This is a genomic window from Hymenobacter sp. YIM 151500-1 (assembly GCF_025979885.1).
GTDB lineage: Bacteria > Bacteroidota > Bacteroidia > Cytophagales > Hymenobacteraceae > Hymenobacter.
In genome coordinates, this window is the sequence record NZ_CP110139.1 from 994,640 (window position 1) to 1,051,980 (window position 57,341).

Here is a 57,341-nt window from a genome sequence, read left to right on the forward strand (position 1 = left end):
GCGTTTGAAGTCGCCCGCCTCCAGCTCATCGAAGATGCTCAAAAGGCCACCGCCGAGCTGGCCGCCCTGCCGGCTTTTCGCGGCAAGGACGCCCGTTACCGCGACGCGGCCCGCAACCTGGTGAAGTTCTACGCCTCCTTTGCCGCCGACCAGGCCGCCCAGATGAAGCCGCTGATGGAACGCAAAAACGGGCTCACCAAGGCCGAAGCCGACCGGATGAACGGCTTCATCAACGTGTACAATACCCAGAACCAGAAGCTGAGCCAGGCCTTCAACCAGGCCGCCAACGCCTTGCAGGCCACCTACATTCCGGTGTTCAACGACTGAGTGGGCTAGGGCGCGTTTACAATTAGAGCCACGTCAGTGCCCGGCTGTGGAGACGCACTATGATGGGTTTCTACAGCCGGGCACTGACGTGAAACCTGCTCTTGAGTCAGGGAAAACCGGCGGTTACGCCTGGTCGTGTTCTCGCAAATACGCCAGCACGTGGCCTACGGTGAGTTCATGGCGGGCCAGCATGCTGAGCAGGCTGTGCTCGTAGGGCACCAGCGGGCGGGACGCATCGTGGGTGAGGGCCAGGGCCGTTTGTATCAGCTTCTGAAGGCCCTGCTCAGTGTCGAGCAGCGAAGGCTGCTGGCTCAGCCACAGCAGAAGAAAGAATTGCATTCTCAAAAGTCGCGGCAGGGCGGGTGGAGTTCAAGCTCCGCTATGGGCCGTTTCGAGGATCGGGAGTGAAAACCCGCCCAAACCGGTCCAGGCCTCGACCAACGAGTGGCGTGGTGGGGGCCACAGCTGGCCCGGCCGGTAGCGGTAGGGGAGCAGGCGGGGCGGCGGGAAACTTGCCCATCCTCGTTACCTTGCGTCAGAAATCAGCGCTACCAGTAAAATCAGCGCGAATCTGCGATTCGATTCTATGGACGAGAGCATCAAACAGAAATACCAGCCCGTCATCGGCCTCGAAGTGCACGCCCAGCTGCTCACGCGCAGCAAGATGTACTCCTCGGACGAAAACGAGTACGGCGCCCTGCCCAACAACAACCTGAGCGTCATTACCCTGGGCCACCCCGGCACCTTGCCGCGGGTAAACTACACGGCCGTGGAGTACGCCATGAAAATGGGCCTGGCCACGAGCTGCCACATCCGCCGCGACAACCTGTTTGCGCGCAAAAATTACTTCTACCCCGACCTGCCCAAGGGTTACCAGATTACCCAGGACAAAACCCCCATCTGCACCGGCGGCCACGTGGAAATCCGCCTCCCCGATGGTGCCACCAAGCACATCGGCATTACCCGCATCCACATGGAAGAGGACGCGGGCAAGAGCATGCACCTGGCCGGCGAGACGGAAACCCTCGTGGATTTGAACCGGGCCGGCGTGCCGCTTATCGAAATTGTGTCGGAGCCCGACATCCGGACCTCGGAGGAAGCCTACGCCTACCTCTCGGAAATCAAGAAGTTGGTGCAGTACCTGGGCATCTGCGACGGCAATATGGAGGAAGGCTCCCTGCGCTGCGACGCCAACATCTCGGTGATGCTGCGCGGGGCCGCGAAATTCGGCACCAAGGTAGAAGTCAAGAACATGAATTCCTTCCGCAACGTGCAGCGAGCCATCGAGTACGAAGTGGAGCGGCAGATTGCCATCCTGGAAGCTGGCGGCGAGGTGGACAGCGAAACCCGCGGCTTCGACGCGGCCACCGGCACCACCAGCGGGCAGCGTAGCAAGGAGACGATGAACGACTACCGCTACTTCCCCGAGCCCGACCTGCCCCCGGTGGTTATCGACGACGAGTGGCTGCACCGGGTGCAGGCCGAGCTGCCGGCCCTGCCCCAGCAGCTCTACGCCCGCTTCACCGGCGAGCTGGGCCTATCGGACTACGACGCCACAGTGCTCACCGCCGACAAGGACGTGGCCCTGTTCTTCGACGAGCTGACCCGCCTGACGCCCAACGCCAAAGCCGCCGCCAACTGGACCACCGGTCCGGTGAAAGCCTACCTCAACGAGCGGGCCCTGACCCTGGACCAGTTCCCGCTGACGCCCCAGCACCTGGCCGGCATTATCCAGCTTATCGACGAAGGCAAAGTCGGCCACTCGGTAGCCAGCAAGCAGCTGTTTCCCTACCTGCTCGACCACCCCGAGCAAACTGCCGCCGCTGCCGCCGAAGCCCTGGGCCTGCTACAGCAGCCCCAGGATGCCGGAGCCCTGGAAGCCATGGTGCAGCAGGTGCTCGACGCCAACCCGGCCAAGGTGGCCGAGTACCGGGCCGGCAAAAAGTCGCTGACCGGCATGTTTATGGGCGAGCTGATGAAGCTGACCGGTGGCAAAGCCGACCCCAAGCTGGCCAACCAGCTCCTGCGCCAGAAGTTGGAGGCGTAGGCAGTTGTACTTATTTTCGGTAAAAACCACCAGTCCGCCACTGGTGGTTTTTGCGTTTTGAATACCTTCCCTGGCTTCCCTGGCGCGAGGTTAGCGCAGCGTACCTCGTGCCTGAGCATGAAGTGGAGGCTGGGCCTCCACTGCCGCACCAGCGGCAAGGCGGCACCGGGCCGTGCTGGCGTCAGTCGTTCTGGCGTGGGGAGGCTCAGCCTCCCGTCATTCTCGGCACGAGGTACGCTGCGCTAACCTCGCGCCAGGGAAGCCAGGGAAGGCAAGCACCATTTGTGTTATAAAGAAAATTGTATATAGAGGCTAGAACCTGCTTACTCAGCACAGTGTGCTTTGTTTCGACTCCTGCTATATGATAACCTCTTTACTATCATTCTGGCTCGGCCTGATGCCCGCGCCACCCGCTTACGTGGTGCACGTCCAGCTTGGCAACGTGGCACCCGGCACCACGCTCTACCTCACCCACTACCGCGACGCGTGGCGCACACTCGACTCGGCCGTGGTGGATGCGGCGGGGCGCTGTGAGCTGCGCGGGGAGCTGCCTGCTCCCATCATGGCCTCGCTCAAAATAGGCGGCCAGAAGGCCCTGTACCAAGTGCCCCTGCACCCCGGCGACGAGCTGACCTGCACGCTGGCTTACGACAAAAAAGGCCGGGCCCGGTTCACGGCCCAGGGCTCGGTGGGCGTGGAGCATTGGCAGGAGTTCCGGGAAAAGATTAATCCCTACATCATCGGTGTGGCCCAGCTGCCGGCCGAGCACCGGGGCTTACGCCAGCTGCGGGCCCTGGTGCGCCGCACCCCCGACGATTTTCTGGCCGCCTACCTGACCAAAAACTACCTGAGCCGCCAGGCCAGCCAGCAGCCCTTCGTTGACTCGATGACCACGGTACTGGCCGCGCGCCAGCCCGCTCTGGCCGAAACCCAGGCCCTGACCCAGCGCGTGCGCACGGCCGCCCTCACCGAGAAGGGTGGGGAAGAAGCCCCCGATTTCACCCTGCCCACCGTGGCGGGCCAGTCCTTCACGCTCAGCAGCTTGCGCGGCAAGTACGTGCTGGTGGATTTCTGGGCCTCGTGGTGCGGCCCCTGCCGCCAGGAAAACCCGCGCCTGCGCAAGCTCTACGGGCAGTACCAGAGCCGGGGCCTGGAAATTGTGAGCGTGTCGGTGGACAGCGACGCGGGCAAGTGGCAGAAGGCCGTAACCCAGGACCAGCTGCCCTGGCCGCAGGTGTCGGATCTGAAAGGCTGGGACTCGCGGCCGGCCCAGCTCTACGGGGTGCTGGCCGTGCCCACCACTGTGCTCATCGACCCCAACGGGCGCATCCTGTCCCGTAACCTGCGGGCCGAGGCGCTGGAAAAGCGGCTGGCTCAGCTGCTGCCAGCCAGGTAGGCGCGGCAAAACTCGACGGGCCGGAACCGGGGGCAAGGCGGGTCGGTTATCAGGCGGCCGGGCTGTTCCGGGTAAATTTGGCAACTTGCGGCGCGGTTTCGCACGTTCCGACTATTCGACTGCCGGCCTGCGGGCTGGCTTGCCTTCCGACTGATGCATAAAATGAAGAGCTTTCTGTACCTGGGGGCCTTGCTGGGCATGGCCAACGCCTGTAACAAAAACACCCCGCCCACCACGGGTGCCGCCACCGACGCCAGCAGCTATCAGGTCAGCGGGCAGCTGCAAAACGCCCCGACCGGCACCAAGGTGTACCTGGCCGAGCTGGGCGAAACCCAGCTGGTGTCGCGCGACACGGCCACGGTCGATGACAAAGGCAATTTCCGCTTCACGGGCACCCTGCCTGAGGCGGGTATTTATCAGGTCAAAATCAACGACCAGAACCAGGTGATGCTGGCCCTGGAAAACGGTGCGCGCGTGGAGCTGACCGGCAACGCCCAGCAGCTGGGCCAGACCTACACCGTGCGCGGCTCCCGCGACTCGGAGATGCTCCAGCAGCTAAGCCGCACCATCGAACAGTCGCGCCAGCAGATGCAGCGCCTGGAGCAGCGCTTCACCAGCAACAGCCAGCAGAACCGTCGCGACTCGCTGGTAGTGTTGCAGCAGCGGGCCCTGGACCTGCAAAACCAGAGCACGGCCAGCCTGCGCCGCCTCGTGCGCCAGAACCCCGGCTCGGTGGTGTCGGCGTTTGTGGTGGGCAGCATGATGAACCCCGACGACAACTTCACGCTGGCCGACTCGGTGGCTACCGAGCTGAAGAAAACCCGCCCCGACTCCCGCTACACCAAAACGCTGGTAGCCAAGCTGGAGCCGCTGCGAACCACCGTAGTGGGCGTGCAGGCCCCCGATATCAGCCTGCCCACGCCCGAGGGCAAAGCCGTGAACCTGAGCAGCCTGCGCGGCAAATATGTGCTGCTCGATTTCTGGGCTTCCTGGTGCGGCCCTTGCCGCCAGGAAAACCCCAACGTGGTGGCCGCCTACCAGAAATTCAAAAACAAAGGCTTTGAAATCTACAGCGTGAGCTTCGACCAGGACCGGGACAAGTGGCTGAAAGCCATTCAGAAGGACAATCTTACCTGGACCCACGTCTCGGACCTGAAAGGCTGGGAAAGCGCCGCCGGCCAGACCTACGGCGTGCGCGCCATTCCCCAGTCCTACCTGCTCGACCCCCAAGGCCGCATCATCGCCAAAAACGAGCAGCTCCGCGGCCCCAACCTGGAAGCCACGCTGGCGTCGGTGTTGAAATAGGGGCTTGGGGTCTTAGGGACTTAGATTTTCGAGCCGACAACAAAAAAAGGCGACTCTTCCTATAGGAAGAGTCGCCTTTTTTGTAACCCAAGAATCCGGAAAACATACGCCCTAAGCCCCTAAGCCCCTAAGCCCCTAAGCCCCTAAGCCCCTAAGCCCCTAAGCCCCTAAGCCCCTAAGCCCCTAAGCCCCTAGCTCATAAACATTCGCTGGATGGCTTGCCAGAGCTGCTTTTTGCGGCCGGCGTCGTATTCGAGCATGCTGATTTCGCCGGCGCCGAGGAAGGCGGTGTCGCCGAACAAGAGAACGGGCTCGTAGGGCTGGGTGGTGTACACGGCCACGTCGAGCAGGTTTTTGCCGAAGGCCAGGAACTGCCGGGCCGCCATGGTCTGGCGCAGGGTGCACAAGGCCACGGGGTAGCTGGGGTGCTCCACGTTCACCAGCACCACATCTTCCATAATCAGCCGGATGGCTTTCAGCAGGTTGTTGAGGAACACGTTGCGCGGCAGCTTGCGGAACTCCTCTGGCGTGAGACGCACCAGGACAATGAGGCCGTTGGGGTTGCTGCCCAGCGTCGAGAACGGGATATGCGCCACCGGCGACTGGGTGGGCGTGGGCTGCACCCGCCCGGCCGGCGCGGGCGCCGCGGCCGGCAGCTCGGCCACCGTAGCCTGCCCCGGCTGGCGCGGCGCCGTGGCGGGAACCTCCGGAACAACCGGAGCAGTGGCGGCTGGCGGCGCAACTGGTGTGGCCGTCGGCATCGGCACTGGCGGAATGGCGGCCACAGCAGCTACCGGAACGACTAGCGGTGCCGGATGCGGTGCCGAAATAGAAGGCATAGGCGGCACGGCTGGCGGTTGGGCCGGAGCCGTAGCTACTGGTACCGCCGCCGTAACCGGCGTTGCAGCGGGAGCCTCTGCGGCAGCGGGTGGCGGTACTTCGGCCGGGACTGGCGTAACCGCCGCGCTGGCTGGCTCCGGTACTACATACAGCGAGGTATCGGCGTAGAAGTTCTGGAAGAAGGCGAGGGTAGAAGCGGTATCCATATTGGGAAGATAGAAAAAGCTGGCGGCAGACTTAGCCAGCTGTGCTGGCGCGTCTGCCCGCCGGTAAATGGGGCAAGTCTCCCGACTTGCGGCCGCCGCTGGCGGCCATTCGGGACTGCGCCGCGTGGATGTGGCGTTAATCTCCCGCTTTGCGCATGTTTTCCTGATTTTGGCCTCATGTCTGAAGCCGTGGGCTATGCAGGGCTCAACGTTATTCGTTACCTACGGCTTCAGCCCTGGGACCAGCAGACGCAGCTCGGCGCCGTTCTACCGCGTCGCGAAGTAGAACGGCGCGTTACATCATTTTGGTCTTGCCGTGCACCCACACGGCGCGGTACCGGCTGGCCGCCTTCGGCGGCCGCAAGTCGGGAGACTTGCCCCATTTACCGGCGGGCAGACGCGCCAGCACAGCTGGCTAAGTCTGCCGCCAGTTGTCAGTTAGTTTACTCCATCTCAAACAGGGCCTTCAGCTCGGTGGCTTCCTGGGGCTTCATGCGGCCGCCCAGCACAAGGCGCAGTTGGCGGCGGCGCAGGGCGCCGTCGTAGAGGCGGATTTCCTCTTCCGTTTCGGGTGCGGCTTCCGGCACGTCGATGGGGCGGCCCGACTGGTCGACGGCAACGAAGGTGAAGAAGGCCTCGTTCGACTTGAACTTGGTACCGCTGGGAATGTCTTCGGCCCACACGTTGATGTGCACCTCCATGCTGGAGCTGAATGCCCGCGTCACCTGAGCTTCCAGGGTCACAACGTTGCCCAGCTTGATGCCCTCCCGAAACGATACGTTGTCGACGGAAGCCGTGACGACGATGCGGTTGGAGTGGCGCTGGGCCGACACGGCGGCGGCCACGTCCATGAGGTGCATCATGCGGCCCCCCATCAGGTTGTTGAGCGTGTTGGTGTCGTTGGGCAGGACCAGCTCGGTCATGCGCACAAAGGATTCTTTGACGGGTTTTTGTTTGCGCATCAGTGTAGGAAGTGCAGCGAAGAAGTGTACAAAGGTAGAAGTACACGCCGCAAATGCCGCGCCCCTGCTGGTACGCCGTCACACCTCAGAAAAACGCCCCACCCAGGCGCCGCCCTTACAGCACCAGCACCCGAATGGGGTAAGACGCTGCGCCGAGTTGCAGATGCACCACGTAGGCGCCGGCCATCAGGCGGGCCGGGCGCGGCAAGGGCAGCACGTGCCGGCCAGGCCCGAGCACCTGCACCGGCGAGCTAACCACCAATCGGCCCAGCATGTCGGTGATGCGGACCTGCGTGCTCTGCGCGCTGGCTAAGGCAAAGTGAATAGCCGACTTATCGGTCAGCGGGTTAGGAAACAGGGTAATGCCGTTGGCATCGGTGCCGATGGCCGTCAGGCGGAAGTTGTCGAGGTAGACGTTGTTGCCGCCTCTATTGAGCATTTGCAGCCGCACCTGAAACTGGGAGCTGCCCTGGAATGCGGCCGGTACCACAATGGAAATAGGCTGCCATTCCTCGGCCGTGCGGGGCACGTACTCAGTGCTCGTCACCAGCCCGGTGTGGCTGAGGGTGCCCGCCACGTACACCAGCGGGGCCGACCAGGTACGGCCGCAATCAGCGCTAAAGGTCACTCGCAGCTCACTTTGGTCGTTCACGGAGAGGCGGGCGTAGGCCCGGTCAAACGTGAGCAGGGCCGGGCCTGGCAAAGCTGCCAGGTTGATGTTGGGCGAGGTGAGCGTACTCACGTTGTTCTCGCGCAGCTGCCAGTTGCGCAGCACCATGCCCGCCTGCCCGTCGCTGACGATGGCCCCCGCCCCACTGAACCGTTCCCAGCGCAAGGTCTGGTTGGTGCCGGCCGCGCCCCCGGCCGCGCTGATGCGCCAATTGCGCAGCAGCGCGGCGGGGTCGTTGATAGGGAAGGTGGCGCTTTCAAACGACTCCCGCAGCGGGGCCGTTTCGCCGGTGGTGGGGCCGTTGACGAGCACTGCGGCGGAGCGCGTGGTGGTGCCACTGCCCGAGGGTGTGCTCACCGTGAGCGTGACGGGATACACGCCGCTGGCCCGGTACTGCACGCGCGGCTGGCGGGCGGTGGAAACGGCCGGCTGCCCGCCCGGAAACGACCACTGGAAGCTAGTAGTGGCATCGTCAGCGTGGGCGTAGTAGGCGTCGGCTGAAAAAGCAACCGTACCACCCTCGCACACATCGGGAGTAGACGCGAACTGCAAGATGGGCACGGGCGGGCAGGCCGGGTTGTGGTAGCCGTCTTGGGTGCCGGTGGCGCGCAGATTGGCGGGCGACACCAGCGTGGAGCGGCACGTCAGGGCCAGGGCGGCCCGCATCAGAGCCTTCTGGCCGTTGGTAAACATGCCGCCGCACGTGGCGTAGTCCATGTAGTTCTGCACGTTGGAAAGCACGCCGCAAGGAGCAAACGACAAGTCGCACTGCCCCGGCGCCGAACCGGTGGTTGGCGGCGTGTCGGCCACGCCGTCGCTGAGGCTGCAATTACCGGGTTGGCCCGCCGAGTTGCTGGGCCCCCAGGTGTGCAGCAGGCCGAAGTAGTGGCCTAGCTCGTGCGTGAGGGTGCGAACCGCCAGGTTGGCCGCCAAGGCAGTGCCGATGGAGCCAAACTGGGCATGGCGCACCACAATTCCATCCCGCGAGGGCCCCCCGGTGCAGGGCAGGTAGGCGTAGCCGCCGGCGCCGTTGGCCCGCTCCACCACCCAGATGTTCACGTAGCGGTTGGGGTCCCAGCGCACCAGCTGTTTCACCTGCTCGTCGCCCACCTGAGTTAGCGACGAAACCGTGCGCGTAATGCCAGTGGTGCACTGCCCGCTGGGGTCCAGCTTGGCCAGGCGGAAGCGGAAGCCCACGTCGGCAATAATGGGCTGAAAGGCCGGGATGATGGCCGTGGTGTCGGGGTTGTTTTTGCTGAAGTCGATGTTGACCACCCGCAGGGCGTCCAGCACCTGAGCGTCGGTGATGTTGCTGCTGCCGCCATCGTGAATAATGTGCACCACCACGGGCACGGTTACGTCGGGCGCCGGCCGCTGCCCGCGGGCCTGAGCGGCTGCCAGCGCCGCGGCTTGCTGCAAAAAGGTGGTGTAGCGGCGTTCGGCTGCCGGGTCGCGCCGAAACTCGGCCTGCTGCACGCTGTCGAAGGCGCAGCCGCGCGCCACGGCCGGGCGCTGGGCGGCGGCCGGGCGGCTTACCCCGAAAACAAAACTTACGCTGAGAAGAAAATAGAGGAGTAGCTTTTTCTGCATGCAGATGGGAGTACAGGGTAGGGTAGAAGGGTGCGAAGAGCTGCCGACAGCCCGACGCGTGCAAGCCAATATAGAAAGAAGAAGGGTGCCCCGGAGGCCCGGTTCGGTGAGCAGTGGTAAAGGGCCGGCCTACCTTGCCGGGTGCTAGCCGAAACACAATTCTTTGGGTACATCCTCCCGTAAGGAAAAGATGCCTGCTAGAGGTTATGGCCAGTGGTAAAAAGCACGTCCTGCTCCATCCAACGTCCGCTTGCCGAAGCATCCTGCGTGCAGACGTTGGAGGCTAACCGTCATGCTGAGCGCAGCGGAGCGGAGCCGAAGCATCTCTCCCGCTTCGTCTGCACGATTGAAGTTAGCTAGCAGTAGAGATGCTTCGACTTCGCCTCCGGCTTCGCTCAGCATGACAGACGTGTTACCTGTCACCTGTCACTTGTTACCTCTCACCTCCTCACCTCACTCTCCCCAGCCGCCTTTGCCCAGCAGGGGCACAAAGCGGAACTCGTCGAAGACTTCGCGGGAGAATTCTTCCTCACTTTCGCGCACCACGCGCATCATGCGCTGGCTGTGCTCGTCGCCGACGGGGATGACCAAGGCGCCGCCCACCCGCAGCTGGCGCAGCAGGGCCCGCGGAATGACGGGGGCGCCGGCCGTGACCAGCACTTTATCGAAGGGGGCGTGCTGGGGCAGGCCTAGGGAGCCGTCGCCGCAGAACAGGTGAGCCGCGCGGTGCAGGCCGGCCAGGCGGCGGCGGGTGCGCTCAAACAGCACCGCGTTGTACTCGATGCTGAACACGTGGGGCGTCAACTCCAGCAGCACGCAGCACTGGTAGCCCGAGCCCGTCCCGATTTCCAGCACCCGGTCCTGGGCCTGCACGCGCAGCAGCTCGGTTTGGTAGGCCACCGTGTAGGGCTGCGAAATGGTTTGGCCCTCGCCGATGGGAAATGCTTTGTCCTGGTAGGCGTGCACCTGAAAGCCGGCCTCAAAAAACAGGTGGCGCGGCACCGTGCCCAGGGCCGCCAGCACCCGCTCGTCGCGGATGCCCTTGCGGCGCAACTCCTCCACCAAGGTGCGGCGCAGGCCGCGGTGCCGGTAGGTATCGGTGAGGGGCGTAGACATGGGGAGTGAGCAGCAGCAGGACCCGCGGATTGCCGGTAATGTCTACCTTTGCCCACCGTAAAACCGGCCCTGGCGGCCGGTCCCTGCTTTTTTCTGAAGCGCGAAACTACGGTTTCGCCTCCACAAAACCCACCTGTTGCCGGCTCCAGCCGGGCTGTTCTGCTTGCCCTTGATTCGCACCTTCCAAAAACTGAAGCTGATAGCCGCCGACTTCCTGGCGGCCCTGTTGGCGTGGGTGTGCTTTTATCTGCTGCGCAAATACCTGCTGCGCGAAATCAACGAGGGCTACCGCTTCGTGGAAGATGCCCTGCTGTTCGTGTCGGGCTCGGCTGCGCTGGTGGCTTCGTTCTGGACTGCCCTCTACGCCCTCATGGGCGAGTACCGCGACATCTTCCGCAAGTCACGCCTGGGCGAAATCATCCGCCTGGGCCGGGTGTCGGTGCTGGGGGCAGTGGTCATTTTCTTCGCCCTGCTGCTCGACGACGAGGGCGTGAGCAACTACCGCCTCTACTACAAAACGATTTCGGCCTACTTCCTGCTGCACTTCACCATCACGGCCGTGCTGCGCACCTGGGCCATTTCCAGCGTGCAGCGCCTGGTGCGGGGCGGCGTCATCTACTTCAACACCCTGCTGGTGGGCTCCAACGACCTGGCCCGCGACACCTACCACGAGCTGCGCCGCACCGGCCGCCACCTGGGTTTGCGCATCATCGGCTTTTCCACGGTGGGCGAGACGGTAGATGCCGGGCTGGCCGCCGAGCTGCCGGCCCGCGGCCCGTTCCGGCGCCTGCCGGCCATCATCCGCAAGCAGCGCGTCGAGCAGGTTATTATTGCCATTGAGCCCTGGGAGCACCTGCGCATCCAGGAAATCTTGACCCTGCTGGAGGGCACGCCCGCCCGCGTCAGCATCCTGCCCGACCTCTACCAGATGCTGCTGGGCTCGGTGAAGGTAAGCCACGTGTTCGGCACGCCCCTCATCGAAATTAAGCAGGACCTGCTGCCGCCCTGGCAGGAAGTAACCAAGCGCGTGCTCGACGTGGTGCTGGCGGGGCTATTTTTGCTGCTGGCCTGGCCGGTGTACGCCTTCACGGCCATCATGGTGCGGCTGTCGTCGCCGGGGCCCATCTTCTACGCCCAGGAGCGGGTGGGGCGGCACGGGCAGCCCTTCCGCATCTACAAGTTCCGGTCGATGTACCAGGACGCCGAGCGGCAGGGTCCCGCCCTCAGCTCCGACTACGACCCGCGCATCACGCCCTGGGGCCGCTTCATGCGCAAAGTCCGCCTCGACGAGCTGCCCCAGTTCTGGAACGTGCTCAAGGGCGACATGAGCCTGGTGGGCCCCCGGCCCGAGCGGCAGTTCTACATCGACCAAATCCTGAAAGTAGCGCCCCACTACCGCCACCTGCACCGCGTGCGGCCCGGTATCACCAGCCTGGGCCAGGTGAAGTACGGCTACGCCGAAACCGTGCAGCAAATGGTGGAGCGCCTCAAGTACGACATCCTCTACATCGAAAACATGAGCCTGGCCATGGACTTCCGCGTCATGCTCTACACCCTCAAAATCATCATCGAGGGAAGAGGGAAATAATTGCAATGTGGGTGAATGTGAAAATGTGCGAAATGTGAGAAATGAATAGTTCGTCACAGACCACACACCATTTACAGGCTAACACTGTTGTTGCCAGAACATTTACCACATTTCTCACATTCACCCACATTCCTCACGTTAACTACATGTTCACCGGAATCATTGAAGCCCTGGGTACTATCCGCGACGTGCGGCGCGAAGGCACCAACGTGCATTTCACCGTGGCGACGCCATTTGCCCAGGAGCTGAAGATTGACCAGAGCGTGGCCCACGACGGCGTGTGCCTGACGGTGGTGGCCGTGGATGCCGCGGCTGGCACGCACACGGTCACGGCCATCGACGAAACCCTGCGCAAAACCAACTTGCGTACCTGGACACCCGGCCGCCGCGTGAACCTGGAGCGGTGCCTGGCCGCGGGTGGCCGCTTCGACGGCCACATTGTGCAGGGTCACGTGGACCTGACGGCCACCTGCGAGGCAGTGGAGGACCAGCAGGGCTCCTGGCTGTACCGCTTCCGCCACGAGCCCGGCCCCGGCCGCGTCACGGTCGAGAAAGGCTCCATCTGCATCAACGGCACCAGCCTCACGTGCTTCAACTCCACCGACGACGGCTTCTCCGTGGCCATCATCCCCTACACCTACGAGCACACCACCTTCCAGGACCTGCGCCCCGGCGACCCGGTAAACCTGGAGTTCGACATCGTGGGCAAGTACGTGGCCAAGTTGCTGGGCCGGTAGGGGCGCGTCGCACGCGCCCGGTCGTTGCACGGCAACGAAAGACCGTCATGCCGAGGCGTAGCCGAAGCATCTTGTCAGATGAAGCAGGACGTTCTTTCGGGGGCGTTCAACCATTTGCAGCCGGAGTAGGGGCGCGTCGCACGCGCCCCTACTCCGGCTGCAAATGGTTGCGCCGGACAAACTCCTGAAACGCCCGGCGGTAGGTGTCGCTGATGGGTAGCAGCCGGCCGCCAATCTGCACCCGGTCCTTGTGCACCACCTCAATGCCGGCCAGAGCCACGATGTAGGAGTGGTGAATGCGGATAAACTGCTGGGCCGGTAGCTGGGCTTCCAGGGACTTGAGCCGCTGCAAGCTCACAATCTTCTGCTGGCGGGTGTGGATGGTTACGTAATCCTTCAAGCCCTCCACGTACAGGATGTCGGCCCACTGCACTTTGATGAGCTTGGCTCCGTCCTTCACAAACACAAACGGCGCCGGGGCATCGGCGGCCGGAGCGGCTGGGGGCACGGAAGGCGGCGCAGGGGCTTGCAGGCGCTGGGCGGCTTTGTGCACGGCCCGCAGAAAACGCTCCAGCGTAATGGGCTTGAGCAAGTAGTCTACCACGTCCAGTTCGTAGCTTTCGAGGGCGTACTCCGAGTAGGCCGTGGTCAGAATCACCAGGGGCTTTTGGGGCAGGATGCGCAGCAGGGTGGTGCCCATGATGTCGGGCATGTGCACGTCCAGCAACAGCAGCTCCACCGGCTGGCGGCGCAGCACGTCCAGGGCCGCCAGCGGACTGGCACAGGCGCCCTGCAAGGCCAGAAACGGCACCTTGCGCACGTAGTCCTCCAGCAGGTTGCGGGCCAGGGGCTCGTCGTCGACGATAAGGCAGCGGAGTAGGGAAGGAGTAGTCACGACAAGCGCAGGGTAAGTTGCACGCGGTACCGGTCGGGCTCGTCGTCAATGGCCAGGTGGTGCTGCCGGGGGTAGCTCAGCTCCAGTCGGCGCCGCAGGTTGTGCAGGCCCAGGCCGGCGGGTGCCGCGGGTGTGGTTTGGCCGGCCGGCGTCTTGCTGTTCTCAACCGTAAACACGCACACCGGGCCGGCCAGGCGAATTACGGCCTGCACCCAGGCGGCCGGGTTGTTGTTGCTGACGCCGTGCTTAAAGGCATTTTCCAGAAACGTAATAAAAATCAGGGGGACGATGCGCACATCTTCCACGGGCCCCTCCACGGTCAGGTCAATAGGAATCGGGTGGTTGAGCCGCAGCTTTTCCAGGCTGATGTAGTTCTGCATGTACTCGATTTCCTTGCTGAGCAGCACCTGCCGGTGGTTGGAGTCGTCAAGCATGTAGCGCATCATCTGCGAGAGCTTGGTGATGACCTCCGTGGTGTTGGGCGACTGGGTGTAGGCCAGGTAATACAGGTTGTTGAGCGTGTTGAAGAGGAAGTGCGGATTGATCTGGGCCTTCAGAAACTTTAGCTCGGCCAGCAGCCGCTCGTTTTCCATGGCCTTGGCACGGGCCTCCAGCGCAAACCAGTCGGTGGCAAAGCGCAGCATGCTCACGAAGGAAACAATGAACAGCGTGCCCACCGCCGTGTAAAGCGTGTAGGCCGGGGAGTAGAGGTAGGCCCGCTGCTGGGCCGAGTTGTCGGTGAACAGAAAATAGCGCTGGGCGTACACGCGCAGCGTCACGACCAGCGTGAAGGCCGCCGCAAACTCCAGCAGGTAGCGGCCCGTGTTTTTCTGGTGCAGCCAGCGCGGCAGCAGGTAGCAGTAGTTGGCGTAGGCCAGTGTGGCGTTGAACACCAGCGGCAGCAGCGCAAAGCGCAACGCCTGCTGCCAGTCGTATTCCTGCTGAGACTGGTAGAAGTAAAAGGAAAAATACACGCCCCAGAACGAGGCGTGCAGCAGCGCGACGCGGTGGCGCCGGATAAAGGCGAGCATAGAAGCAGAGGTAAGCCAACGGCAGACCGCTCAAGGTAAAGCTTCCGGAGCGGGTTCCAGGCCGGGAGCCGGGTTTATTCTACCATCCGGCCTGGTTGTCCGACGCTCCGGCGCAGTGCTTCGACCATCCGCCACGGGCGGATATAGCCGCCCAACTGCCAATCTGTCGGGCTGGTAGGTCGAATACCACGGTGCCGGGCTGGCAATACGGTTTCCTTTGCCGCATACTCATTTCGCCAACCACAACTCTCTGCTGTATGAAAGCCCCTTCTTACTGCGGGCGGCACCTGGCCACCTGTGCGGCGGTGGCGCTGTTGCTCCTGTTGCCGGCTGCCGCCGCGGCCCAGCACCCGGCCCCGCCTGCTCGCCACCCGGCCGCCACCGCCGACACAGCCGGTGCACTGCCGGGCCGGCCCCTGAAGACCTTGCGCGAAGGCACCCGCCAGTACCTGGTGAGCGTGCTCAAGCCCGACCAACCGGCCAGCTTCAACTCGTCCGCGGTTTGGATTCGGCGCGTGCAGCTGGACCGGGCACGGGGCGAGGTGCGCATCACCCAAACCTGGCTCGGCGGCGACACCCTGCGCAACCGCCAGGTGTTTTCCATTTGCCGGCTGGCCGATTTTGCGCCTCTCTACCACCGCACCCAGATGCGCAAAACAGGCATCGAGGCTTTCACCTTCACTTCTACGGCCGTGGTCGGGGCCGATTCGGTGGCCGGCAACGGCAAGCGGGGCTTCTCCCAGGCCCTGCCCGGCCCCACGCTCAACTGGGAGCTGGACCTGGAAACCTTTGAGCAGCTGAACTATGCCCCCGGCAAGAAGTTCTACCTGCGCTTCTACCACCCCGGCAGCAAAACGCCGCCTAAAGGCTACCTGTACTACGTGACAGGTGAGGAAGATTTGCCTGTGGCCGGCAACCAACGCCTCCGGTGCTGGCAGCTGCGCGTCGACTACGACGCCAAGAACTACGCCGTGTTCTGGATAGCCGCCAAAACCCGTGAGGTGCTGAAAATGGAGGAGCACTACAACAGCTACGTGCGCTACAAAGTGAAGCTGGCTACCCCGGCCGTGGAGCTGGCGCCGGGCAGGCAGCTGTTCCAACCCGCGCGGTAAAACTACTCGGCCCAAACCTCGTATCGGGAAGAACATCAACCTGTTACTGTCATGGCAAAGTCCAAGCGCGAACTGATAGAGCCTACGCCCGGCGACAAGCGCTACGTGCGCCGCAACGAAAAGGGCGAATTTACCAGCGAGGTAGACCTGAACAAGTCCCTGTCGCAGGACGACCGACACAACTCCAAGATTACGAGCAAGCCCGGCCAGGGCGACAAAGGCGACGGCCACACCGGCAAGCGCAAGCCCGCTAAGTAAATTCAATTCCCGGCTTAAAAAGCCCCCGAAACGTAAGTTGCGGGGGCTTTCCTTATACGTATGGCTTATTTCCACGACACGCTGCTGGCGCGCGGCTTCGCGCAGGTGCGCCCCGGCTTCTACACCCGCCCGCTCAGCCCCCAGGCCGGGGGGCCGCTCTACTGCACCACCGGCGAAGATGGCCGCCCCCGCAAGCTGCTGCTGTGGCAGGCGCGGCGCGTGCTCCTGCAAGGCGACGTAGTAACCCTGGCTGCCCTGGAGCAGGTGCTCAGCCGGGTGCTGGGGCGGGAAGCCGGGCCAGCCCGGCGCCGGGCGTAGCGGCTGATAAGATATTTCAGTAAAAGTATGGAAGCCTGCTGTAGGTGCGGCGGTATAGAACAAAACTGCCTATGAGGTGTGCGGCACCAGAGCTATTCTCACGAGTTTTGATGTCACAACCGGCAAGTTCCAGGGGCAGCTGGGGCAGCTCCCGCTAAACCAGCACACCACGCTGGAAGACGTGCGGAAGCGGTTTCCGACGTCTGGGCAGCAGGCTAATGTAGACGCCCCAGGCCAACCCGGCGTAACGGTTAGCCTCCACTATATCTATCAGGGGCAGCCTACCGAAGGCGCCCTCCGGTTGCACTTTGAGCACGGCCGCTTGGTGGATGTGGACTTCTGGTTTTCCTGCTGATGCCGGCCACGGGGCCTGCTCCTAGCTCCTGGGCTGCGGCCACCACCGCGCCGCCAGGCGCGAGTAGGCCGTAGCGCAGGCCCAAGCCAGAGCGGAGCCCAGCAGGGCGCCGGCCAGCACATCGGAGGGGTAGTGGGCACCCAGGTAGATGCGGCTGTAGCTAACCAGCGCGGCCCAGCCCAACAGCAACACTTTGGCCACGCGGTAGCGGGCGGGCAGCACCAGCGCCACAAACACAGCCAGGGCAAAGGAGTTAGCCGCGTGCGAGGACAGGAACCCAAACTTGCCGCCGCAGCCATTCACCAGGTTCAGCGCAGCGGTTAGCTCCGGGTTGTGGCAGGGGCGGAGACGGGCGAAAAATGGCTTGAACACGCGGCTCGACACCACATCGGCCAGCAGCACGCTCAGGCCGAGCAGGGGCAGCAGCAGCCGGGCCCGCCGCCCGTAGAGGTAAACCAGCACCACCAGCAGCACGAAGTAGGCCGGAAACCACACGAGGCGTTCCGTAAAAAATACCATCCACGCATCAAGGCGGGGCGTATGGTGGCGGTTGGCGGCTAGCAGCAGCCACCGGTCCAGGGCGTAGAGCGGGTCGGTCAAGCGGCAGCAGGTGGGTCAGAAAGCCAGTCGATGCCCTTTTGGAGCCACTGTTGGGTTTCGGCTTCGGGCGAGCCGGGGGCGGGAATGAGGTTGTAGTGCCACTCGGCCTGCGGGGGCAGGCTCATCAGGATGCTTTCGGTGCGGCCCCCGGTTTCCAGCCCGAAGCGCGTGCCCCGGTCGATGGCCAGGTTGAACTCGGCGTAGCGCCCGCGCCGTACCAGCTGCCAGCGCTTCTCGGCCTCGGTGTAGGGCAGGTCGGCGTTCTGGCGCAGCAGCTCGCAGTACGTGCGCCCGTACACCTCGCCCACGGCCCGCACGAAGGCAAACAGGGCCTCCTGGTCGCCGTCTTTGCCGACAACCTGGCGGTCGAAGAAGATGCCGCCGATGCCGCGGGTTTCCTGGCGGTGCGGCAGGTAGAAGTACTCGTCGGCCCAGGCTTTGAAGCGGCCGTAGTAGCCCGGCTGGTGGGCTGCGCACACCTCGGCAATCTGCCGGTGAAACCAGCGGGCCTGGGCCACGTCCACGTAGATGGGCGTCAAATCCAGCCCACCCCCGAACCAGGCCTCACCGTTGCCGGCCTCGAAGTAGCGCACGTTCATGTGGGAGATGGGCACGCGCGGGCTGCGCGGATGCTGCACCACCGACACGCCGGTGGCGAAGTAGCGCGGGTCGGGCATGAGCAGCTGCCGGGCCGCGGCCTCGCTCATGGTGCCTTCCACCGCCGAGAAGTTGACGCCGCCTTTCTCAATGATGCCGCCTTCGGTGAGGATGCGGCTGCGGCCCCCGCCGCCGCTGTGGTGCTGCCAGGCATCTTCCCGAAACCGGCCCGCGCCATCAGTAGTCTCCAGCTGCCGGCACAGCCAGTCCTGAAACTGGCGCATCCATTCTTCCACGGTGTCGCGAAAGCGGGGCTGCGGGGTGGGAGTGGGGAAGCTGGATTCGGGCATATAATTCAGGTAGTATTTCGCGCAGGGTTGCGCAGAGGAAAAACGCAGTGTTCCGCAGTGTTCAGACGACGGTAGCACACTGCGAAACACTGCGTTTTTCCTCTGCGCAACCCTGCGCGAAAAGCTTTGTTGGCAAAGGTACTAGTCAAGAAGGTTTTCCCGCTATTCGGCCAGCTCCTTGCGCAGCACCAGCAGCTCCAGCGGCTGACGCGGCTGGCCAAAGCGCGGATCGGCGGGAAAAGAGGCGGTTTCGCCGGTGCGCGCGAAGCCGTGCCGCTCGTACCAAGCCAGCAGTTCGTGGCGCACCGAAATAACGGTCATTAGGATGCTGGTGCAGCCTAGGCTGCGGGCGTGGGCCTCGGCTGCCGCCAGCAGCTGCTTGCCCAGGCCGCGGCCCTGCTGGGTGGGCACCACCGTAAGCATACCCAGGTACAGGTCAGGAGCTTGGTGCTTGAGGTACACGCTGCCGAGCAGCTCCCCGGCCGCGGTGCGAGCCAGCAGCAGCGTGGCGCCGGGCGCGGCCAGGATGGAGTGCAAATCGTCGGCGTCCGTGCGGGAGCCGTCGAGTAAATCGGCCTCAGTAGTCCAGCCCTGGCGCGACGATTCGCCGCGGTAGGCGCTGTTGACGAGGGCCACCACAGCAGGAATGTCGGCGGCGGTAGCCGGGGAAAAGGTGAGCATGAGGCAAAGGTAAGGTGATGAGGGGATGAGGTGAGTAGTGACAAGTGACAAGTAACACGTCTGTCATGCTCCATCTGGCGTCCGCTTGTCGAAGCATCTCTACCGCTTCGTCCTCACGATTGAGATTAGCCAGAGGCAGAGATGCTTCGGCAAGCGGACGCCAGATGGAGCATGATGGTCTACCTGTCACCTGTTACCTGTCACCTGTTACCTCACTACCTCTCACTTCCTCACCCCCGCATTCCGTACTTTCGTCCTTGCATTTACCAGCCTATTATGCTCACCCACGCCGCCCCGACTCTGGAAACTGATTTTACCGCCGCCCGGCCCAGCCGCGACCTGCTGGCGCGCGCCTACCGCCTCCTGCGCACGGCCGACGATATGGCCCGGCTCTACGAAGAAAACAAGGCCGTAACGGCCAAATACGTGCACGCCACGGCCCGCGGCCACGAAGCCATTCAGCTGGCCGCCGCCTGCTTCCTCGGCCCGCACGACTACGCCGCCCCTTACTACCGCGACGACGCCTTGCTGCTCGGCCTGGGCCTGGAGCCCTACGAGCTGATGTTGCAGCTTATGGCCAAGCGCGACGACCCGTTCAGCGGCGGCCGTACCTACTACTGCCACCCCTCGCTGCGCCGCGCTGGCTTTCCTACCATTCCGCACCAAAGCTCGGCCACCGGTATGCAGGCCATTCCGGCCACCGGCGTGGCGCACGGGCTCAAATACCTGGAAAGCCAGGGCCTGAACCCACTCACGCCCGACCCGCGCGACTTCTACGAATCAGGGCAAGCCGTGCCGGGGCTGTTCGGACTGCTGCCGGCGGAGGTGCGAACGGCTGCGCCGTTGGTGTTGTGCTCCATCGGCGACGGGGCCATGACCGAGGGCGAAGTGAGCGAGGCCCTGCAAATGGCCGTGCTACACCAGTTGCCCATCATCTACTTGGTACAGGACAATGAGTGGGGCATTTCGGCCACCGGCCGCGAGATGCGCGCCATGGATGCCTACGAGTTTGCGGCCGGCTTCAAAGGCCTGCACCGTTTGCAAGTGGACGGGGCCGATTTCCTGGCCTCGTACGCGTGCCTGAGCGAGGCGGCGGCCACCGTGCGCGCCCGCCGCGGCCCGGTGCTGGTGCACGCCCGCTGCCCGCTGCTGGGCCACCACACCAGCGGCGTGCGCCGCGAGTGGTACCGCGGCGACAACCTCGCCCAGCACGCCCTGCAAGACCCGCTGCCCCGCCTGCATCAGCAGCTGCTGGAGTTGGGCTTCCAGGAAGAGGAATTGCAGGAGCTAGCCCAGCAGGCCCGCGCCACCGTGCAGGCCGACTACCAGCGGGCCCTGGCCGCTCCCGGCCCCGACCCGGCCACCTTCCAGAACCACGAGTTTGCGCCCCCGGCCGTAACCCAGGAGCAGGGCGAGCGAAGCCCCGCCGGCGCTGAGAAAGTGACGATGGTGGACGCCGCCCTGCACGCCGTGGACGATATTCTGCGGGAGTTTCCGGAGGCCCTGTTCTACGGGCAGGACGTGGGTGGAGAGCTGGGCGGGGTGTTCCGGGAGGCGGCTTTGCTGGCCAAGAAGTACGGCGACGCCCGCGTGTTTAACACGCCTATTCAGGAGGCCTACATCGTGGGCAGCACGGCCGGCATGAGTGCCGTGGGAGCCAAAGCCATTGTCGAAATTCAGTTTGCCGACTACATCTGGCCCGGCCTCAACCAGCTCGTGGAGGAGCTGAGCAAAAGCTGTTACCTCTCCAACGGGCAGTTTCCGGTGCAAAGCCTGATTCGGGTGCCCATTGGGGCCTACGGCGGGGGTGGGCCCTACCACTCGGGCTCCGTGGAAAGCACCCTGCTTACCATCCGCGGCATCAAGGTGGTGTACCCCAGCAACGCCGCCGACATGAAGGGCCTGCTGCGGGCCGCTTTCCTCGACCCCAACCCCGTGGTGCTGCTGGAGCACAAGGGCCTGTACTGGAGCAAGGTGCCCGGCACCGAAGACGCCAAAACCATGGAGCCGGCCGCCGGCTACGTCATCCCGCTGGGGCAAGCCGCCGTGGCCCAGGCCGCCGCCGAAGACAAAGTGCGCGGGGGCGAGTCGTGCGTGGTCATCACCTACGGCATGGGCGTGCACTGGGCCAAAACCGCCAGCAAGCAGTTCTCCGGCCAGGTCGAAATCCTGGACCTGCGCACCCTGAATCCCCTGGACTGGGAAGCCGTGCAAGCAGCCGTGCGCCGCCACGGCAAAGCCCTGGTGCTCACCGAGGAGCCCCTGCTGAACTCCTTTGCCGAAAGCCTGGCCGGCCGCATCCAGCGCCACTGCTTCCCCCAGCTCGACGCCCCCGTGTTTACGCTAGGGGCCGCCAACCTGCCCGCCATTGCCCTCAACGTGGACCTGGAACGCCAAATGCTCCCCAACCCCGACAAAGTAGCGGCGGCACTGGAGGAACTGCTAGGGTATTGAAAAAACAACGGCCCGCCCCAGCGGGGCGGCACAAATGAGTAGATGAGTGAATGAGTGAATGCAGGAGTGAACGGCCAGCCCCAGCGGGGCGGCATATCGGTAGAGGAACGCGCAACAATGAATTCAAAAGCCCCAGCGGGGCGACACCCGGTCGTGCTGACGATTGGTGCCGCCCCGCTGGGGCTTTATAGTTCATATTGACTTGTTTTCTACCGATATGTCGCCCCGCTGGGGCTGGCCGTTCTGCTGGTTTTTATGTGCCAGGCTGTGTGGGTAATAAGTATAAAAGACCGTCATGTTCCATCTGGTGTTCGCAAAGGCGCAGCATCTCGTGTACTGAGGTTGCAGTGGTAACCGTTCTGCTGAGCGCGGCCGAAGCATCTCTCCCGCTTCGTTGCAATACTATTCAGACGAAGCGGGAGAGATGCTTCGACAGGCTCAGCAGGACGGTATAGATTAAAAAAGCGGCTCCCGAGTGTCGGGAGCCGCTTTTCAGATCAGAAAAACTAAGCTTACTCTTTTACCAGCTTCAGCACGTGCTGGCTGGGGCCGGCCAGGCGCAGAAGGTACACCCCTTTGGCCAGGGCAGCCGTGGGCAGAGGATTGACGATGCCACCCTGTGCCGGCCACACCGCCACTTTCCGGCCTTCGGCGCCCAGCACCTCCACCGTGTAGCTGCCGGTGGGCTGGCTCGTCAGGTCGAGGGTGGTGGCGTCGGTGGTGGGGTTGGGGTAGAGGGCCACACCGCCCAGCTGGTCTTTGCCGAAGCGCACTGGTTTTACGGGGCTATAGTGCACCGTGCCGTCCTGGTCGCGCTGCTGGAGGCGGTAGTACACCAGGCGGGCCGTGCGGCCAATGGCCAGGTCCGTGAACTGGTACTGCTGGGCCTGGGAGGTAGTGCCGCGGCCGGCCACCTGACCCACGGGCACAAACTGCACCGCATCCACCGAGCGTTCTACCGTGAAGCCGGCGTTGCGCACTTCCTGGGCGGTTTCCCAGGTCAGCACCCCATCCACACCGCGGGCCTGGGCCTCGAAGCGGGTGAGCGTAACGGGCAGGGGCGTTACGGTGCCGGCAAAGCGGAAGTCGGCGTCGGCCTGGGCGGGGGTGCGCTTGGGCGCCTTGGAGGGTACGCCACCGAAGGTGGGGTCTACCAGGTCGGCCAGGCCGTTGCGGTTGGTGTCGCGGAAGTGGTTGCTGTTGGCATCCATGAAGTTCGGCACGTTGTCCGCATCATCGTCGCGCAGCCAGGCGGGGTTGGGGCCGCCGGGGTAGTTGTCGGCCCGGCCGGGGTTGTTGCCGCGGAAGCCCTGGCCCCGCTGCATCAGGTCGTCGGCCGCGAAGCCGCTGTGGTTGTCATCGAAGCCCTCGGTCCAGTCGGGGTAGGTGTCGTCGTCGGTGTCGGCGTCGAGGTAGTCCCGCGAGCCGGTAGCGTCGGTGTTCACGGGCACCAGGGCCGTACCGGCGGCGGTACCGGCCGGGTTGCTCGGGTCAAACACGTCGGCTACCCCGTCCCGGTCCGCATCGGTTTTGGCATCCTGGTAGGCCGCCGTGGTCTGGGCTTCGCGTAGGTCCAGGATGCCGTCGTTGTCGGAGTCCTGGTCCAGCGGGTTTACTACCCCGTCGCCGTCGGTATCCGGGGCAAGGAGGGGCGTGGTCTGGAAGGCGTCGTGCAGGCCGTTGCCGTTGGCATCCACGAAGGAGGCCGGGGCAACGCGGCCGTTGGCGTCAAAGGTACTGGCCACCGGGAAGCTGGCGCCACCAGGGCCGGTTTCGCGGGCGTCCACGATGCCGTCGCCGTCGGCGTCGAGGTCGTGGTGGTTGGGCAGGCCGTCCAGGTCGGTGTCGAACAAATCATTCACCCCGTCGCGGTTTACGTCGCGGAAGCCGCCGAGATTGGGCGTCACGAAGGCTCCGTCCAGGTAGCTCACCACGCCGTTCGACAGCGTCTCGGGGTTGACGTTGTTGCTCTCGGCCAGGTCCGGCAGGCCGTCGTTGTCGTCGTCCAGGTCCTGGCTGTCGGCCACGCCGTCCTTGTCGAAGTCGCAGTCGAAGGCAAAGGTGTAGGTGATTTCGCTCGGGGCCGAGATGAAGCCGTAGGTCCAGGTGTTCACCGTCACGTTGTTGCCGGCCTCGTTGGTGGCGTCGCCCCAGCGGTGCACGCCCTGGTAGGCGTCGGTGCTGGAAATCACCCCGTCCAGGCGCACGTTGCTGCCATCCGGGGCGGGCGGGGCGGCCGGAAAGGAGCCGGCCCGGGCGGCGGTCAGGCGCGAGTCGTCCCAGTACAGCCGGTCGTAGTAGATGTTGCCGCCCACCGAAGGCCGGATGTTCTGGATGCGCAGGCCGTCGGGGTTGCCCTCGGCGTCGTACACCGGGAAGTTTACCGGGGCTCCGTTGCTGACAAAGCTCAGCTTGATGGCCGTGTTCTGGGCCACGGGGTTGCCGCTGGCGTCCAGGCCGTTCCAGACGGTGGTGTTGGCGCCGGGCACCACGGTTTGCTCCAGCAGCACGTCGCTGCCGTCCTTCACCTTGTTGCCGTTCAGGTCAATGAGAATCGACACGAAGCCCTGCTCGTCGGACAAGGTGGTGAAGGCTACCCCGCCGCGGCCGGTGCTGGGGTTGCAGAAGCCCTGGGAGGAAGTGGCAAACACGGGCGTGGGGGCGCTGGGCCAGAACTCCTCGTCGGGGTTGTTGACGAAGATGGGGTACTCGGCGTAGCCCGTGTTGCCCACCTGGCTTTTGCGGCGCTCGGCGAAGGTGGTGCCGTTGGCGGCGTTGGCCACCGAGCCGTTGGCGTTGGCTACGAAGTAGAACACGAACGGGCGCATACCAGCCAGCTCAATCTGCTTCACGTAGTACAGGCCGGGGTTCTGGGGGCTGGTAATCAGCGGGTACAGCGCAAACGTCGACGACAGCCGGTGCTCGTACTGGGTGCCCGTCGACTGCCCGGCCGTAAACGACCAGAACTTGCTGAACAGGCGGCCCGGCTTCTCCTTGCCGTCGGCGCCCAGCACGGTAAAGTCCCAGAAGTCGTACTCGGAGCGGCGCTGGGCCGAGAAGCCGCTGGCGCGGGTGCCCAGGTCGTTGAAGCCCGGCTGGGTGCCCGTGTCGGTGTACTCGCCGGCCTGGGTAAACTCAATGAAAAAGTCGCGGGTCTGGCCGGTGGTGTTGGTGTAGGTCAGGGCCTGGTAGCCTCCCGCGCCCAGGGCCGCCGGCCCGATGCGGCTTTGCGCCGCATCGTCAATTACGCCCGGCTGGTTGCTGTTCAGCAGGTGCTGGTTGGCGCTGCTTTGGTCGCGGGCCAGCGTGTTTTGCTTCACGATGGTGCCTGCCCCGGTGCCGTAGCGCAGCGTCAGCTGCGCGTCGGCGTAGTTGCTGGGGCCAAAGTTGGAGCGGTGCACGCCGTAGTGCAGGGTTTCGCCGGGCTTCAGGCGGATGTAGAGCCGGTAGTCGTCGGTGAAGCTCAGCCCCGACTGTTCCCAGGATCGGGGCTTCAGAAAGCCCAGCGACACGTTTTCGTTGCCCACGGCATCGTGGGTGAGGAAGCCGGCGCGGGTATTGGCCGGGTCGCGCAGGTCGGTGGGGGTGGCGGGGAGGTTGGGCGTGAGCTGGCGGGAACCTTCAGCCCAGGCCGCGGCCACGGGGGCACACAGGAGCAGAAGCGCCCCAAAGCGTAAGCGTGTTTTCATATAGTGGAAAGGAAAAGGAGTGGCTTCAGCAATGATTCTGTCGGGCGGAAACAAGCCAGCCAGATAGAACAAAACAGGAAGCAGACAGAGCGGCGGCGTCTCGCATGACCAACCCGAAAATTGAACAATGCCGTACTGCAGTACGAAGTCTTCAGCACACATGAGACGGCCAAATATAACCAGTAAACCTCAGTGTAGCTTTTACTAGCTGGGAATTATTGTATGCTTCACAAAAAATAAAGCAATCTGTTTCCTATACATAAGTATCTAATTGTCTTGATTTTGGATATAAAGAAGGTAAAGTTGCTTCTTTTATTCAACTCAGCAGTCAAGCGAAATTGACTGCTACCGGGAGCAACCCCAAGGTGCGCAGCTTGAAAAGCTCCGATGGAGGGTAAACTGTCCTGCTTCATCCGGCATCTGCTTGCAGAAGCATCCCGCGCGCTGGCGGTAAAGGATGCTTGTCACAATAAACGGAGCGGAATCGAACCGCAGGAAGGTGAAGCCAGGCAGCTCGCCCGCTTCGGGGCAGTCGTCAGAAGGTAGCCCGCGGGAGGGGTGCTTCAAGGGGCGGACGCCAGACACAGCAGGACGGCCTTTTTGCTTTCCGGGGCTTTTTCCGCGGGAGGTAGCTGGACTGAATCAGAAAGGATACCCAATGCCCAGGTTGAAGGCGGTTTGGTCTTCGCGCAGGCTGAAGCGCCGGATGGCCCACTTGCTGCCCGGCGCCGTGGGGTCGTACACCTTGGTGGCCACGTCGAGGCGCAGAATCAGAAACTCGAAGTCGAAGCGGAAGCCAATGCCTGAGCCCACGGCCAGCTGCCGGTAGAACTTATTGAGCCGGAACGTTGCGCCGGGGCGTTGCGGGTTGCTGCGCAGGGCCCATACGTTGCCGAAGTCCGTGAACAAGGCTCCCTTCACGAAGCTGTACAGCGGAAAGCGGTATTCCACGTTGCCTTCCAGCAGCACCTCGCCGGGCTGCTCCAGGTTGTAGTCCCGCTCCGAGGTAAGAACTCCGGTGGTGTCGTACCGGTACTGGGTAAACGAGCCCGGCCCCAGGCGGCGCGGCTTCCAGGCGCGCACACTGGAGCTGCCCCCCGCAAACAGGTACTTGTCGTAGGGAATCAGGTAGTCAGTTTCCTGCCGGAGAATCACGCCGTTGTCGCCGCGGATGGTGGTGCGAGTGCCGGAGAGGGCCGTGGCCAGCCCGCCCGAGAGGCGGTACACAACGTAGGTGCTGGGCCCCAGCTTGTGGTAGCGGCGGTAGTCGGCCGTGAGCTTGCCGAAGTCGTACACCTTGAGGCGGTTGCTGGCCGCTTCCAGCGGCTGCCGCTGGTAGAGGCTGCGCGTCAGGCCCCCGGCCTCGGCATACAGGCGCAGGTAGCGCGCATCACGGGTCTGGTTGAAGTCGTTGGAGTTGTAGACCGACGTGGCACTGCCGCTGGGAATGAACAGGTTATCGAAGGCGCGAATCAGCGGGGAGCCCTGCGTCAGCTGTAGCAGCTCCAGGTCGCGCCGGAACTCGGCGCTGATTTGCGGGGTGCCGATGATGCTGATGTCGAGCGGGGTCAGCACGTACTGCTGAAAAGCATTGCGCTGCCAGATGTAGTCGTAGGTGGCTTCGGCGTTGGTGCGGGTGTACTCGGGCCGCTGCACGTAGGTGTAGGCGGCGTTGATGCGGGTTTGGGGATTGTAGGAAGCCAGGTAGCGGTTGGTGCGCCAGGGCACCAGAAACTGGGGCAGCACGAGGTTCACGTTGGCGCCCAGCTGGGTGGTCAGCACGCTTTCCAGGCGGGTACCGTCGCCGCCGGTGGCGCTGAACTGGCCTTCAAAACCGGCTCGCAGGCCCAGCTCCAGGATTTCGGCGCCCCCGAACACGTTGCGCACCTTCCAGCGCACGTTGCCGAACGGCCCCACCCGCTCAGCCACGTAGGTTCCGCCGAACTCGGTGGTTTCCTGGTACTTCTTGGCCGGCGAGGCGTTGATGGTGGCGTCGAGCAGGCCTTGGGCTGAGTCGGCGGGGGCCTCGGGGCCGCGCACGCGCCGGTAGGTCACGGCGCTGAAGCGGAACATGTCCAGGTTGGCGAGCTGGCGCTGGGTGAGCTGGGTGTTGCGCTGGCTGTAGAGGTGGCCGGGGCGCACGCTCAGCTTGCGGTCCAGGGCCTTGGTGCTGAAGCGGTGCTCGTAGGCCAGGTAGTGTACCGAGTCGCGCACCAGCGTGTCGCGTTGCCGCCCGAAGCGCACCAGCCCGGCGTCGGTTACCATGGTTACGTGCCGGATGGCGTACTGCCGGTGGGGCCCGCCGGTGGCCGGCGGGGCCACCAGGGTGCGCAGGCGCACGGTGGCCGGGGCAAAGCTGGTGTCGGCCTCCAGGCTGATGTACTGCTCCCGGAAGTCGTAGAAGCCCTGGTTTTTCAGTAGGTTGTCGAGGCGGCTGCGCTCCTGCCCAATCACCTCCTCGTCGTACTGGTCGCCTACGTGCAGCAGGCTCTGCGGCTGGCCCGCCCGCACGTACCGCGCCACGGCCGAGTCGGCAATGTCGTAGTCGAGCTGGGAAAGCCGAAACGGCACGCCTTCCCGCACGCGGTACACCACCGTCACGCGCCGGGGCTCGGCCCGGAACGGACTGCGTAGCGTCAGCAGCCGCAGCGGGGCGAAGGTGCGGGTGGGCACGGTGTCCACGGCCGTCACGGAGTTGCGGAAAAAGCCTTTGGAGCGCAGAAAGGTGCTGAGCTGCTCCACGGTCCGGGCCGTGAGCGAGGAGTCGTACACCACGGGCGGCTCGCCCAGGCGCATGATGGCGTTGCCTTTGTCGAGGGCCAGCTGGTGGCGGCGCACGTGCCGCTCGCGCTTGGTAAGCAGCTTGCCCACCTCAGCCGAGTCGGTGCCGGCCGCTTGGATGCGCTGGGTGTAGTGGGCGTACTCCTCGGCCAGGTTGCGCTGAATCCGGTCGGGGTTGTAGAAGGTGCGGCCTAGCTGGTAGATGGCTACCTTTGGCAGCGGAAACGTGCTGTTGGGCTGCTGCTGCACCAGGCTTTGCAGGCGCTCCGCGTCGGCCCGCTCCGTGCCTTCCACTTTCACGCGGTGCAGCAGGCGCTGGCCTGGCGCCAGCAGGCGCAGGGGCGAGCAGCCGGCCAGGCTGCCGGCCAGCAAGGCCCCGCCCAGCCCCAGCCCGGCCGAAAACCGCTTCCAAAAAAGCCCCGCTGAGGGCGTTCCGTTCGACGACGAATATGGTATCAAAAGCAGTAGCGAAATACGTGCACGCGCTGCACCTGAAAAAGTACCGGCTCCGGCACGGCGCCTTCCTGGTGGAGGGCGGCAAGAGCGTCCGGGAGTTGCTAAGGTCGCAACTTACAACGGAACGCCTGTGCCTGACAGCCGATTTCGCCGACAAAATTCAAGCCGAGCTGCCCGCTGGCGTGCCCCTCGACCTCGTGAGCGAGGACGAGCTGACCCGCCTCAGTACGCTCAGCACCAACACCACCGCCCTGGCCGTAGCCCGCCTGCCCCCGGAGCCGCCGCTGCGCCCGGTGCCCGGCCAGCTGCTGCTGGCCCTGGACCAGGTGCGCGACCCTGGCAACGTGGGCACCCTCATCCGGTTGGCCGACTGGTACGGCCTGGCCGGGGTGGTGTGCTCCGACACCTGCGCCGACCCCTGGGCCCCCAAAACCGTGGCCGCCACCATGGGCTCGTTTACGCGGGTGCCCGTGTGGCAGCGCAACTTGCCCGCCTGGCTCGGCACGCTGCCCGCCGGCCTGCCCGTGTACGGCGCCGACCTGCACGGCGACAATGTGCACCGCCTCAGCCTGCGCCCCAGCGGCGTGCTGGTCATGGGCAGCGAGTCGCACGGCCTCACCCCCGAAGTGGAAGCCGGCCTCACCCAGCGTCTGCACATTCCCGGCCGCGGCCAGGCCGAAAGCCTGAACGTAGCCGTGTCGGCGGCTATTCTGCTGGATAATTTCTACCGGAATGCGTGAGGGAGTGGTGAGGTTATGAGGTGAAGGGTGACAGATAAGAAGTAGAAAAGCATCCTGCGTTATGCGAAGGACCTCTTCCCACCAGAACGAGGCTCGTATCAACGATTCGCTCTAGCGGAAAAAGGTCCTTCACTGTGCTCAGGATTACAGAACCTGCGCCTGTCATATCTTACTTTTCACCATTTACCTCATTCCTAATTCAGCAACGAGGAGAAGCCGAAGCTAAGGGTTTGGGCCTGGGGGCCGCGGTTGTCCTTGAACACTTCGTTCAGATTGTACTTGGCAAACAGCTCGATGCCGCGGATGCCAATGATGCCCTGCACGCCGTACTGAAAGTCCTGGAGGTTGTAGCCGCCACGGTCCTTGTCTTTGCGGGTGCGGCCGTCCTGCTCATATTTCAGCTTGGTGTGGGAGCCCAGGCGGTAGCCCACAAACCCGCCCGCCCCGATGCGGAAGGCGTCTTTGCCCTTTTTGTTTTGGAAGCTGAGCTTGGCCATCAGCGGCAAGTTGATAGTGGTGACGGCCAGCTTGCTTTTTTCCAGCTCCCGGCCCGCGGGAGCTTGCGCAATTTCCGTCCGGTTGTCGGCGTCCGCAAACTGATAGTTGCCATCGAGCATGTAGTTGTTAAAGGCCAGCTCGGGTCCGGTGACTAAGTATAGAGGAGAACCCCGGCGGCCTACGCGGATGTCGTAGTGCCAGTTGAGGCTTAGGTAGCGGGAGCCGAAGGGCCGCAGGTCGGGCTGCACGTCGGTGGTGGTGGAGCCCGCCTGGTTTACCCAGGCGTTCAGCCCCAGGTTCAGGTTGAAGTTGCTGCGCACGGCGCGGTTGGCTCTTTCCTCCTGCTTGGCTTTGCGCCGGGCGTTGTTAATGGAATCATCCTTGGGGGTAGAACCCAGGTGAACTTCCACCCGGTCGGAGCCATTGGCGCCGGTGCCTTCTTCCACCTTCACCCCAAACAGGCGCCCCATGGTTACTTCCACTTTGTCGCCTTTGGCGCCAGCAGAGCGGGTAGCGCCATCGTTGCGCACCGTCACCCGGATTTGCTCGGGCAACTGCTTGCCGGGCCGGTCTTTGGCGGGATAGAACTCCAGGGTCACTTTATCGGACTTGGAGTTTTTGCCGGCGGCTTCGGCCTGGGTGATGTAGCCTTCGAGCAGCAGCAGCAGCGAGTCGAGCTTGTAGCTGCGCAGCTCCCGGAGCTGGGCTTTGTTTTTCACGAACAGCGTCATGGTGGCCTGGTTGGGCAGTTTCACCAGGATGGTATCGTCGGGGCCGGCTGGGGGCGTGGCGGCCAGCAGGCGGGAGGGCAGAGCACCCACGAGGAGCAGCAAAGCGAGGAGAGAGAGGAGGCGTTTCATGACCCAAAAAGTGCGGGGAAAGAGAAATTAGAGTTGAATTACAGTGGTGAGGGTCCGGCCGCCCAGGCGGGCCTGCACGGTTACCTTCTCCGGCAGGGCCAGCCCGGCTTCGCGCAGGCTCACCTGGTCGCCGCGCACGGCATTGCGGGCCTGCCGCAGCACCCGGCCCAGGCGGGGGCGCCCCGCCGGGGCGGCCACTGCGGCCGAACTGTTCGGCGTGGGGTGCACCTCCACGTCGATGGGTCCGGTGGCCAGGGCGTTGGGAGCCACGGCCGGCGTTTGGGCCAGGGCCGCAACGGCACCGGGCGTAGGTTCCGGGGCGGAAGGCTCCGGCAGGGGCCGGGCTTCGGCGGGGGCCAGCGCCAGCTGTTCCGGCGCCGGAGCGGCTGGTGCGGGCCGGGGCTCGGCCGGAGTGGTGGTCCGGGCTAACTTCCGGGGCCGGGTGGGCTGTGCACCGCCCGTGCGGGCTGCGGAAGTCAGGCTCGGAGCCGGCGTTTTGGCCGGGGGCACCACAGCGGTGGTCGTTGCCGTGGCCAGAGCGTCAGATGCAGCAGCAGGGGCGGGAGTTGCCTGGGGCTGGCTTTTTTTCTGGGGAGCGGGGCCGGCGGGCTGGGGCCGGGGGGTGGAGGCCACGGGCTGGGAGGCCGGCCCGAAGGCGGGGCCTTGTAGGAGCAGCCAGGCGGTGCCACCCAGCAGGGTGAGCAGGGCCATAGCCGCGGCGGCCAGCCACAACACGGGCCGGCGGCGCTGGGGCTGCAGCTCGGCCTCCAGGTCGTGCCAGAGGTAGGCCGGGGGCGGGGTGGCATGGCCGTCGAGCCGGTCCCGGAACAGCTTATCAATATCTTCCGGTTGCATACAGTTCTTTGGGTGAGGCGGTAGAAGAGGGGCGGGCCTGGGCAGCGGCAGCGGCCAGGCGGCGCTGCAGCATGGCGCGGGCCTTGCTGAGCTGCGACTTACTGGTGCCTTCCGAAATGCCCAGCAGCTCGCCTATTTCGGGGTGGGTGTAGCCCTCCAGGGCGTACAGGTTAAACACCGTGCGGTAGCCGGCGGGTAGTTCGGCTAGTACGGCCAGCATGTCGGCGGCGTTGAGCTGGCTTTCGGCGTCGGCCGGGGTGGCGGGCGTGTCGTAGGTGAGGTCGTCGATGGCCAGGTGCAGGGGCTCCTTGCGGCGCAGCTGCCCCAGGGCTTCGTTCACCATGATGCGCCGCACCCAGCCCTCAAACGAGCCCTCGTGGCGGTACTGGTCCAGGGCCCGAAACACCTTGGTAAACCCCACCATCAGGGCTTCCTCGGCGTCTTCGCGGCGGCGCAGGTAGCGCAGGCACACGGTCAGCATCAGCCCGGCAAACCGCTCGTAGAGCTGCTTCTGGGCGCGGCTGCTCCCCTGGCGACAGGCGGCTATCAACTCGGCATCAGTCACGGCAAAGAAGTAAAGTTCAGGTCAGGAGCAAGGCATTTGGCTGGCTAGATGGCAAAGGTTGCACCGGCGTTGCCTGCCCCCGCAAGAATTTTTACCCACCCTCCATAATTTTCTGAAAAAGAGGTGAGAAGTGAGAAGTGAGAAGTGAGAAGTGAGACAGGAGAACCGCAGCCCCGGAGGGGCGACATATCGGTAGCAGAAGTAGGCAGAAAAGAACGAAAAGCCCCAGTGGGGCGGCATATCGGTAGAAAAAATCGGTAGAAAAAGAAGAAAGAAAAAGACCAAGCCCCAGTGGGGCGACACCACCATCCGCGGACGATTGGGTGTCGCCCCGCTGGGGCTTTAAATCATTATTGCCGGATGATTTCTACCGATATGCCGCCCCGCTGGGGGGCTGCGGTTCTACTATCTCACCTCTCACCTCTCACCTCTCACTTCTCACTTCTAGTACTGACCCACGCTTAGCATCACCAGCGTGCAGGCTTCCTCGGTCCGGATGCCGCGCTGCTGGGCCAGGCGCTCCAGCTCGGGGTTTTCGGTGCCGGGGTTAAAGATGATGCGTTTGGGATTGAGGGCCAGGATGTAATCGTACCAGCCGGGCTGGTTTTGCGGGCCCACGTACAGGGTCACGGTGTCTACATCGGTGGGGTGGGGCCGGTCGGTGTGAATGGCAAGGCCGGCCACCTGGCCTTTCCGGATGCCCACGGGCACTACGTCGTAGCCGTGGTTTTTGAGCTGATGCACGGCCCGGTAGGCATAGCGGGCCGGGTTATCGGAAGCGCCGAGAACAAGGGTCTTTTTCATATGGTAGGGGCGCGTCGCACGCGCCTAGTCGTTAGGGTAAATTCAGTTTAAAAACGGCAGGAAGCCGCGCAAGTTGCCGGATGGCCTTGCTGGTCGGGCGCGTGCCACGCGCCCCTACCGCGCAAATACCGCCTCGGCGCACCGCTCCCCGTCCATGGCCGCCGACACGATGCCGCCGGCGTACCCGGCGCCTTCGCCGCACGGAAACAGCCCGCGCACCTGCGGATGCTCCAGTGTGTCCCGGTCGCGGGGAATGCGCACGGGCGAGGACGTGCGGCTTTCCACGCCCACTAGCTGGGCCAGGTTGGTGGCGTAGCCCGGAATCTTGCGGCCGAAGTCGCGGAAGCCCTGGCGCAGGCGCTCCGCGAGGCCCGCGCCCAGCACCTCGTCCATGACCACGGCGTGCAGGCCGGGCTGGTAGCTGGTTTCCAGCAGCTCCCGGCTCACCTTTTTCTGCAGAAAGTCGCCGAGGCGCTGGGCCGGGGCCAGCTGGGTGCCGCCGGCCAGCTGGCAGGCCCGCCGCTCAATGTCCTGCTGGAGGCGCAGGCCGGCCAGCGGGCCGTGCCGGCGCAGGTCCAGGTCTTCCAGCTCCACGGCCGCCACAATGCCGGAGTTGGCAAAGCGCGAGTCGCGGCGGCTGGGGCTCATGCCGTTCACCACTACCTCGCCGGGGGCCGTGGCGGCCGGCACAATGAAGCCGCCGGGACACATGCAAAACGAAAACACCCCGCGCTGCCGGCCCTGCCACTGGGTTTGGTGCACCAGCGCGTACGAAGCCGCCGGCAGCGGCCCCCGGTCGGGGCGGCGGTACTGGGCCTGGTCGATAAGCTGCTGGGGGTGCTCCACGCGCACGCCCAGGGCAAAGGGCTTGGCCTCGATGAGCACCCCGCGCCGGTGCAGCAGCTCGTAGATGTCGCGGGCCGAGTGGCCGGTGGCCAGAATCACGGCGTCGGCTTCCAGGGCTTCGCCTGCGGCCGTCACCACTCCGCGCAGGTGGTCTTTTTCCAGGATGAGGTCGTCTACGCGGGTGTCGAAGCGCACCTCGCCCCCGGCCGCCCGGATACTGTCGCGCAGGGCGGCCACCACGCCGGGCAGCTTGTTGGTGCCAATGTGGGGGTGGGCATCCACCAGAATGTCGGGGGTGGCGCCGTGCTGCACCAGCAGGCGCAGGATGCGCTGCACGTCGCCGCGCTTGGTGGAGCGGGTGTAGAGCTTGCCGTCGGAGTAGGTGCCGGCCCCGCCCTCGCCGAAGCAGTAGTTGGAGTCGGGGTGCACCACGTGCTCCTTGTTCAGGGCGGCCAGGTCGCGGCGGCGGGTGCGCACGTCCTTGCCGCGCTCCAGCACCACGGGCCTGATTCCCAGCTCAATGGCGCGCAACGCCGCAAACAGCCCCGCCGGCCCGGCCCCCACAATAAGCACCGAGCGCCGGGCGCGGCTCACGTCGGGGTAGTGAAACCAGGGGCCGAACAGGTCGGCGGGCGGGGCGGAGTGGTAGATGTCGGCACGCAGGCGCACCAGGGGCTGGCGGCCGCGGGCATCAATGGACCGTTTGCGCAGGTGCACGAAGTCGGCCTGGCCGGGCCTGAGGCCGGCCGCGTCGAGCAGGGCGCGGTAGCGGGCCAGCTCGTCGTAGGCTACTTCCGGCGGAAGCAGCAGTTCCAGTTCTTGTTTGTCGGGCATGGGAGAGGGCGAAAGGTAGTTAGCCTTTGAACCGTAGGAAAACCGTTGCTGAGGCAAAGGTAAGGGGCTAACACGGGCCGGTGGCGTTTGGTGCGCGGGTTTCAGCGCGGTGCCAGGCAAACCGACGCCACCAGCACCGTGCCACTGAAGAGCAAGTGGGTGCGTTACGCAGCTGCCATCTGCTTACCACCGCCTGACCTGGTACACGCCCGGCCGGGCGGCGTTCAGCAAGTCTTGAAGCCTCAGTGTAGGCAAGGCCCTTGCCTAGGGTTTCACTGAAGCTGTTCAGGCAGTCGAAAAACGGTCGTGCTTTATCTGGCGTCCACTTGTCGAACTGAAGGTTAACGTAGCGAAGTATCTCTCCCGCTTCGTGGTATCTTTCTCCGACCAGCAAACGGTGCCGGGCGGTTGCAGGCGGGCGGCCCCAAAGCCGCCCGGTGGGTGTGGTGCTGACAGCCGGGCGGCAATGTGACAACGGGGGGGCTGTTCTGTCGGCAACTGGGCAGGCGGCTTTGGAGCCGGCTACCCCTGATACACTGCCCCAAAAACCGCTTTAAAGTAAAGGAGCAGGAATCGTTTCAGGTACGTTAGGCGTAGGTATGAAAAGAAAGATGCGCTGCCACGCATGAGGAATAAATCATTTGCAAACCACCCAAATGGTAAGTACTCTACCAAACGGTAGGTACTTGCTTGGTAAGCAGTCAAGTGTCAGCTTTGCCTCAAACCAATCGTTGCTTATGAAAACCATTGCCCTTTTCGGCGCCTCCGGCAAAACCGGCCAGCAATTCTTGCCGCAGGCTTTAGCGCAAGGCTATAAAATCAAAGCGCTGGTGCGCACGCCGGCCAAGCTCAGCACCCAGCACCCCAACTTGGAAGTAATCCAAGGCGACGTGCTCGACCCCGAGGCCGTGGCCCGCACCGTGCAGGGCACCGACGTGGTGGTGAGCCTATTCGGCCACGTGAAAGGCTCGCCGGAGTGGCTGCAAACCGATGGTACCCGCCACATCGTGCGGGCCATGCAGCAGCACGGCGTGCAGCGCATCATCAGCCTCTCCGGGGGCGGCCTGCCCACCACCGAGGACAAGCCCAAGCTGCCCGACCACCTCATCCGGGGCATTATGAAGCTGTTCGTGCCTAAAATCCTGAACGACGCCATTCGTCACGCCGACGTGCTGCGCCAGAGCCCGGCGCGCTGGACCATCGTGCGCGGCCCCCGCCTCACCGACGAGCCCCGCCGCGGGCAGTACCGCGTGGGCTGGGTGGGCGTAAATGCCAGCACCAGCGTCGGCCGCGCCGACCTGGCCGACTTTCTCCTCAAGCAGGTTGAAGACGAACAGTTCGTGGGCAAGATGCCGTTTGTGAGCTATTAGCGGGTTTTGCCGTACGCTGGGCTTCACAACCAGTTCGGGCGCATCAGTCCGCGCAGCAGGAAGCCACACACCCGAGCCCCGAAAGCCACAGAATGTTTCCTCTGGCTTTCGGGGCTCGGTTACGTTGCGGAAGCAGGTATGCTCGGGGGCAGGAGGCAGCTCACTAGACCGGCGTGGTACTGCGCCCGAAGGCAACGTCTGCCAGGTCCTTAGGGTAGTAGCGCATGGTTTGCAGTTCAGTGTCATCCACGCGCAGGGCAAACGCCACGGCCGCCGCCTCCCAGCACCAGTAACCCGTGAAGCCGGCCGCATCGGTTCGGTGGGCGTGGATATTGTACCAGACCGTATCCAGGCTTTCGTACCAGTGGGCCAGAAAGGCTTTGAGGAAGGGGGGCGTCAGGTCACGCGGGGCCTGGATGGCGTCGCGCAGGCGGGCGTAGGTCTTGGGAAACAACAGCTGCACGGTCGGCGGGCGGTGGGGCAGGCGCCGCCCGGCCAGCCATTCCAGCAGGTAGTCCTGCCCATTGAGGCCAATGGCTTCGACTAACCGCTTAAATACATCGGTGTCTACGCGCAGCAGTAAGCCGAGCGAGAGGAGGGCCACGGCCTGCATGTACTCGTCCTGCTCCCCGTTGAAAAAGAAATCTTCTGCTTGCGGGTGTTGCTTGTAAGCTGCTAGCGCGTCAATGGCAGCCAGCAAATCAGGTACTAAATCCTGAACAGGGTAGCCGCGCGAGTATTTTAAGCTAAGCAGTGCATAACGCTTGTTAAAAACGGCGAAAAGAAATACCTCTGGCTTGGCGATGGTTTCATATTGGTCTCGTAACGGAGCTGCAAAGCGTTCAATTGAACTTTGAGTAAAAGACACTGTCTGTTCAAAAAAGCTCTCTGTCAATAGTGGTTCTCGTTTATCCATCTGGTTGTGGGTTCTTCTTCCGATTAAAGTATGTGTTCTACCAAAGTACCAGTAGAATCAACCTTGTGTAATCTTTTTTCAATCCTTCCCATACCCATAGCGAATATAATGTCATCAGCAGCTTGCTGACCCACTGCTTTCTTCAGCCGGTCACTCCCCAGAATCCACGAATCACTCATCTGCTTACCGTCCTTGGTCATGCTCAGGCGGCTCTTGCCATATTTGGCCTCAGTGATGATGTAATCAGGTGGGGGACTGGCATGGCGCCACACCCCGTCAATGCCAGTGCCACGGGCTGTGCCGCCGGGGGGTGGGGGCGTGACCAGGCCGCCGTCGTTGAGCTTGGTATGGCCCTGGGCGCGCATAAAGGCGTCGCTGCGGTGCTCCCCGTACACGCCTTTGTCGGCGTTGGTGGACAGCGCGGGCGGAGCTGTCTTAGCCGGGGCCGACACTTTCAGCTCGGGGTGGGGAGCGGGCATGGCGGCGGCCTGCGGCAGGGGCCAGCCCTCGAGGCGGGCACGGCGCTCCACCTCGGGCGGGGCATCCCAGGGGATGACCGTGTGGCGCTGGATGGTGGTGCCGTCGCGCAGCACCAGGGCGGCGGCCGACAAAGCCAGGCGCTGGCGGTGGCTGGGCTCCTGGCCAGGGCCGGGGCGCAGTTCTTCCACGAAGCTGACCAGGTGGGCGGCCTGCACCGTGAGCCAGGGGCGGCAGGAGCCGTCGGCGTACTCCAGCTCAAACACGCTGTGGGCGCGCTGGTAGGAGCAGGCCGCGTACGCTACCACGTCGGTGTGAGCGTCGGCATCGAGCAGGGAGAATTCCACCCGGTCGGCCAGCACCTGGGTGCTGCGGCGCCGGGCCGCGTCCAGGGCCTGGTAGAGGCGGTACCGCATGTCGGCTACGCGGTAGCGCCAGGAGCCGAAACACCAGTACAGGGCCTGGGCAGGAGCGGGAGGAGGCATAGGGCTATAGTAAAATTCAATGTAGCTGGAAAAAACACCTGCGGGCAATAGGTAGGTAACTTGTTGTTCACGGGACGGCTAAGCGGCTTCAAGATACCCGCTGCCGCTCCGGGAAGCAGGCTAGAAGAACGGCGGCCGGTGGCCCTCACGCACGTAAAACGGAGAATAGCTGCGCAGCTGCTCGGCCACGCGGGGCAGCTTGCTGATAAAGAGCTGGGGGTCGAGGTAGAAGAAGCGCACCGCCGGCAGGGGCCGGCCGTCTAAGCCGCTTTTGGGAATGGGTGCCAGGTAGTGGGGCCTTTCCTCATCCAAGTGGGGCGTCAGGACAAACACGGCCAGGCCGGCGTCGGGGTGGTCGGGGGGCAGGTTCCACTCGGCCACGTAGGCCAGGTGCAGGTCGGGTGTGCGCTGCTCCCAAAAAATGCACTGCAAGCCGGTTCGGAGACTATCCGGCAGGCGCTCTGCCAGGGGGCGCAGCTCTTGCGTGGGCAGGTCGGCCACGTTAAGTAGCATAGGCTCCCGTACAATGTTAATGCGCAGCAGTTCCGCCACTTCCTGCCGGGGCAGCCGCCACGAGTGACGCGAAAACGGGTTGAGCACCAGGTCATGCTCAGCCAGGTCGGGCAGTATCTCAAACCCATGCCCCTGCGCCACCGGTACTAAGGGCCGCATGGTAAGGTCGCCGGGCTGCGGCTTGGGCAGGCCATCATAGGCTCGGCCCAGCGACGAAAACAGCAGCAGTTTTCCATCGTCGCGCACGAAGGGGCGCCACGGGTGGCCCTCGTACTTGACGCCTTCCACGGTGCCGGTGGGCTCGGCCGGCACCACCGCTACCCGCAGCACATGCAGAAACAAGAGCCGGTGAAGCTCGCCCAGGCAGTCGCCGGCCGACTCATGTACCTGATGCAACATAGCTTCCAGCGGGCCAAACGGTGCGTGTTCGGGTAGCTCATGGACCGGGCGCCGGGGGCGGCTGAAAAAATCAAGTAGCTCCTGGTTCGTCATCTAGTGGGGATAATGCAATACATGAACATGAAACAGAAGGCTTGCCTATGCGTGAAAGCAGGTAGAGTGTGTTGGGCGCCTCTTACCCTTCGCCCAGCACGCTTTCCACCCAACCTTTGCCCCATTCGGCCAGCTCCTGGGCGCTCCAGAGCGGGGGGTAGAAGATGCGGCGCTGAAACTTCGGGGGCAGGTACTTTTTCCAGTTGGTGCCGCCCGTAGCCGGGATTTCGCTGGGGTGGCGCTCCAGGTAGCGCACCGCCGACTTGTAGTGCATCAGCGGCCAGTTCACGTTCACGTTCACGTCGAGCTGGCGCAGGTGGCGCACGAGGCGCGGGTGCTGCTGGCCATCGGGGCCGGGCGGCAGGCGCTGCACCACGGCCCAGAGGTTGCGCTGCTCGAAGCGGCGGGCGTGCTCCATCAGCTGCTGGGTGTACTTCTGCTCAAACTGCAGCAGCGTCAGGGCCTTGGCGCCGGTGTCTTCCACCGTGGCCCCCGACTTCCAGTAGATGCAGCCCAGCAGCTCGTCGTGGGCGGGGGCCTGGCCCAGCAGGCGGCGCTGCTCCTCGGGCACCAGGTTGGAGAGGGCCGTGCTGGCCAGCTCAATCATGCGGTACTGCACGCTCTGAAACCCCGAAGCCGGCATCAGGGCCATCCGGAACTGCAGAAACTGCTGCTTGTCCATGCCGTCCACCATCACATCGAACGAGTCAATCAGGTTCTCGAAGTAGCGGTTGATGCGGCCCACGCGCAGCACCACTTCCTGCACGGTGGGCTCCTGCAAGTCGCCCAGCTGCTCGTACTCGCAGAGGCAGAGCTTGAAGTACAGCTCCGTAATCTGGTGGTAGATGATAAAAATCCGCTCGTCCGGAATCTGGGTCAGGGGCCGTTGCAGGCTGAGCAGGGTGTCCAGCTCGATGTAATCCCAGTAGTTGACGTAGTCGGTGTAATACAGACCTTCGAGGTAGGCGGCCAGGTCCTGGCCATCGGCGGCGTAGCGGGCTTGCAGGCGCCGAAGCTGGGCCAGCACGGCCGGCGAGAACTCTTCTTCGGGGGTAGGCATGAGCAACTAAAGGTGATAAGCAGCGGTGCAAAGATGGGGAAATGGGTGATGGGGTGGAGGTGAATGGTGACAGGTGACAAGGAACAGGTGACAGGTAAATGGTAACAGGTGACACGAAAGAGGACGGTCATGCTGAGCGGAGCCGGAGGCGAAGTCGAAGCATCTCTACCGCTGGCTAATCTTAACCGTGAGGACGAAGCGGGAGAGATGCTTCGGCTGCGCTCAGCATGACCGTCCTCTTACCTGTCACCTGTTACCTGTCACCTGTTACCTGTCACCTGTTACCTGTCACCTGTTACCTGTCACCTGTCACCTGTCACCTGTCACCTGTCACCTGTCACCTGTCACCTGTTACCTGTCACCTGTCACCTGTCACCTGTTACTTGTCACCCTATCACCTCATTTCCCCTACCTTTACTGCGTCTATGGCTGAGAAATCCAGTATTTTCGATATGATTGGGCCGGTGATGATAGGACCCAGCTCCTCGCACACGGCCGGAGTGGTGCGCATTGCGCGGGCCGCCATCCGCATCCTGGGCAGCGTGCCCACCCACGCCACCATCACCTTCTACAACTCCTTTGCCCGCACCTACGAGGGCCACGGCTCCGACCGCGCCATCGTGGCCGGCCTGCTGGGCATGGCCACCGACGACGTGCGCATCCGCGAGGCTTTCGACCACGCCCGCGCGGCCGGCTTGCAGTACACGTTTCAGGGCGTGGGCAACGCCTCCACCATGCACCCCAACACCATCCGGCTCCAGCTGCGCGACGAGCGCACCGGCCATGCCGTGGAGGTGGTGGGCCAGAGCCGGGGCGGGGGCGTTATCCGCATTGTGGAGGTGGATGGCTTCCCGGCCGACTTCTCGGCCTCCCTGCACACGCTCATCATCGACGCCGACGACGTGCCCGGCTCCATTGCCTTTATTGCCTCGGTTATTGCCCACGACGACTGCAACATTGCCACCATGTTTGTGTCGCGGAAAGGCAAGCGCGACGCCGCCCGGCAGTTTATCGAAATGGACTCCGGCCTGCGCGACATCACCCTGGAGTACCTGCGCCAGCTGCGCTGGGTCCACCGCGTTACTTACATTCCCACCATCGATTGAGGACTGATTGATGGAGCCGGCCGCTGGGTTGGTGGCCGTTTTCGGCGGGTTGGTTGATTGCCAAGGCCTCTGGTATTGCCTGCTACCTATATTTGGTGGCCCAGGCCACCATTCAGGCCGGGTTGGCGTCTGTAAGCTAAGCCGTCGGCTCACCTTTTTGCGCACATAAGCTATTCCTTCCCTATGAAGCGTTTTACCTGGTTGCTGATGAGCATGTCGGCCGGGCTGCTGCCGGCACCGGTGCTCGCCCAGACCTCCCCAAGCCCTGCGCAGCCCCCGGCGGGAGCGTTGGCCGCGGCCCCTACTGGCCCCTGGACATTACAACGCGCCGTTGACTATGCCTTGCAAAACAACCTGGCTGTGCGCCAGCAGCAGCTAACGGCAGAGCAGCAGCAGGCTAGCCAGCGCATCAACCGCGCCGCCCTGCTGCCCACTGCGGGCCTCAACGCAACGCAAGGGTTTAACTTCGGTACTAACCGCGACCCACTTACCAATCAGTTTCAGCAGCTGAATGTGCGCTCCAATAACTTTTCTGGTACGGTCCAGGCAACCTTGTTTTCAGGGTTTCAACTGCGTAATACGGTCAAGCAGGGCCAGCTGGATGCGCAGGCAGCCAGCATAGACGTAGACAAAGCCCGTAACGATTTGTCGTTAAACGTGGCGTCGTCGTTTTTGCAGTTGCTACTAGCCCAGGAGCTGATTCGGGCATCAGAAGCTCGCTTGAGTACTGTGCGCGAACAAGTGACGCGCAGCGAAAAGCTATTGCGGGCCGGCGCCGTGGCGGAAAGTAATGTCCTTGACAGCCGCGCCCAGTTAGCCAGCGAAGAACGGACCTTAGTGACAGCGCAAAACCAGCGCGACCTAGCCAAGCTAGCGCTGATGCAGCAGCTCAATCTGGACCCCGCCGCCACACCCAGCTTTGAGGTGGCAGTGCCCGTGCTACCCGACTCCGATGATGTGTTGGCTGCCAACCTGCCCGACCCCAATTCAACGTTTGACGTGGCCCGCCAAAACCAGCCCGAGGTGAAAGCCGCGGAGCTGCGCGTGCAGAGCGCCCAGCGCGGCTTGGATATTGCCCGCGGTGCCTATTATCCCCGCCTGACGGTGGCTGGGGGTGTCCAAACGGGTTTTTCATCTGTGCGCGAACAACCAGTGCTTGTATCAGACCGCTTCGAGACGGTGCCCGTGCTCGAAGAAACTCCCGGCTTGCCAAGTTCATACCGGCCCACCTCGTTTGTATTGCTCCAGCCAGCCTACGACCGGTTGCCCTATAAATTTCTGGATCAACTGCGCGACAACCGCGGCGAGTTTATTCAGTTTACCCTCAACATCCCCATTCTGAACGGTCTGCAGTCCCGCGTGGGCGTGCAACGCGCCCGCATCAATCAGCAGCAGGCTGAGCTGCGAGCCGAGCAAACGAGCCTGCAGCTGCGCCAGACCATTCAGCAGAGCTACGCGGATGCTCTGGCCGCCCAACGCCGCTATGCTGCTAGCTCCCGCCAAGTGGAAGCTCTGGTGGTAGCGTTCCGCAACGCAGAAATCCGCTTCAACAATGGCCTGCTCAACGGCACCGATTTCAATATTGCTCGCAACAACCTCACGGCCGCCGAATCGGATATGATTCAAGCTAAGTACGAATTTATCTTCCGCCGCAAAGTGCTCGACTTCTATCAAGGTCGGCCGTTGGCATTGTAGGGGCTTAGGGACTTAGGGGCTTGGGAACTTAGTTGACGTTCAACGACAGTCGCCCACACCCTAGTTTAATCCTCAAGAACCTAAGCCCAAGCCTCAAGTCCCAAAAACCTAAGACCCTCAGCCCCCAAGTTCCTAAAAATGAAAAATAACCGTACCCTGTACATACTGCTCGCCATTCTGGTCGTGATGATTGGCGGCTTTATGGTGGCCAAAAGCCAGGGCTGGGTGGGCAAGCCGGCTGGCACCGAAGTGCTGGCGGCCAAGGCGGCCCCGGCCAATATCGTGGAGAAAGTAAGTGCCTCGGGCAAAGTGCAGCCCGAAACTGAGGTGAAAATCTCGCCCGACGTGTCGGGGGAAATCATTGAGCTGTACGTGGAAGAGGGCGACTCCGTGAAGCAGGGCCAGCTGCTGCTCCGCATCCGCCCCGACAACTACCAGGCCATGGTCAGCCAGCAATCGGCCATGGTGAACACCCAGCGCGCCAACGTGGGCCAGAGCCAGGCCCGTTTGCAGCAGCTCTTGGCCAACGCCAAGCAAACCGAGCTAACCTTCCGCCGCAACGCCTCGCTCTACAAGCAGAAGGTGATTTCGCAGGCCGATTACGAAGCCAGCAAAGCGGCCTACGAGGCGTCGCAGGAAGAAATCAACTCGGCCCGCCAGAGCATCCGGGCGGCCCAGAGCAACGTGCAGAGTGCTCAAGCTTCGCTGGAAGAAGCCCGCCGCAACCTGGTAAAAACCACCATCTTCTCGCCGGTGAACGGCACGGTAAGCAAGCTCAACGTGAAGAAGGGTGAGCGGGTGGTGGGCACCTCCCAGATGGCCGGCACCGAAATCATGCGCATTGCCAACCTCAACAACATGGAGGTGCGGGTAAGCGTGAATGAAAACGACATTATCAACGTGGACCTGGGCGACTCGGCCGACGTGGAGGTGGACTCCTACGCCAGCCAGGACCAGAAATTTCGCGGCATCGTGACGGCCATTGCCAACACGGCCAAGGACGCCCTCACGGCCGAAGCCGTCACCGAGTTTGAGGTGCGCATTCGGCTGCTGCCCGAGTCGTACCGCCAGCTCACGCGCACGGTCAAGGGCCGCACCATCGTGCCGTTCCGGCCCGGCATGACGGCCTCCGTCGACATCATCACCAACCGCAAAGCCAACGCCCTGAGCGTGCCCCTGGCTGCCGTCACGACCCGCTCCGACAGCGCCCGCACCGACGCCGACGCTAAGAAAACGCCCGCCGTGCGCGTAAACCGCGGCCCCAGCGCCTCGGCCGAAGACCAAGCCAAAACCGCTCCGGCCGACGTGCAGGAAGTGGTGTTCGTGATTCGCAACGGCAAGGCGGTGATGACGCCGGTGAAAACCGGCATCAGCGACTTCCAGAACATCGAAATTATCAGCGGCGTGCAGGCCGGCGACCAGGTGGTGAGCGGGCCGTTCCGGGCCGTGTCGAAAACCCTGAAGGACGGTGCCCTGGTGGTGGTGAAAGACGCCAAAAGCCTCGACAAAGCCGCCCTGAAAGAAGACGCCCCGGAGGAAGAGGACAAGTAAGCCGCTATATTGCGGACCGTCATGCTGCGAGGAACATGCCTAGCCGAAGCAGCAAGCTGGAAACTAGCTCCCCGCCTTGGCAAGAAGGGGCTGGCGGTGGTTGATAAGCTCTCGAACGATTGGTAGAACTAGCGCTGGTTTCTAGTAAACGTTCTTGCGAATAGCAACCACCGCCAGCCCCTTCTTGCCAAGGCGGGGAGCTAGTTTCTAGCTTTGTAACCCCTGGTTCTCTTCCCACTCCCAACCTCTCCCAATCCCCCCTTGGAAAAAATTGCTATGCTCGGCGGCGGCTCCTGGGCCACCGCGCTTACCAAAATACTGGCCGAAAACGGAGCCCGCGTGGGCTGGTGGATGCGCAGCAAGGACGACGTGCAACACCTGCTGCGCACCCGCCACAACCCGCGCTACCTGTCGTCGGTGGCCCATGACCTGAGCCGCGTGTACCCCACCACCGACCTCGACGACGCCGTGGACGGGGCCGACTGGCTGGTGCTGGCCGTGCCGGCGGCCTTCGTGCAGGGCACCCTGGACAAGCTGGACCGCGACGCCCTCAAGCACAAGCGCATCGTGTCGGCTATCAAGGGCATGATTCCGGGCCGCAACGTGCTGGTGACGGACTACGTGGCCGAGCGGTTTCGGCTGCCGCACGCGCGGGTGGGCGTGGTGGCCGGCCCCTGCCACGCCGAGGAAGTGGCCCTGGAAAAGCAGAGCTACCTGACCATCGGCTCGCCCGACCCGGAGCTGGCCGAGGACTTCTGCCGCCTGTTGCGCAACCGCTACGTGAAGGCCAACCCGGCCCCCGACCTGGACGGCATTGAGTACTGCGCCGTTATGAAGAACATCATTGCCCTGACCTGCGGCATTGCCCACGGCCTGGGCTACGGCGACAATTTCCAGGCCGTGCTGGTGAGCAACGCCGTGCAGGAAATTCGCCGCTTTGTGCACGCCCTCAACCCCCAGCCCCGCGACCTGTCGGGCTCGGCCTACCTCGGCGACCTGCTGGTGACGGCCTACTCGCAGTTTTCGCGCAACCGCACCTTCGGCAACATGGTGGGCCGGGGCTACTCTGTGAAATCGGCGCAGATGGAAATGAACATGGTGGCCGAGGGCTACTACGCCGTTAAAAGCATCTACGAGCTGAACCGCCGGCTGCAAGTGCCCATGCCCATCACCTCGGCCGCCTACCACGTGCTCTACGAGAAGATTTCGCCGGCTATTGAAATCGAGTTGCTGCGGGAGAAGCTACGGTAGGAGAGAGAAGGCAATGTGGAACCTCATACGCAGCCAAGCTGACGCAGAATATTTGCTTCAGACGTACCGGTACTTTCATGATAGCTGCATCAAGGAACTAGTGGTGCAAACCCGCGAATTCGTGGATGAACAGCTTGCTATGCATTTTGACAATAAGACCAGTGTCAAAATGCTGTTTCAAAGCCAGTTTCGTGAAGCCTCAGTCATTGAAGTAGAGTTCCAGGACGTAGTTCAATTCAACTGGTGTCAAAGCCAAAGCGCAGATTCTGGAATGACCGTGTTGATGCAGGCAGTTTGCTTTTGGAAGGACAATACGCTGTATTGGGCTGAGGATATCGACTGGAGCTTGGAAGGACTTGACCGGAACGATTACCGTTGGATTGCCGCAAAAAATGTGCGTTGGCGCATTATAGAAGCAGCGTTAGGGCCAGATCCTAGACTCCTTAAGCCAGTCAACTAATATCAGCAGTATAGTGGAATTCTATAAGGTACGGTCTAAGCTCTAGGTTCTCATCTCTAAAGTCTCCATCCATGAAAGTTGTCGGCTTCACCTTTGTGCGCAACGCAGTGCTCTATGACTACCCGGTGCTGGAAAGTCTCCGGTCCTTGCTGCCGCTGTGCGACGAGGTGGTGGTGGCCGTGGGCCGCTCCGACGATGACACGCTGGGGCTGATTCGTAGCCTGGAGTCGCCGAAAATCCGCGTCGTGGAAACGGTGTGGGACGATACGCTGCGCGAGGGTGGGCGGGTGCTGGCCGTGGAGACAGACAAAGCCCTGGCCGCTGTGCCGGCTGATGCCGACTGGGCCATCTACCTGCAAGCCGATGAAGTGCTGCACGAGCAGGACTACCCGGCCATTCGGGAAGGTATGACCCGCTGGCTGCCGCAGCTGGGAGTGGAAGGGCTGCTGCTGCGCTATCGGCACTTCTACGGCTCCTATGACTACCTCGGCGACTCGCCCCGCTGGTACCGCCGCGAAATCCGCATCATCCGGCCCGGCATCGGCGTGTACTCTTACCGCGACGCCCAGGGCTTCCGGAAGGCGCCTAACCAGAAGCTGCGCGTCAAGCTCATCGACGCCACCGTGCACCACTACGGCTGGGTAAAGACGCCCGCCGCCATGCAGCGCAAGCAGGAAACTTTCAACCGCCTCTGGCACTCTGACGAGTGGGTGGCCCAGCACGTGGTGCCCGCCGCGGAGTTCGACTACAGCCAGATTGACTCGTTGCAGCGCTTCACGGGCACCCACCCGGCCGTGATGCAGGAGCGGGTGCGGCGCCAGGGCTGGCAGTTCGAGCACGACATGTCGCGCAACCGGTACCGCCTCAAGGACCGGCTTAAGCAGGCGGTGGAGCAGCTGACCGGCTACCGCCCCGGCGAGTACCGTAACTACAAGCTGGTCTGAAGACCAAGCGAGCGGCACAGCTACCGGCTGGTTGGTCTCGGCCGGCGTATACTTGCTCACTGATTTGTAGCTGACTTTCTATGCACTGGCTTCTGCTGGCCCTGCTCACGGCCCTGTGTCTGGCCCTGTACAACTTCTTTATCAAGCTGGCGGCCGACCACATTTCGGCGGCGGCTGGGGCCGTGATTCTGCAGCTGGTAGCCGCGGCCCTGGGGGCCGGGTGGCTGCTGTGGCTTCGCCTGAAGGGTCAGCCCGCGGAGTTCAGCAGCCGGGGCGTAGGCCTGGCCGTGCTGGCCGGGGTGGGCGTGGGGCTGGCCGAAATCCTGACATTTGTGGTATTCGGGCGGGGCGTGCCGTCGTCGGTGGGCACGCCGGTGATTGTGGGCGGCTCGGTGCTGCTCACGGCCGTGCTCGGCTTGCTGCTCTTGCGCGAAACGTTGGCCTGGCCGCAGGCGCTGGGCCTGGTGTGCATCGTAGTGGGCATTGCCCTGCTGGCCCGCGGGCACTAAGCTTTGGTGTGCAGGGTGGGGGAAGGATAGGAGCGGAAAGCAACTCGTTAGAGCCGCACTGCCGCCGGGCTAGAGCCAGTTGCATAATGCGGCAGCGGCAGCGCTGGTAGGCTACCAACGCCGCCGCTGCGGGTGTTCTGAGGTGGTGTGGAGCGCTACGTGGTGCTTAGCTGGTCCTTGTGCCGACGCAGGCGCCAGGCCAGAATGCCCAGCAGGATGCCAAACCCGAAAGCGTAGGCGCCCAGCACCCAGCCCAGCGCTACCACGCCCGCCTCGGGCCGGAAAAACAGGTAGAGTCCGGCCACCACGCTCAGTATTCCGCCCAAAATCAGGGTCCACTCGCCGGTGAGCTGGCGCCGGAGCCGGATGGCCGTCACAATTTCCAGGATACCGGTAACCAGCGCCCAGGTAGCCACAATGTAGAGCAGCACCAGCGCCGTTACGCCGGGCACCATCAGGGCGGCAATGCCCGCCACCAGGCTCACCACGCCTTCCAGCAGCAGCGTCCACCACCGGGGCTCCTCCCGGCTGCTCCGCGCCGCCGCCCACAACGACAGCACTCCATCAAACAGGCAATAGCCAGCCACCAGCGTAATCAGCAGCAGCAGCGACAAGCCCGGAAACAACAGCAGCAACAGGCCGGCAATAGCCGCCAGAAGACCCCGCAGGGCCAGCACCCACCAGTGGGCATGTAAAGCAGAAAGGAACATAGGTAGCAGGTAGTAGTTGGTTGTCGCTGCCAGTGTACTTTCGGAGCCAGCCGGAGGTTGCGGCCGAGCCGCCCGTTACTGAGGAGTTAGGTAATAGCCTCCCAGGCAACTTTTCTACAGCGAAAGCAGCAGCCGAAAAATTAATTTCAATTCTATACAGTACGCTCAAATCCCAGCTACAATTGAGGAACTACCGCTTTAGTGCCGCATTTCAATTCCACACAGTCCGATTAAAGCCACTTCTCCCACTGCTCCTGCTCTGCCCAACCCCACATTTCAATTCCACACAGTCCGATTAAAGCCTCGGCCGCATCCTGGGGCAGCTGCTCCAGGTTGTCATTTCAATTCCACACAGTCCGATTAAAGCCGTGCCGGCCCTACTTATCTTTGACGAAGCTCACCAATTTCAATTCCACACAGTCCGATTAAAGCCCCGTCCCTCAACCGCTGGGCTGAATGAAGCTCTTAATTTCAATTCCACACAGTCCGATTAAAGCGAAGATGTTGCTCTTCTGGAAGCCCTTCTTGTAGCCATATTTCAATTCCACACAGTCCGGTTAAAGCCGGCGACGCGCAGGTGTTCGGGGACGCGCAGGTGTTATTTCAATTCCACACAGTCCGATTAAAGCGGCGGGATGGGGCCGTTAGCCGCTTCGTAGGCGGCTAATTTCAATTCCACACAGTCCGATTAAAGCCTCTACCTTCGCCAACGTCAGCGAGGCGCGCCGGGCCCTGTACAATTTCAATTCCACACAGTCCGATTAAAGCGCGCCCGACGGCCGCGGCCCGCCTGCGGGAAGACAAATTTCAATTCCACACAGTCCGATTAAAGCTTTGACGCCCCGGCCTACGTGCTGCTCACGCAACCCAATTTCAATTCCACACAGTCCGATTAAAGCCACGAAAGTAACGCTCAGCTACGGCACCCAGAACAGATTTCAATTCCACACAGTCCGATTAAAGCTGGGGCGTTCTCAGGCAGAAGTAGCGCAAGCTATCAATTTCAATTCCACACAGTCCGATTAAAGCAAGGCACGCAGGAGCTGAGTATGCTCGTCTGCATGAAATTTCAATTCCACACAGTCCGATTAAAGCCCCGTTGGGTGGCGGAGGCAGCCGAGCCCCAGGACATTTCAATTCCACACAGTCCGATTAAAGCGACAGCGCGGCCAGGGCGCGGGCGTGGTCTTCCTCCATTTCAATTCCACACAGTCCGATTAAAGCCCGCGTGTGCGGTACCGGCTACACACAGGACGCGAAATTTCAATTCCACACAGTCCGATTAAAGCCCGACAAGCAGCAGAACGACGCCACGGGCGCGCTGGCCTATTTCAATTCCACACAGTCCGATTAAAGCGCCCGTCAACGGGGCCGTGCTCTACGAAGGCTGCGAATTTCAATTCCACACAGTCCGATTAAAGCCCGCCCACAACTACCCCGCCGCCACCTGCCAAGCCAGATTTCAATTCCACACAGTCCGATTAAAGCCTCCGCCTGCGTGGGAAACAGCTTATGGTGCAGAATATTTCAATTCCACACAGTCCGATTAAAGCAAGGCTACGACACAGTGCCGGCTTACCTGCTCCGCTATTTCAATTCCACACAGTCCGATTAAAGCCCAGCTTAGCCCCATCGGCCAGCGTATAGGTGCCATATTTCAATTCCACACAGTCCGATTAAAGCGCGGGCCGTAGCGTTCCAGGGAATCCCGGCCATACAATTTCAATTCCACACAGTCCGATTAAAGCTTTAACTGCTCAGCAGTGACAACTTCCCCGTTGGCGTATTTCAATTCCACACAGTCCGATTAAAGCGGTAACCCTGCACGGTCAGGCGGCTGCCCTGCTTGCATTTCAATTCCACACAGTCCGATTAAAGCATGCCCCGGAAGGCGTAGTTCTGCTGCGTATTCTTGATTTCAATTCCACACAGTCCGATTAAAGCGCCATCAGCGTCAGCGCCTTCCGGCTCATCACCTTCATTTCAATTCCACACAGTCCGATTAAAGCCCGGGATGCTGGCCTGCTCAGGCGTGCTGTGCAGCATATTTCAATTCCACACAGTCCGATTAAAGCGATTCGTCCGAAATAGAAAGACTTTTTGCCTTTTGATTTCAATTCCACACAGTCCGATTAAAGCGTGCCGGGCGGTGTGCGTGCTGGCTGCCTGCCACTTATTTCAATTCCACACAGTCCGATTAAAGCGGCCGGTGTACAAGGCCCTGCGCAAGCTCGGCATAACATTTCAATTCCACACAGTCCGATTAAAGCACGCCGATGGCAGCGAGTCGGTGGTGTACGTGAAAGAATTTCAATTCCACACAGTCCGATTAAAGCCAGCGAAGGCCAGCCGGGCGTGCTGACCCAGCTGGCAAATTTCAATTCCACACAGTCCGATTAAAGCGCCCCGGCGCCAAAGAACTCCAGGAGTTCACCACGTATTTCAATTCCACACAGTCCGATTAAAGCGGCACTATTTGCCGTGCGCTCCACCTGAGCCGTGTATTTCAATTCCACACAGTCCGATTAAAGCCCGCAGAGCGAGGTGCTGCTGCTGCTGGCCGCGCAGTTATTTCAATTCCACACAGTCCGATTAAAGCCGCAACGGCTTCTTTGCCACCGCGATGCTCACGCTGCTATTTCAATTCCACACAGTCCGATTAAAGCACCAATACGTCCACCCCGCCAGCGTGACGGAGCTTCAATTTCAATTCCACACAGTCCGATTAAAGCCTGCAGAAACACGGCAATCGGGCCACTGCTCGCCACAATTTCAATTCCACACAGTCCGATTAAAGCACTTCCACTCCAGGTCGCCCTGCCGGGCCCCGACCATATTTCAATTCCACACAGTCCGATTAAAGCTGGTCTACCAGTGTAGCAGATTGCGTCACGTTGTAAATTTCAATTCCACACAGTCCGATTAAAGCCCACCGCAAAGGCTTTATGACCCGCAGAAATTAACATTTCAATTCCACACAGTCCGATTAAAGCGCGTACCGGATGAGGAACGCCACGCCGTTGTTGTAGCATTTCAATTCCACACAGTCCGATTAAAGCTGCAACCACAAGGGAAGGCCAGCCACTTGGTGCCTGATTTCAATTCCACACAGTCCGATTAAAGCGCGTAACCTTCTTGTACTCGGCCGACCCCTCGCCCAATTTCAATTCCACACAGTCCGATTAAAGCACTGCCCTTATTTAAATAGGTGGCGGTGTACTTGCATTTCAATTCCACACAGTCCGATTAAAGCTGGCCTCGACAACCTGGAGCTTCGCGGCTCTAACTAATTTCAATTCCACACAGTCCGATTAAAGCGAAGGTACTGTTCAGCATTTGCGGGCTGCTCCTACTATTTCAATTCCACACAGTCCGATTAAAGCCGACACCCGCCGGGTGCTGAGTGCCCTTTCCAGAGGATTTCAATTCCACACAGTCCGATTAAAGCGTCACGCCGGTTACCGTGCCGTCGCTGGCGCGACTAAATTTCAATTCCACACAGTCCGATTAAAGCGCACACGGAATCCGCACTGGCCCGCGCTGAAACCTAATTTCAATTCCACACAGTCCGATTAAAGCTCAAGTACTCCATTTCAGTGCCATCCGTGTAGGTCAATTTCAATTCCACACAGTCCGATTAAAGCCAGGGCACCCTTGCCGGTCCCGATGTTGAGGATTCCATTTCAATTCCACACAGTCCGATTAAAGCTCAATCTGCTGGCAATGCACCGTCTTTCCGTGCTCTATTTCAATTCCACACAGTCCGATTAAAGCCGGGGCCGGGCCTTCGATTCGCAGCCGGCCAGCACCCATTTCAATTCCACACAGTCCGATTAAAGCGCCGGTGTACAAGGCCCTGCGCAAGCTCGGCATAACATTTCAATTCCACACAGTCCGATTAAAGCCTCGTACCCTCATGGAAAACCCAAAAGACTATCTCAAATTTCAATTCCACACAGTCCGATTAAAGCCCCCTTACTCGCTTTTCGATGAACGCCCCCAAATCCTATTTCAATTCCACACAGTCCGATTAAAGCGCTTGGACTCTACCTTCTTGATAAGTTCCAAGTCTTATTTCAATTCCACACAGTCCGATTAAAGCTCGTACCCTCATGGAAAACCCAAAAGACTATCTCAGATTTCAATTCCACACAGTCCGATTAAAGCCCCTGGCCCGCACCGTGTACCAGGCCATGAACAATCATTTCAATTCCACACAGTCCGATTAAAGCGAGCCGCCCCACTCGGAACGGCTCTGCAAAACAGCAATTTCAATTCCACACAGTCCGATTAAAGCTCCGCCTGGGCTTCGCGGGCCACCGAGTAGAATTTCAATTTCAATTCCACACAGTCCGATTAAAGCGGGCCCCCACGTGTGCAGCAAGCCCAGGACTTGTTCCAATTTCAATTCCACACAGTCCGATTAAAGCCTCGGAACGGCTCTGCAAAACAGCACGGCTTTTTTGAATTTCAATTCCACACAGTCCGATTAAAGCCATTGGCCGCCGCGGTGCGTTTGCCAAAGCTTTCGCCAATTTCAATTCCACACAGTCCGATTAAAGCTTCCGTGTACAGGCCCGTCCGCAGCTTGTGGGCTAATTTCAATTCCACACAGTCCGATTAAAGCGGAGGTAACGCCCAGGGCGGATAGTCCTGCTGTAAATTTCAATTCCACACAGTCCGATTAAAGCTGCAGCAGCCCGGAGCCCAGCAAAGCTCCCTGACTTATTTCAATTCCACACAGTCCGATTAAAGCCGATTTACCTCGTTGGGGCTAGCGTTGACACAAACTATTTCAATTCCACACAGTCCGATTAAAGCATAGATAAGCGGGTCGCCTAAAGGCTGACCCGCTTTATTTCAATTCCACACAGTCCGATTAAAGCCTCCACGCCCGCCCCGCCCGATACGCGCTACCTGCATTTCAATTCCACACAGTCCGATTAAAGCCGCAGTTTGCGGGCGGCTTTGCGGCGGCGTTTTTCCTATTTCAATTCCACACAGTCCGATTAAAGCCCGTGACGAAAAGCCACATTTGAGCGTGTAAAGCTACTATTTAGGTGATGAAAAGAAAGTGTAAAGTCGTCGGTCGGAAATGATATGATTTTGCTGGGGTATCGACGACTGCTGATGCTCAGTTACTTGAGCGGTAGGCGGTGACTGATGAAGGCAACATTAGGCTGCCAGGGAGAGAGCGACGACCTCGGGTCTGGTTTATAGAAACGTATCCAACTGGTTCCGCTCCTTGCCCAGGACCTGTTTCTGTAGCCATTCCTGGCTGCGGCTTTTAAAAACAAGTACGCTGTCCTCGTCTGTGTCCAGGAAGTCGGCGGCTTTGGCCAGCAGTTCCTTCAACTTGACCTCCGTGATTTCGCCTTCAAACACCGAGTTCTGAATCCAGTTCAGATAGCGGCGGCAGAGCTTGAGCATTTTGCCCACGCGCTTTTCCTTGATGTCATATACCAATAATACGTACATCTTACCACCAGGCTTTAAAGGGTTTATACTCTTCCAGCTGCATCAGGTGCTTGGTGAGCTTGTAGCATTCCAGCTTGATTAGGTGCTGATAGCTGACGCTGCGCTTGAGGCTGCGGTGCTGAATCGTTTCCTTCAGTCGTTCCTCAAACACGCGCACTACCGTTTTGCGGGCGGGCTCTTTGAGCACGCACCGGCCCAGGTCCTGCACGAAGTCCTTGGGCTGAATTTCTTTTTTATTGAGCACCCGAAAGATGAGCCGGTCCACCAGCAGGGGCTTGAAGACCTCGGCCAAATCCAGAGCCAGGGAGAAGCGGCGAGTGCCCGGCTCGTGCAGGAAGCTGATGGTAGGGTTGAGCTGGGTGTGGTAAATCTGCGACAAGCAGGCTGCGTAGCAAAGCATGTTGCCGAACGACATCAGTGCGTTCAGCTCGTTCTGCGGCGGCTGGGTGGTGCGCGTGCCGAAACTGTAGTCACCCGGCACCAGCCTATCGAAGCCGGCGTAGTAGGTTTGGCGGATGTTGCCTTCCAGCCCCATCAGCTCGGGCACGGCCGCGGCGTGGGGAAGGGCGGCCACGTAGCCCTCAATCTGGTCGATGTACACGGCCACGTCGCGGCCCCGGCCCTGGTAGTAGCGCAGGTTTTTGAGCAAGTTGAAGGCCGAACCCTCCACAAACTTACGGGCCAGCGCCATCCGCTTGGGCTTGGAGATATAGTGCTGGGTCTGCTGCACCTGTAGCTTGCCGGCCAGCAGATACTCCTTGGCCATAAACGAGCCGGTGTAGTGCTCGTAGTAATCGAAGAAGTGCACTGAGATACCCTGCTTACCCAGAAAGTTGTACAAGCTGGAGTTGGCATCCAGCGAGCCGAACACATATAGGTCGGCCACGTCCTCTACGGGCAGGTACTTTACCTGGCCCGGCAGACCGTCCTCGTCGTAGGCCGTGTATTGTAGGGTGTTGTCTTTGCGGGCCAGCCGGCCGGGGTTAAACAGGTAGTAGGTTTTTCGCATAGACCACGGATGTATTGAATTTGACGGGTGTAGCAGCTGTTGTAGGCAACTCACCTGCGGCTGTACATTGGGGCAGGCGTTAATGGGCAAGTGGGCACCACCTCGTTATTTCTCACCTCACCACTCACTCGCCCACGTAGCAGAAGTCGTAGTAGCTGCACTGGCGGCAGAAGGGCTTATTGATAGTGGGCGGACAGGGAGCTTCTTCGGCTTGTAGCTGCCGGATGCCGGTTAGCCACTGCTGAATGGCCGTGCGGTCGTCGGCGGTGAGCGAGACGTGCAGGGTCTGGCGTTGCTTGGGGTACTCCAGAATGGCCGTGGGGCCTTCCACACCGGCTTCTTCCAGTAGCCAGAGGTAGTATTTGAGCTGGGCCACGTGCGACTCTTCCAGCTTCTGCGACGACTTGATTTCGTGCACCACGCGACGGTGTGGGTCGTAGAAATCAATCTTGCTGCCGCCGAGGCTGATTTCCCGGTACCGCTCGGCCCGCTGGGGGTAGGCCGTCTGGTGCAGCAGCTCGCCACCCTGCACGGCCTCGGAAGTATGCTCCATCCACAGGTCCCGGTCAAACAGCCACAGCTTGCGGTGGCAGACGTGGTAGTACTTGACGTGGGTAGCGGTGATGATGCGCATAATTATTAATCCAGAACAGCGTCAGAAGCATCATAAGCGCTCTGGCCCTCAAAATCGTCCCGAAACTCTTCGACCTGAAATTGCAGGCCCAAGTCCGAGCTATAAGGTCGGTTGATGATGTAAAACGGAACAGTGGTCAGACCAGGGTTTTCCTCAGCGGCACCTGATGAAGCAACAACGGCTGTCCGCTGCTCGATAAACCCTTTGCTTTTTTCGCCGGCAAACCGTCCGCCGCGGATGCTCACCGCCACTGCTTCGGCCTCAATGAAGTTGGCCTTTGCCATCAGCCGCAGGTAGTTTGCTTCCAGGCACTGTGGCACTACCGGTACGCCGTCGAACTGCTTGTAAAAGTCTTCCTCCCGGTTGGGGTCGGCAGAGAAGGGTTGCAGGCTTTTCAGATGATTGTCGAGCAAAGCGAGGTGGTGGTCGTAGGTGGCCTTTTCTTTGGGCTGCCAGCCGGGGTATACGTGCGCCAGGTAGCCGGACAGGGCGCTTTCTGCCAGCGTACCGCCCACAGCTTCGGCTTCGCGCAACTTTTCCAGGGTGCGCGCCACGGCCTCCCGGTTCGGGTAAATGAATTTGTCGGTGTCGTTGGCTTCCGCGAAAACAAAGCAGTCGGCCAGGCCCTTCTGGCGGCGGCGGTTCACGCGGCCGAAGCGTTGGATGAGGGCATCGAGCGGGGCCGGCTCGGTGAAGATGGCGTCAAAATCAATGTCCAGGCTGACTTCAATGGCTTGCGTGCCCACCAGCAGCTGAATGTTTTCCGAATCTTCCAGGGCCGTTTCCTTGTCCGTCCGGTCGCGGGTGGTGAAGCGGCCGTGCAGCAGCACGGCCGCCGGGTTGCTAGGGGCGCGGTCGGGTACGAGGCTGCGCAACGCCTGAAACGCTGCCTGCGCTTCGGCCACGGTGTTGGCCACCACCAGCACCCGCGTGGGCTTGCCGGCTGAGTTCGGGCTTTGCAGCCGCTGTTTGATAAGGTCAAGGTTTTCGGTTAGGCAGCCGGGCAGCACTTGCACGCGGTGACGGTTAAAGGCCGGGTACAAGCTGGGCGCGGCCTGCAACGCGGTATGCTCACCCAGGGCCTGGGCCAGCTCAGCGCGCAGGTGGTCGGGCAGGGTGGCCGTCATCACCAGCACCCGCGCTTGCAGCCGCGTGGTCAGCAACCGAATCAGAAAAATGATTTCGGCGAACAGCTTGGGCTCGTAGGCGTGAATTTCATCGAACACGAAACAAGCGCCGACCCACTCGAACCAGCCTTTTTCAAAACCTTTGAGGCCGTACAGGTGCTTGATGGCCTGAAAGGGCGTCATCGTCTTGGCGGGGCGGGCCAATGTGCGGAACTGGTCGCGCAGCTGCCGGGCCCTACGCCCGCGCTTCACGGGGCCGTCTTCCAGTGCGGTGGCGGTTCGGTACAGGTAATCGGTCATTTTGCCGTGCAGCACGGCCGTCACGTCGCCGTTCAACTCTTGTTCCAAGCGCCGGTGCATGGCGTTGATGGAGGCGCGGTTGGGCAGCACGTAGAACAGGCGCGTAACACTTAGTTCGCCGGGCTGCACCTGGCGTCGCAACCACAGCAGGGCGGTTTCGGTTTTGCCCGCGCCGGTAGGGGCCGTCAACAGGGCGTGGCCGTGGGTGCGGGCAGCGTCCTGCTGGTGTTGATGCAGCGTCCAACCTTTCAGCTTGTCGTCAAACGGCTTGAACCGGGCCGTGTTCAGGGCAGTGATTTGATGCACCCGCGCCGAGCCAAGGTGGTCGCAGTGTTGGAAGGCACCGGCGAGCAGCGTCAGCGCCAGGCCGTCGGGCTGGGCCACGTGGTAGCCTTCGGCGGGAAGCTGCACGATGGTTTTGGGGTCGATCGGAGCCACGGTTTTCGGCACGGCCACGTTCCAAATACCTAGCACCCCACGAATATCAGCCAGGGGCACGTGCTCAAAATCGGCAGCGAAGGTGCGCTGCGCGCGAAGGTGCTGCAACATCGGGTTCAGCTCCCGGTACCGCTCGGCCAGAAAGGCGTATAGCCGTTGAAAGTCGCGGTGGTGGCCGGCTACGGCCCACAGCACGCGCCGCCGGCTTTGCTCGTCGGGCACCAGCGCGGCCACCAGCGGCAGCGAGAACAGCTCGTGCCGCTGGTGCTCCCACTGGTTCGGCTTATCGGCCAGTAGCTTCTGAAACTCTGGGTGGGCCTTGCCTACGTCGTGCAGCAGTAGGGCCCACCACAGGTCGTCCCAAAACCACGGCCCGGCCACCGCGGCGGCTTTCGGAAACTGTGCGCGCAGCAGCTGCCGCACCAGCAGCACGTCCATGATGTGCTGCGGCAG

46 protein-coding genes and 1 CRISPR repeat array (2 of these 47 running past the window's edge) are annotated in these 57,341 nt (G+C 62.2%); of the genes, 20 read left to right on the forward strand and 26 right to left on the reverse strand.

Annotated elements, in window-relative coordinates; translation table 11 throughout:
- Window positions 1-327: the 3' end of an LIC11966 family surface protein gene (locus OIS53_RS04010; RefSeq protein WP_264681105.1), read on the forward strand. The gene continues 327 nt to the left of window position 1, outside the view; 327 of the gene's 654 nt are visible here — the last part of the coding sequence; its start codon lies beyond the left edge, outside the window; it ends in the stop codon at window positions 325-327.
- Window positions 328-450: 123 nt separating this feature from the next.
- Here the strand turns inward: OIS53_RS04010 and OIS53_RS04015 are convergent, their stop codons facing one another.
- The gene (locus tag OIS53_RS04015) at window positions 451-666 is read right to left on the reverse strand and encodes a hypothetical protein (protein WP_264681106.1); all 216 of its coding nucleotides are present in this window, start codon (window positions 664-666) and stop codon (window positions 451-453) included.
- Between the two features lie 247 nt (window positions 667-913).
- Between OIS53_RS04015 and gatB the strand changes: the two genes are divergently transcribed.
- From gatB to OIS53_RS04030, 3 genes are all read left to right on the forward strand, one after another.
- Entirely contained in the window at window positions 914-2,374 is a 1,461-nt protein-coding gene (gene gatB, locus OIS53_RS04020; protein WP_264681107.1) for an Asp-tRNA(Asn)/Glu-tRNA(Gln) amidotransferase subunit GatB, read from the forward strand.
- Between the two features lie 361 nt (window positions 2,375-2,735).
- Entirely contained in the window at window positions 2,736-3,770 is a 1,035-nt protein-coding gene (locus tag OIS53_RS04025; protein WP_264681108.1) for an AhpC/TSA family protein, read from the forward strand.
- A 153-nt stretch (window positions 3,771-3,923) separates the two neighbouring features.
- Window positions 3,924-5,075, forward strand: coding sequence for a redoxin domain-containing protein (locus OIS53_RS04030; protein WP_264681109.1), 1,152 nt, complete (start codon window positions 3,924-3,926; stop codon window positions 5,073-5,075).
- A gap of 191 nt (window positions 5,076-5,266) precedes the next feature.
- Here OIS53_RS04030 and OIS53_RS04035 read toward each other — a convergent pair whose 3' ends face one another.
- The 4 genes from OIS53_RS04035 to OIS53_RS04050 form a co-directional block, all read right to left on the reverse strand.
- Window positions 5,267-6,121 carry a hypothetical protein gene (locus tag OIS53_RS04035; RefSeq protein ID WP_264681110.1) on the reverse strand — a complete coding sequence of 285 codons (855 nt, stop codon included), beginning with the start codon at window positions 6,119-6,121 and terminating at the stop codon, window positions 5,267-5,269.
- A 443-nt stretch (window positions 6,122-6,564) separates the two neighbouring features.
- Window positions 6,565-7,083 carry an acyl-CoA thioesterase gene (locus OIS53_RS04040; RefSeq protein WP_264681111.1) on the reverse strand — a complete coding sequence of 173 codons (519 nt, stop codon included), beginning with the start codon at window positions 7,081-7,083 and terminating at the stop codon, window positions 6,565-6,567.
- 115 nt (window positions 7,084-7,198) lie between these two features.
- Complete coding sequence (locus OIS53_RS04045) at window positions 7,199-9,343, reverse strand: M43 family zinc metalloprotease (protein WP_264681112.1); 2,145 nt, start codon at window positions 9,341-9,343, stop codon at window positions 7,199-7,201.
- Between the two features lie 453 nt (window positions 9,344-9,796).
- On the reverse strand, window positions 9,797-10,459 hold the full coding sequence (locus OIS53_RS04050) for a protein-L-isoaspartate(D-aspartate) O-methyltransferase (RefSeq protein WP_264681113.1): 663 nt from the start codon (window positions 10,457-10,459) through the stop codon (window positions 9,797-9,799).
- A gap of 169 nt (window positions 10,460-10,628) precedes the next feature.
- Between OIS53_RS04050 and OIS53_RS04055 the strand changes: the two genes are divergently transcribed.
- Together OIS53_RS04055 and OIS53_RS04060 are read left to right on the forward strand one after the other, a co-directional pair.
- On the forward strand, window positions 10,629-12,047 hold the full coding sequence (locus tag OIS53_RS04055) for a sugar transferase (RefSeq protein WP_264681114.1): 1,419 nt from the start codon (window positions 10,629-10,631) through the stop codon (window positions 12,045-12,047).
- A 146-nt stretch (window positions 12,048-12,193) separates the two neighbouring features.
- Complete coding sequence (locus OIS53_RS04060; RefSeq protein ID WP_264681115.1) at window positions 12,194-12,784, forward strand: riboflavin synthase; 591 nt, start codon at window positions 12,194-12,196, stop codon at window positions 12,782-12,784.
- Window positions 12,785-12,932: 148 nt separating this feature from the next.
- Here the strand turns inward: OIS53_RS04060 and OIS53_RS04065 are convergent, their stop codons facing one another.
- Together OIS53_RS04065 and OIS53_RS04070 are read right to left on the reverse strand one after the other, a co-directional pair.
- Entirely contained in the window at window positions 12,933-13,679 is a 747-nt protein-coding gene (locus OIS53_RS04065; protein WP_264681116.1) for a LytR/AlgR family response regulator transcription factor, read from the reverse strand.
- Window positions 13,676-14,710: a sensor histidine kinase gene (locus OIS53_RS04070; RefSeq protein WP_264681117.1), complete on the reverse strand. Its 1,035-nt coding sequence runs from the start codon at window positions 14,708-14,710 to the stop codon at window positions 13,676-13,678. The genes OIS53_RS04065 and OIS53_RS04070 overlap by 4 nt, the downstream gene beginning before the upstream one ends.
- A gap of 257 nt (window positions 14,711-14,967) precedes the next feature.
- On the opposite strand from OIS53_RS04070, the gene OIS53_RS04075 reads away from it, so the two are divergent.
- The 4 genes from OIS53_RS04075 (at window position 14,968) to OIS53_RS04090 (ending at window position 16,753) form a co-directional block, all read left to right on the forward strand.
- Window positions 14,968-15,822 (forward strand): DUF3108 domain-containing protein, encoded by an 855-nt coding sequence (locus tag OIS53_RS04075; protein ID WP_264681118.1) that lies wholly within the window; start codon window positions 14,968-14,970, stop codon window positions 15,820-15,822.
- Window positions 15,823-15,873: 51 nt separating this feature from the next.
- The gene (locus tag OIS53_RS04080; RefSeq protein WP_264681119.1) at window positions 15,874-16,080 is read left to right on the forward strand and encodes a hypothetical protein; all 207 of its coding nucleotides are present in this window, start codon (window positions 15,874-15,876) and stop codon (window positions 16,078-16,080) included.
- A gap of 60 nt (window positions 16,081-16,140) precedes the next feature.
- On the forward strand, window positions 16,141-16,398 hold the full coding sequence (locus tag OIS53_RS04085) for a hypothetical protein (protein ID WP_264681120.1): 258 nt from the start codon (window positions 16,141-16,143) through the stop codon (window positions 16,396-16,398).
- A 76-nt stretch (window positions 16,399-16,474) separates the two neighbouring features.
- On the forward strand, window positions 16,475-16,753 hold the full coding sequence (locus tag OIS53_RS04090; RefSeq protein ID WP_264681121.1) for a hypothetical protein: 279 nt from the start codon (window positions 16,475-16,477) through the stop codon (window positions 16,751-16,753).
- Window positions 16,754-16,774: 21 nt separating this feature from the next.
- Here OIS53_RS04090 and OIS53_RS04095 read toward each other — a convergent pair whose 3' ends face one another.
- The 3 genes from OIS53_RS04095 to OIS53_RS04105 form a co-directional block, all read right to left on the reverse strand.
- Window positions 16,775-17,353 (reverse strand): phosphatase PAP2 family protein, encoded by a 579-nt coding sequence (locus OIS53_RS04095; RefSeq protein ID WP_264681122.1) that lies wholly within the window; start codon window positions 17,351-17,353, stop codon window positions 16,775-16,777.
- Entirely contained in the window at window positions 17,350-18,300 is a 951-nt protein-coding gene (gene hemF / locus OIS53_RS04100; RefSeq protein WP_264681123.1) for an oxygen-dependent coproporphyrinogen oxidase, read from the reverse strand. Before hemF ends, OIS53_RS04095 begins: the two co-directional genes overlap by 4 nt.
- 162 nt (window positions 18,301-18,462) lie before the next feature.
- On the reverse strand, window positions 18,463-18,981 hold the full coding sequence (locus tag OIS53_RS04105) for a GNAT family N-acetyltransferase (protein WP_264681124.1): 519 nt from the start codon (window positions 18,979-18,981) through the stop codon (window positions 18,463-18,465).
- 276 nt (window positions 18,982-19,257) lie between these two features.
- Between OIS53_RS04105 and OIS53_RS04110 the strand changes: the two genes are divergently transcribed.
- A complete protein-coding gene (locus tag OIS53_RS04110) occupies window positions 19,258-21,435 on the forward strand; it encodes an alpha-ketoacid dehydrogenase subunit alpha/beta (RefSeq protein WP_264681125.1) in 2,178 nt (725 codons plus the stop codon).
- Window positions 21,436-21,947: 512 nt separating this feature from the next.
- Here OIS53_RS04110 and OIS53_RS04115 read toward each other — a convergent pair.
- Window positions 21,948-25,124, reverse strand: a complete 3,177-nt coding sequence (locus tag OIS53_RS04115) for a T9SS type A sorting domain-containing protein (RefSeq protein WP_264681126.1) — start codon at window positions 25,122-25,124, stop codon at window positions 21,948-21,950.
- Window positions 25,125-25,766: 642 nt separating this feature from the next.
- Window positions 25,767-28,364 carry a translocation and assembly module lipoprotein TamL gene (tamL, locus tag OIS53_RS04120; RefSeq protein ID WP_264681127.1) on the reverse strand — a complete coding sequence of 866 codons (2,598 nt, stop codon included), beginning with the start codon at window positions 28,362-28,364 and terminating at the stop codon, window positions 25,767-25,769.
- On the opposite strand from tamL, the gene OIS53_RS04125 reads away from it, so the two are divergent.
- Entirely contained in the window at window positions 28,355-29,101 is a 747-nt protein-coding gene (locus OIS53_RS04125) for a TrmH family RNA methyltransferase (RefSeq protein WP_264681128.1), read from the forward strand. The genes tamL and OIS53_RS04125 overlap by 10 nt on opposite strands.
- Before the next feature lie 194 nt (window positions 29,102-29,295).
- On the opposite strand, the gene OIS53_RS04130 is transcribed toward OIS53_RS04125, so the two are convergent.
- The 5 genes from OIS53_RS04130 to OIS53_RS04150 form a co-directional block, all read right to left on the reverse strand.
- Complete coding sequence (locus OIS53_RS04130) at window positions 29,296-30,459, reverse strand: PorT family protein (protein WP_264681129.1); 1,164 nt, start codon at window positions 30,457-30,459, stop codon at window positions 29,296-29,298.
- A 27-nt stretch (window positions 30,460-30,486) separates the two neighbouring features.
- Window positions 30,487-31,314: a hypothetical protein gene (locus tag OIS53_RS04135; protein WP_264681130.1), complete on the reverse strand. Its 828-nt coding sequence runs from the start codon at window positions 31,312-31,314 to the stop codon at window positions 30,487-30,489.
- The gene (locus tag OIS53_RS04140; protein ID WP_264681131.1) at window positions 31,295-31,879 is read right to left on the reverse strand and encodes an RNA polymerase sigma factor; all 585 of its coding nucleotides are present in this window, start codon (window positions 31,877-31,879) and stop codon (window positions 31,295-31,297) included. Before OIS53_RS04140 ends, OIS53_RS04135 begins: the two co-directional genes overlap by 20 nt.
- A 444-nt stretch (window positions 31,880-32,323) precedes the next feature.
- Complete coding sequence (locus tag OIS53_RS04145; protein ID WP_264681132.1) at window positions 32,324-32,683, reverse strand: CoA-binding protein; 360 nt, start codon at window positions 32,681-32,683, stop codon at window positions 32,324-32,326.
- 114 nt (window positions 32,684-32,797) lie between these two features.
- Entirely contained in the window at window positions 32,798-34,363 is a 1,566-nt protein-coding gene (locus OIS53_RS04150; protein ID WP_264681133.1) for an NAD(P)/FAD-dependent oxidoreductase, read from the reverse strand.
- A 737-nt stretch (window positions 34,364-35,100) separates the two neighbouring features.
- Between OIS53_RS04150 and OIS53_RS04155 the strand changes: the two genes are divergently transcribed.
- Window positions 35,101-35,733: an NAD(P)-dependent oxidoreductase gene (locus tag OIS53_RS04155; RefSeq protein ID WP_264681134.1), complete on the forward strand. Its 633-nt coding sequence runs from the start codon at window positions 35,101-35,103 to the stop codon at window positions 35,731-35,733.
- A gap of 163 nt (window positions 35,734-35,896) precedes the next feature.
- Here the strand turns inward: OIS53_RS04155 and OIS53_RS04160 are convergent, their stop codons facing one another.
- The 4 genes from OIS53_RS04160 to OIS53_RS04175 form a co-directional block, all read right to left on the reverse strand.
- Window positions 35,897-36,649 carry a DUF1911 domain-containing protein gene (locus tag OIS53_RS04160; RefSeq protein ID WP_264681135.1) on the reverse strand — a complete coding sequence of 251 codons (753 nt, stop codon included), beginning with the start codon at window positions 36,647-36,649 and terminating at the stop codon, window positions 35,897-35,899.
- Between the two features lie 23 nt (window positions 36,650-36,672).
- On the reverse strand, window positions 36,673-37,611 hold the full coding sequence (locus OIS53_RS04165) for a hypothetical protein (protein WP_264681136.1): 939 nt from the start codon (window positions 37,609-37,611) through the stop codon (window positions 36,673-36,675).
- Window positions 37,612-37,731: 120 nt separating this feature from the next.
- Entirely contained in the window at window positions 37,732-38,523 is a 792-nt protein-coding gene (locus OIS53_RS04170) for a hypothetical protein (RefSeq protein WP_264681137.1), read from the reverse strand.
- Between the two features lie 175 nt (window positions 38,524-38,698).
- Window positions 38,699-39,676, reverse strand: a complete 978-nt coding sequence (locus OIS53_RS04175; protein WP_264681138.1) for a tryptophan 2,3-dioxygenase family protein — start codon at window positions 39,674-39,676, stop codon at window positions 38,699-38,701.
- A 425-nt stretch (window positions 39,677-40,101) separates the two neighbouring features.
- On the opposite strand from OIS53_RS04175, the gene sdaAB reads away from it, so the two are divergent.
- From sdaAB to OIS53_RS04210, 7 genes are all read left to right on the forward strand, one after another.
- A complete protein-coding gene (gene sdaAB / locus OIS53_RS04180) occupies window positions 40,102-40,782 on the forward strand; it encodes an L-serine ammonia-lyase, iron-sulfur-dependent subunit beta (protein ID WP_264681139.1) in 681 nt (226 codons plus the stop codon).
- 183 nt (window positions 40,783-40,965) lie between these two features.
- Window positions 40,966-42,477: a TolC family protein gene (locus OIS53_RS04185; RefSeq protein WP_264681140.1), complete on the forward strand. Its 1,512-nt coding sequence runs from the start codon at window positions 40,966-40,968 to the stop codon at window positions 42,475-42,477.
- A 138-nt stretch (window positions 42,478-42,615) separates the two neighbouring features.
- Entirely contained in the window at window positions 42,616-44,028 is a 1,413-nt protein-coding gene (locus OIS53_RS04190) for an efflux RND transporter periplasmic adaptor subunit (RefSeq protein WP_264681141.1), read from the forward strand.
- A 261-nt stretch (window positions 44,029-44,289) separates the two neighbouring features.
- Window positions 44,290-45,279 carry an NAD(P)H-dependent glycerol-3-phosphate dehydrogenase gene (locus tag OIS53_RS04195; RefSeq protein WP_264681142.1) on the forward strand — a complete coding sequence of 330 codons (990 nt, stop codon included), beginning with the start codon at window positions 44,290-44,292 and terminating at the stop codon, window positions 45,277-45,279.
- 121 nt (window positions 45,280-45,400) lie between these two features.
- Window positions 45,401-45,739, forward strand: coding sequence for a hypothetical protein (locus tag OIS53_RS04200; protein ID WP_264681143.1), 339 nt, complete (start codon window positions 45,401-45,403; stop codon window positions 45,737-45,739).
- A 71-nt stretch (window positions 45,740-45,810) separates the two neighbouring features.
- The gene (locus tag OIS53_RS04205; RefSeq protein WP_264681144.1) at window positions 45,811-46,683 is read left to right on the forward strand and encodes a glycosyltransferase family protein; all 873 of its coding nucleotides are present in this window, start codon (window positions 45,811-45,813) and stop codon (window positions 46,681-46,683) included.
- A gap of 80 nt (window positions 46,684-46,763) precedes the next feature.
- Window positions 46,764-47,192, forward strand: coding sequence for an EamA family transporter (locus OIS53_RS04210; protein ID WP_264681145.1), 429 nt, complete (start codon window positions 46,764-46,766; stop codon window positions 47,190-47,192).
- A 155-nt stretch (window positions 47,193-47,347) separates the two neighbouring features.
- Here OIS53_RS04210 and OIS53_RS04215 read toward each other — a convergent pair whose 3' ends face one another.
- The 5 genes from OIS53_RS04215 to cas3 all read right to left on the reverse strand — a co-directional run.
- On the reverse strand, window positions 47,348-47,902 hold the full coding sequence (locus OIS53_RS04215; protein ID WP_264681146.1) for an HdeD family acid-resistance protein: 555 nt from the start codon (window positions 47,900-47,902) through the stop codon (window positions 47,348-47,350).
- A gap of 208 nt (window positions 47,903-48,110) precedes the next feature.
- Window positions 48,111-52,918: a CRISPR direct-repeat array (repeat unit 29 nt; unit sequence ATTTCAATTCCACACAGTCCGATTAAAGC).
- 198 nt (window positions 52,919-53,116) lie between these two features.
- Window positions 53,117-53,380: a CRISPR-associated endonuclease Cas2 gene (cas2, locus tag OIS53_RS04220; RefSeq protein WP_264681147.1), complete on the reverse strand. Its 264-nt coding sequence runs from the start codon at window positions 53,378-53,380 to the stop codon at window positions 53,117-53,119.
- Between the two features lies 1 nt (window position 53,381).
- Window positions 53,382-54,389 carry a type I-B CRISPR-associated endonuclease Cas1b gene (cas1b, locus tag OIS53_RS04225; RefSeq protein WP_264681148.1) on the reverse strand — a complete coding sequence of 336 codons (1,008 nt, stop codon included), beginning with the start codon at window positions 54,387-54,389 and terminating at the stop codon, window positions 53,382-53,384.
- 124 nt (window positions 54,390-54,513) lie between these two features.
- A complete protein-coding gene (gene cas4, locus OIS53_RS04230; RefSeq protein ID WP_264681149.1) occupies window positions 54,514-55,023 on the reverse strand; it encodes a CRISPR-associated protein Cas4 in 510 nt (169 codons plus the stop codon).
- A gap of 5 nt (window positions 55,024-55,028) precedes the next feature.
- Window positions 55,029-57,341, reverse strand: the 3' portion of a protein-coding gene (cas3, locus tag OIS53_RS04235; RefSeq protein ID WP_264681150.1) for a CRISPR-associated helicase Cas3'. 60 nt of this gene lie beyond the right edge of the window; only the last 2,313 of its 2,373 coding nucleotides appear in the window; its start codon lies off the right edge, out of view; it ends in the stop codon at window positions 55,029-55,031.

What these genes read in the sequence shown, in the direction of transcription:
- cas4 (WP_264681149.1), bottom strand. Translation starts at nt 55,023, where the DNA reads ATGCGCATCATCACCGCTACCCACGTCAAGTACTACCACGTCTGCCAC.
- OIS53_RS04070 (WP_264681117.1), bottom strand. Translation starts at nt 14,710, where the DNA reads ATGCTCGCCTTTATCCGGCGCCACCGCGTCGCGCTGCTGCACGCCTCG.
- OIS53_RS04135 (WP_264681130.1), bottom strand. Translation starts at nt 31,314, where the DNA reads ATGCAACCGGAAGATATTGATAAGCTGTTCCGGGACCGGCTCGACGGC.
- OIS53_RS04105 (WP_264681124.1), bottom strand. Translation starts at nt 18,981, where the DNA reads ATGCTCACCTTTTCCCCGGCTACCGCCGCCGACATTCCTGCTGTGGTG.
- OIS53_RS04115 (WP_264681126.1), bottom strand. Translation starts at nt 25,124, where the DNA reads ATGAAAACACGCTTACGCTTTGGGGCGCTTCTGCTCCTGTGTGCCCCC.
- OIS53_RS04165 (WP_264681136.1), bottom strand. Translation starts at nt 37,611, where the DNA reads ATGCCTCCTCCCGCTCCTGCCCAGGCCCTGTACTGGTGTTTCGGCTCC.
- OIS53_RS04155 (WP_264681134.1), top strand. Translation starts at nt 35,101, where the DNA reads ATGAAAACCATTGCCCTTTTCGGCGCCTCCGGCAAAACCGGCCAGCAA.
- OIS53_RS04160 (WP_264681135.1), bottom strand. Translation starts at nt 36,649, where the DNA reads ATGGATAAACGAGAACCACTATTGACAGAGAGCTTTTTTGAACAGACA.
- OIS53_RS04170 (WP_264681137.1), bottom strand. Translation starts at nt 38,523, where the DNA reads ATGTTGCATCAGGTACATGAGTCGGCCGGCGACTGCCTGGGCGAGCTT.
- OIS53_RS04205 (WP_264681144.1), top strand. Translation starts at nt 45,811, where the DNA reads ATGAAAGTTGTCGGCTTCACCTTTGTGCGCAACGCAGTGCTCTATGAC.
- OIS53_RS04125 (WP_264681128.1), top strand. Translation starts at nt 28,355, where the DNA reads ATGGTATCAAAAGCAGTAGCGAAATACGTGCACGCGCTGCACCTGAAA.
- OIS53_RS04030 (WP_264681109.1), top strand. Translation starts at nt 3,924, where the DNA reads ATGCATAAAATGAAGAGCTTTCTGTACCTGGGGGCCTTGCTGGGCATG.
- OIS53_RS04045 (WP_264681112.1), bottom strand. Translation starts at nt 9,343, where the DNA reads ATGCAGAAAAAGCTACTCCTCTATTTTCTTCTCAGCGTAAGTTTTGTT.
- OIS53_RS04190 (WP_264681141.1), top strand. Translation starts at nt 42,616, where the DNA reads ATGAAAAATAACCGTACCCTGTACATACTGCTCGCCATTCTGGTCGTG.
- OIS53_RS04150 (WP_264681133.1), bottom strand. Translation starts at nt 34,363, where the DNA reads ATGCCCGACAAACAAGAACTGGAACTGCTGCTTCCGCCGGAAGTAGCC.
- cas1b (WP_264681148.1), bottom strand. Translation starts at nt 54,389, where the DNA reads ATGCGAAAAACCTACTACCTGTTTAACCCCGGCCGGCTGGCCCGCAAA.
- OIS53_RS04130 (WP_264681129.1), bottom strand. Translation starts at nt 30,459, where the DNA reads ATGAAACGCCTCCTCTCTCTCCTCGCTTTGCTGCTCCTCGTGGGTGCT.
- OIS53_RS04050 (WP_264681113.1), bottom strand. Translation starts at nt 10,459, where the DNA reads ATGTCTACGCCCCTCACCGATACCTACCGGCACCGCGGCCTGCGCCGC.
- sdaAB (WP_264681139.1), top strand. Translation starts at nt 40,102, where the DNA reads ATGGCTGAGAAATCCAGTATTTTCGATATGATTGGGCCGGTGATGATA.
- OIS53_RS04110 (WP_264681125.1), top strand. Translation starts at nt 19,258, where the DNA reads ATGCTCACCCACGCCGCCCCGACTCTGGAAACTGATTTTACCGCCGCC.
- OIS53_RS04210 (WP_264681145.1), top strand. Translation starts at nt 46,764, where the DNA reads ATGCACTGGCTTCTGCTGGCCCTGCTCACGGCCCTGTGTCTGGCCCTG.
- OIS53_RS04215 (WP_264681146.1), bottom strand. Translation starts at nt 47,902, where the DNA reads ATGTTCCTTTCTGCTTTACATGCCCACTGGTGGGTGCTGGCCCTGCGG.
- OIS53_RS04040 (WP_264681111.1), bottom strand. Translation starts at nt 7,083, where the DNA reads ATGCGCAAACAAAAACCCGTCAAAGAATCCTTTGTGCGCATGACCGAG.
- OIS53_RS04085 (WP_264681120.1), top strand. Translation starts at nt 16,141, where the DNA reads ATGGCTTATTTCCACGACACGCTGCTGGCGCGCGGCTTCGCGCAGGTG.
- OIS53_RS04075 (WP_264681118.1), top strand. Translation starts at nt 14,968, where the DNA reads ATGAAAGCCCCTTCTTACTGCGGGCGGCACCTGGCCACCTGTGCGGCG.
- OIS53_RS04035 (WP_264681110.1), bottom strand. Translation starts at nt 6,121, where the DNA reads ATGGATACCGCTTCTACCCTCGCCTTCTTCCAGAACTTCTACGCCGAT.
- OIS53_RS04015 (WP_264681106.1), bottom strand. Translation starts at nt 666, where the DNA reads ATGCAATTCTTTCTTCTGCTGTGGCTGAGCCAGCAGCCTTCGCTGCTC.
- cas2 (WP_264681147.1), bottom strand. Translation starts at nt 53,380, where the DNA reads ATGTACGTATTATTGGTATATGACATCAAGGAAAAGCGCGTGGGCAAA.
- OIS53_RS04080 (WP_264681119.1), top strand. Translation starts at nt 15,874, where the DNA reads ATGGCAAAGTCCAAGCGCGAACTGATAGAGCCTACGCCCGGCGACAAG.
- OIS53_RS04185 (WP_264681140.1), top strand. Translation starts at nt 40,966, where the DNA reads ATGAAGCGTTTTACCTGGTTGCTGATGAGCATGTCGGCCGGGCTGCTG.
- hemF (WP_264681123.1), bottom strand. Translation starts at nt 18,300, where the DNA reads ATGCCCGAATCCAGCTTCCCCACTCCCACCCCGCAGCCCCGCTTTCGC.
- OIS53_RS04060 (WP_264681115.1), top strand. Translation starts at nt 12,194, where the DNA reads ATGTTCACCGGAATCATTGAAGCCCTGGGTACTATCCGCGACGTGCGG.
- OIS53_RS04145 (WP_264681132.1), bottom strand. Translation starts at nt 32,683, where the DNA reads ATGAAAAAGACCCTTGTTCTCGGCGCTTCCGATAACCCGGCCCGCTAT.
- OIS53_RS04025 (WP_264681108.1), top strand. Translation starts at nt 2,736, where the DNA reads ATGATAACCTCTTTACTATCATTCTGGCTCGGCCTGATGCCCGCGCCA.
- gatB (WP_264681107.1), top strand. Translation starts at nt 914, where the DNA reads ATGGACGAGAGCATCAAACAGAAATACCAGCCCGTCATCGGCCTCGAA.
- OIS53_RS04175 (WP_264681138.1), bottom strand. Translation starts at nt 39,676, where the DNA reads ATGCCTACCCCCGAAGAAGAGTTCTCGCCGGCCGTGCTGGCCCAGCTT.